Annotated in this window: 44 protein-coding genes and 1 riboswitch (1 of these 45 running past the window's edge); of the genes, 20 read left to right on the plus strand and 24 right to left on the minus strand. The window is 67.6% G+C overall.

Features of this window, described 5'->3' with window-relative positions; translation table 11 throughout:
• Nucleotides 1-70 precede the first annotated feature (70 nt).
• Genes recD through recC form a run of 3 tightly spaced genes read right to left on the minus strand, consistent with a single transcriptional unit; the run spans nt 71 to nt 10052 of the window.
• On the minus strand, nt 71-2386 hold the full coding sequence (recD, locus tag HOP52_RS14975) for an exodeoxyribonuclease V subunit alpha (protein WP_238978208.1): 2316 nt from the start codon (nt 2384-2386) through the stop codon (nt 71-73).
• Nucleotides 2383-6405: a UvrD-helicase domain-containing protein gene (locus HOP52_RS14980; RefSeq protein WP_238978209.1), complete on the minus strand. Its 4023-nt coding sequence runs from the start codon at nt 6403-6405 to the stop codon at nt 2383-2385. Before HOP52_RS14980 ends, recD begins: the two co-directional genes overlap by 4 nt.
• Nucleotides 6402-10052, minus strand: a complete 3651-nt coding sequence (gene recC, locus HOP52_RS14985; protein WP_238978210.1) for an exodeoxyribonuclease V subunit gamma — start codon at nt 10050-10052, stop codon at nt 6402-6404. Before recC ends, HOP52_RS14980 begins: the two co-directional genes overlap by 4 nt.
• Nucleotides 10053-10369: 317 nt before the next feature.
• Here recC and HOP52_RS14990 point away from each other — a divergent pair, with 317 nt between their 5' ends.
• From HOP52_RS14990 to HOP52_RS15020, 7 genes are all read left to right on the plus strand, one after another.
• Complete coding sequence (locus HOP52_RS14990) at nt 10370-13492, plus strand: response regulator (RefSeq protein ID WP_238978211.1); 3123 nt, start codon at nt 10370-10372, stop codon at nt 13490-13492.
• A gap of 391 nt (nt 13493-13883) precedes the next feature.
• Nucleotides 13884-14858 (plus strand): Bug family tripartite tricarboxylate transporter substrate binding protein, encoded by a 975-nt coding sequence (locus HOP52_RS14995; protein WP_238978212.1) that lies wholly within the window; start codon nt 13884-13886, stop codon nt 14856-14858.
• Nucleotides 14859-14939: 81 nt separating this feature from the next.
• Nucleotides 14940-16454 carry a tripartite tricarboxylate transporter permease gene (locus HOP52_RS15000; protein WP_238978213.1) on the plus strand — a complete coding sequence of 505 codons (1515 nt, stop codon included), beginning with the start codon at nt 14940-14942 and terminating at the stop codon, nt 16452-16454.
• The gene (locus tag HOP52_RS15005; RefSeq protein WP_238978214.1) at nt 16451-16939 is read left to right on the plus strand and encodes a hypothetical protein; all 489 of its coding nucleotides are present in this window, start codon (nt 16451-16453) and stop codon (nt 16937-16939) included. Before HOP52_RS15000 ends, HOP52_RS15005 begins: the two co-directional genes overlap by 4 nt.
• Nucleotides 16940-17050: 111 nt before the next feature.
• Nucleotides 17051-18034, plus strand: a complete 984-nt coding sequence (locus HOP52_RS15010; protein ID WP_238978215.1) for a TRAP transporter substrate-binding protein — start codon at nt 17051-17053, stop codon at nt 18032-18034.
• Nucleotides 18035-18049: 15 nt separating this feature from the next.
• A complete protein-coding gene (locus tag HOP52_RS15015; RefSeq protein ID WP_238978216.1) occupies nt 18050-18616 on the plus strand; it encodes a TRAP transporter small permease in 567 nt (188 codons plus the stop codon).
• Nucleotides 18613-19878 (plus strand): TRAP transporter large permease, encoded by a 1266-nt coding sequence (locus tag HOP52_RS15020; RefSeq protein WP_238978217.1) that lies wholly within the window; start codon nt 18613-18615, stop codon nt 19876-19878. The genes HOP52_RS15015 and HOP52_RS15020 overlap by 4 nt, the downstream gene beginning before the upstream one ends.
• Before the next feature lie 7 nt (nt 19879-19885).
• Here the strand turns inward: HOP52_RS15020 and HOP52_RS15025 are convergent, their stop codons facing one another.
• Nucleotides 19886-20770 carry an EamA family transporter gene (locus HOP52_RS15025; RefSeq protein WP_238978218.1) on the minus strand — a complete coding sequence of 295 codons (885 nt, stop codon included), beginning with the start codon at nt 20768-20770 and terminating at the stop codon, nt 19886-19888.
• 119 nt (nt 20771-20889) lie between these two features.
• Here HOP52_RS15025 and HOP52_RS15030 point away from each other — a divergent pair, with 119 nt between their 5' ends.
• Complete coding sequence (locus HOP52_RS15030; protein WP_238978219.1) at nt 20890-21771, plus strand: LysR substrate-binding domain-containing protein; 882 nt, start codon at nt 20890-20892, stop codon at nt 21769-21771.
• A 69-nt stretch (nt 21772-21840) separates the two neighbouring features.
• The gene (locus tag HOP52_RS15035) at nt 21841-23331 is read left to right on the plus strand and encodes a protein adenylyltransferase SelO (RefSeq protein WP_238978220.1); all 1491 of its coding nucleotides are present in this window, start codon (nt 21841-21843) and stop codon (nt 23329-23331) included.
• A 179-nt stretch (nt 23332-23510) separates the two neighbouring features.
• On the opposite strand, the gene HOP52_RS15040 is transcribed toward HOP52_RS15035, so the two are convergent.
• Nucleotides 23511-23978, minus strand: a complete 468-nt coding sequence (locus tag HOP52_RS15040; RefSeq protein ID WP_238978221.1) for an Lrp/AsnC family transcriptional regulator — start codon at nt 23976-23978, stop codon at nt 23511-23513.
• A gap of 132 nt (nt 23979-24110) precedes the next feature.
• Between HOP52_RS15040 and kynU the strand changes: the two genes are divergently transcribed.
• The 4 genes from kynU to HOP52_RS15060 all read left to right on the plus strand — a co-directional run bounded on the left by kynU (nt 24111) and on the right by HOP52_RS15060 (nt 29660).
• A complete protein-coding gene (gene kynU / locus HOP52_RS15045; RefSeq protein ID WP_238978222.1) occupies nt 24111-25367 on the plus strand; it encodes a kynureninase in 1257 nt (418 codons plus the stop codon).
• Nucleotides 25368-25462: 95 nt separating this feature from the next.
• The gene (locus HOP52_RS15050) at nt 25463-26860 is read left to right on the plus strand and encodes a sodium-dependent transporter (protein ID WP_238978223.1); all 1398 of its coding nucleotides are present in this window, start codon (nt 25463-25465) and stop codon (nt 26858-26860) included.
• Nucleotides 26861-27084: 224 nt separating this feature from the next.
• Entirely contained in the window at nt 27085-27639 is a 555-nt protein-coding gene (locus HOP52_RS15055; RefSeq protein WP_238978224.1) for a putative pterin-binding protein, read from the plus strand.
• Nucleotides 27636-29660, plus strand: coding sequence for a putative bifunctional diguanylate cyclase/phosphodiesterase (locus HOP52_RS15060; RefSeq protein WP_238978225.1), 2025 nt, complete (start codon nt 27636-27638; stop codon nt 29658-29660). The genes HOP52_RS15055 and HOP52_RS15060 overlap by 4 nt, the downstream gene beginning before the upstream one ends.
• Nucleotides 29661-29663: 3 nt before the next feature.
• Here HOP52_RS15060 and HOP52_RS15065 read toward each other — a convergent pair whose 3' ends face one another.
• Nucleotides 29664-30599, minus strand: a complete 936-nt coding sequence (locus HOP52_RS15065) for a LysR family transcriptional regulator (protein WP_238978226.1) — start codon at nt 30597-30599, stop codon at nt 29664-29666.
• A gap of 229 nt (nt 30600-30828) precedes the next feature.
• On the opposite strand from HOP52_RS15065, the gene HOP52_RS15070 reads away from it, so the two are divergent.
• Complete coding sequence (locus tag HOP52_RS15070; RefSeq protein WP_238978227.1) at nt 30829-32328, plus strand: CoA-acylating methylmalonate-semialdehyde dehydrogenase; 1500 nt, start codon at nt 30829-30831, stop codon at nt 32326-32328.
• Nucleotides 32329-32385: 57 nt separating this feature from the next.
• Here the strand turns inward: HOP52_RS15070 and HOP52_RS15075 are convergent, their stop codons facing one another.
• Entirely contained in the window at nt 32386-34143 is a 1758-nt protein-coding gene (locus HOP52_RS15075; protein ID WP_238978228.1) for a zeta toxin family protein, read from the minus strand.
• Nucleotides 34144-34318: 175 nt separating this feature from the next.
• Between HOP52_RS15075 and HOP52_RS15080 the strand changes: the two genes are divergently transcribed.
• The gene (locus HOP52_RS15080; RefSeq protein WP_238978229.1) at nt 34319-34906 is read left to right on the plus strand and encodes a peroxidase-related enzyme; all 588 of its coding nucleotides are present in this window, start codon (nt 34319-34321) and stop codon (nt 34904-34906) included.
• 10 nt (nt 34907-34916) lie between these two features.
• Here HOP52_RS15080 and HOP52_RS15085 read toward each other — a convergent pair whose 3' ends face one another.
• On the minus strand, nt 34917-35597 hold the full coding sequence (locus HOP52_RS15085) for a hypothetical protein (RefSeq protein WP_238978230.1): 681 nt from the start codon (nt 35595-35597) through the stop codon (nt 34917-34919).
• Between the two features lie 149 nt (nt 35598-35746).
• Nucleotides 35747-35869: riboswitch (TPP riboswitch) on the plus strand.
• Here HOP52_RS15085 and HOP52_RS15090 point away from each other — a divergent pair.
• Together HOP52_RS15090 and HOP52_RS15095 are read left to right on the plus strand one after the other, a co-directional pair.
• On the plus strand, nt 35859-37265 hold the full coding sequence (locus HOP52_RS15090) for a sodium:solute symporter family transporter (protein ID WP_238978231.1): 1407 nt from the start codon (nt 35859-35861) through the stop codon (nt 37263-37265). Its footprint overlaps the riboswitch before it by 11 nt.
• Nucleotides 37262-37957 (plus strand): TenA family protein, encoded by a 696-nt coding sequence (locus HOP52_RS15095; RefSeq protein WP_238978232.1) that lies wholly within the window; start codon nt 37262-37264, stop codon nt 37955-37957. Before HOP52_RS15090 ends, HOP52_RS15095 begins: the two co-directional genes overlap by 4 nt.
• Nucleotides 37958-38025: 68 nt before the next feature.
• Here the strand turns inward: HOP52_RS15095 and HOP52_RS15100 are convergent, their stop codons facing one another.
• The 9 genes from HOP52_RS15100 to HOP52_RS15140 form a co-directional block, all read right to left on the minus strand.
• Nucleotides 38026-38430, minus strand: coding sequence for a helix-turn-helix domain-containing protein (locus tag HOP52_RS15100; protein WP_238978233.1), 405 nt, complete (start codon nt 38428-38430; stop codon nt 38026-38028).
• A 2-nt stretch (nt 38431-38432) separates the two neighbouring features.
• Nucleotides 38433-38720, minus strand: a complete 288-nt coding sequence (locus HOP52_RS15105) for a type II toxin-antitoxin system HigB family toxin (RefSeq protein ID WP_238978234.1) — start codon at nt 38718-38720, stop codon at nt 38433-38435.
• Between the two features lie 229 nt (nt 38721-38949).
• Nucleotides 38950-40266: a S8 family serine peptidase gene (locus HOP52_RS15110; RefSeq protein WP_238978235.1), complete on the minus strand. Its 1317-nt coding sequence runs from the start codon at nt 40264-40266 to the stop codon at nt 38950-38952.
• A 143-nt stretch (nt 40267-40409) separates the two neighbouring features.
• Nucleotides 40410-41015, minus strand: a complete 606-nt coding sequence (locus tag HOP52_RS15115) for a zf-HC2 domain-containing protein (RefSeq protein ID WP_238978236.1) — start codon at nt 41013-41015, stop codon at nt 40410-40412.
• A complete protein-coding gene (locus HOP52_RS15120) occupies nt 41012-41569 on the minus strand; it encodes a sigma-70 family RNA polymerase sigma factor (protein WP_238978237.1) in 558 nt (185 codons plus the stop codon). Before HOP52_RS15120 ends, HOP52_RS15115 begins: the two co-directional genes overlap by 4 nt.
• A gap of 15 nt (nt 41570-41584) precedes the next feature.
• The gene (locus HOP52_RS15125; protein ID WP_238978238.1) at nt 41585-42835 is read right to left on the minus strand and encodes a hypothetical protein; all 1251 of its coding nucleotides are present in this window, start codon (nt 42833-42835) and stop codon (nt 41585-41587) included.
• Nucleotides 42832-44718: a hypothetical protein gene (locus HOP52_RS15130; RefSeq protein ID WP_238978239.1), complete on the minus strand. Its 1887-nt coding sequence runs from the start codon at nt 44716-44718 to the stop codon at nt 42832-42834. Before HOP52_RS15130 ends, HOP52_RS15125 begins: the two co-directional genes overlap by 4 nt.
• A 295-nt stretch (nt 44719-45013) precedes the next feature.
• Nucleotides 45014-45406: a hypothetical protein gene (locus HOP52_RS15135; RefSeq protein WP_238978240.1), complete on the minus strand. Its 393-nt coding sequence runs from the start codon at nt 45404-45406 to the stop codon at nt 45014-45016.
• A gap of 66 nt (nt 45407-45472) precedes the next feature.
• Nucleotides 45473-45907, minus strand: a complete 435-nt coding sequence (locus HOP52_RS15140) for a hypothetical protein (RefSeq protein ID WP_238978241.1) — start codon at nt 45905-45907, stop codon at nt 45473-45475.
• Nucleotides 45908-46175: 268 nt separating this feature from the next.
• Here HOP52_RS15140 and ilvD point away from each other — a divergent pair, with 268 nt between their 5' ends.
• The gene (ilvD, locus tag HOP52_RS15145; RefSeq protein WP_238978242.1) at nt 46176-47882 is read left to right on the plus strand and encodes a dihydroxy-acid dehydratase; all 1707 of its coding nucleotides are present in this window, start codon (nt 46176-46178) and stop codon (nt 47880-47882) included.
• 190 nt (nt 47883-48072) lie between these two features.
• Here ilvD and HOP52_RS15150 read toward each other — a convergent pair whose 3' ends face one another.
• The 4 genes from HOP52_RS15150 to selD all read right to left on the minus strand — a co-directional run bounded on the left by HOP52_RS15150 (nt 48073) and on the right by selD (nt 53626).
• Complete coding sequence (locus HOP52_RS15150) at nt 48073-49560, minus strand: PhnE/PtxC family ABC transporter permease (RefSeq protein WP_238978243.1); 1488 nt, start codon at nt 49558-49560, stop codon at nt 48073-48075.
• The gene (locus HOP52_RS15155) at nt 49560-50213 is read right to left on the minus strand and encodes an ATP-binding cassette domain-containing protein (RefSeq protein WP_238978244.1); all 654 of its coding nucleotides are present in this window, start codon (nt 50211-50213) and stop codon (nt 49560-49562) included. The genes HOP52_RS15150 and HOP52_RS15155 overlap by 1 nt, the downstream gene beginning before the upstream one ends.
• Nucleotides 50213-51085 (minus strand): putative selenate ABC transporter substrate-binding protein, encoded by an 873-nt coding sequence (locus HOP52_RS15160; protein WP_238978245.1) that lies wholly within the window; start codon nt 51083-51085, stop codon nt 50213-50215. The genes HOP52_RS15155 and HOP52_RS15160 overlap by 1 nt, the downstream gene beginning before the upstream one ends.
• A gap of 231 nt (nt 51086-51316) precedes the next feature.
• Nucleotides 51317-53626 carry a selenide, water dikinase SelD gene (selD, locus tag HOP52_RS15165; protein WP_238978246.1) on the minus strand — a complete coding sequence of 770 codons (2310 nt, stop codon included), beginning with the start codon at nt 53624-53626 and terminating at the stop codon, nt 51317-51319.
• 106 nt (nt 53627-53732) lie between these two features.
• Here selD and HOP52_RS15170 point away from each other — a divergent pair, with 106 nt between their 5' ends.
• Entirely contained in the window at nt 53733-54278 is a 546-nt protein-coding gene (locus HOP52_RS15170) for an L-histidine N(alpha)-methyltransferase (RefSeq protein WP_238978247.1), read from the plus strand.
• 52 nt (nt 54279-54330) lie between these two features.
• Nucleotides 54331-56391 carry a GGDEF domain-containing protein gene (locus tag HOP52_RS15175; RefSeq protein WP_238978248.1) on the plus strand — a complete coding sequence of 687 codons (2061 nt, stop codon included), beginning with the start codon at nt 54331-54333 and terminating at the stop codon, nt 56389-56391.
• 72 nt (nt 56392-56463) lie between these two features.
• On the opposite strand, the gene HOP52_RS15180 is transcribed toward HOP52_RS15175, so the two are convergent.
• From HOP52_RS15180 to HOP52_RS15190, 3 genes are all read right to left on the minus strand, one after another.
• Nucleotides 56464-56835 (minus strand): DUF5362 family protein, encoded by a 372-nt coding sequence (locus tag HOP52_RS15180; RefSeq protein WP_238978249.1) that lies wholly within the window; start codon nt 56833-56835, stop codon nt 56464-56466.
• Between the two features lie 147 nt (nt 56836-56982).
• On the minus strand, nt 56983-57261 hold the full coding sequence (locus HOP52_RS19640) for an XRE family transcriptional regulator (protein ID WP_275298228.1): 279 nt from the start codon (nt 57259-57261) through the stop codon (nt 56983-56985).
• Nucleotides 57262-57418: 157 nt separating this feature from the next.
• Nucleotides 57419-57671: the 3' portion of a TRAP transporter large permease gene (locus HOP52_RS15190; protein WP_238978251.1), read on the minus strand. It continues 1067 nt past the right edge of the window; the window shows 253 of its 1320 coding nt (coding positions 1068-1320); its start codon lies off the right edge, out of view; it ends in the stop codon at nt 57419-57421.

A 57671-nucleotide genomic window follows, 5' to 3' on the forward strand; every position in this document is an offset into this window, starting at 1 on the left:
GGCCACCACGGCTTGTCGGCGTTCTTCGGAGTAGCGAGGCATGAGCGTCTCCTTTCGCCCCCTGATCGGTTTATAAGAACAGGGTATCAGAGGGCACGACACTCATCCTGACACTGGGGGCCACCTCCCTCGTCACCGCCTCATCCAGCATCCCGCGGCCAGTCTCCACCAGCGTCAGCCAGTGCCTGGCGCGGGTGATGCCTGTGTAGACCAACTCCCGGGTGAGGATGGGGTTGGGGGCGTCGGGGAGCAGCAGGGCGGTGTGGGTGAATTCCGAGCCCTGGGATTTGTGCACCGTCATGGCGAAGACGGTTTCCACCGCCTGCAGGCGGCTGGGCAGCACCCACTTGATGCTGCCGCTGCCATCGCTTGCCGGGAAGGCGACCCGCAGCAGGGTGCGGCCGGGCTGCTGCGCTGCGTTGCGCGAGTCCGGCACGGCGAGGGTGATGCCGATATCGCCGTTCATCAGCCCCAGGCCGTAGTCGTTGCGGGTGACCAGCACCGGGCGGCCTTCGAACCAGCCTTGTTCCAGCTCCAGGTCGCTGGCCTGGAGCAGCCCCGCGCGGCGCAGGGCGCGGCCGATGCGTGGGTTGAGGCCCTCGATCCCCCAGGGGCCCTTGCGCAGGGCGCAGAGCAGCTGGAACTGGCCGTGGGCCTGCAGCACGGCGCGGGCCCAGGCGTCGAAGGGCTGGCGCGCTTCGCTTTCGCCGAAGGTGCTCTCGTCGGGACGTTTGCTGCGCAGCATTTCCAGGTAGTGGCGGTAGCCGAGCGGAGGGGCGACAGGGTCGCCGCGCCGGTCGGTACGGCCCTGGCCGCGCTGGGAAAAGCCGGCGGGGTTGCCCTCCACCACCAGCCTGTCCAGGCCCGAGTCCTCGGCGTCGCTGAGAGGCAGCCGGGCCAGGTCCCGATAGCGCGCTTTCCCTTCAGCGCCGAAGACCTCGCGCACGGCGCGGCGTTTCTCCCTGGCCAGGCGCTTGTCGGGCAGCGGGCGGTTGACCGCCTCGGCGAGCCGGCCGATGCCGCTTTGTGCATCGAAGCGGTGGCTCACCCGCAGCATGGCGATGGCCTGGTCCAGCGGCTGGCCGTCGGTGTCCCGGTACTGCGCGGGAATCGGCGTGCCGGTCACGGCCTCCAGCCAGTCGGCGGTCTCGGCGCTGTAGTGGCCGCCCTCGGCGCGCTGGCAGAGATCGCCCAGCACGGCGCCGGCCTCCACCGAGGCGAGCTGGTCCTTGTCGCCGAGCAGGATAAGCCGGGCCCGGGCGGGCAGGGCGGTCAGCACCGCCGCCATCATCTCGATATCCACCATGGAGGCTTCGTCGATCACCAGGGCGTCCAGCGCCAGGGGGTTGCCGGCGTGGTGGCGGAAGTGGCGGGTGTCCGGCCGCGAGCCCAGCAGGCGGTGCAGGGTCGTCACTTCCGTGGGAATGCTGTCGCGCAGGGTCGAGATATCCACACCCTGTTGGCCCACGGCGCCGGCCAGCTCGGCAAGCGACAGTTGCTTGACCTGGCCGGCGATGGATTCGTTAAGCCGCGCGGCGGCCTTGCCGGTGGGGGCGGCCAGGCGGATACGCAGCGCCCGGGCGCTGGCGGTGTCGGGGCGGCCGAGGGCCATGGCCTGGAGCAGGGCGAGCAGCTTGACCACGGTGGTGGTCTTGCCGGTGCCGGGGCCGCCGGTGATCACCGCGAAGGGGGAGCGGGCGGCCAGGGCGCAGGCGGTTTTTTGCCAGTCGAGCTCGGTCGTGGTGGGGAAGAGGGCGTCCAGGGCGGTGGCCAGTGTCTTGGGGGCGGTGGCGGTATCGGGGCGCCTGGCGGCGCCAGTCGTGAGCTGAAGCTTCCTCCTACAGGCTTCGTCGCTTGTGCCGAGCCTTGCCGAGATATGGCGGCGGATCTCCTGCTCGTACTGCCAGTAGCGGCGCAGGTAGAGGCGCGGGCCGTGGGGACCGGGGGCGTGGACCAGGGGCGTGCTGCCTGGCGCGGCGTTGGCGACCAGGCTGGGGTTGGCGAGGGCTTGCTCCCAGTCGGCGAGGGTCAGGCCGTCGAGCACCTCGCTGGGCAGCGGCGGCGGGTCGCTGAGGTCGTCGCCCTCCGGCGGCAGCGAGAGGGCCAGGTCCGGGGCCTCCAGGGTGGCGGCCAGGTCGAGGCAGACGTGGCCGCGGCCCAGCTGGTGGCTGGCGAGTGCCGCGGCCAGCAGCAGCGGTGCCGGGGCCTCGGGTACCTCGCGATGCAGGAAGGCCGCCAGGGCCCGGTCCAGGGCGCGCAGCCAGCCGCGCTCCACCCAGCGCGCCAGCAGTGCCATCAGCGCCGGCGTCTCGTCCAGGGCCGGATGCCGCGTGGGGGACTCGGGCGGTTCGGGCAGGTCCTCGAACAGGTCCTTGATGTCGTTCATGGGCGAACCTCCGCCGCCATGGCGTGAGTGGGCGCTGACTCGCCGCGAAAGAGGGCGTCCAGGGTGTCGATCAGGGCCCGGGGCGGGCGCTCGGCGTAGACGCCGCGGCCCTCCGTGGCGGTGGCGGGGCCGATGCCGCGCAGGAAGACGGTCAGCGAGCCGCCGATATGGCGGTCGTAGTCGTAGTCCGGCAGGCGCGACTCGAGCAGCCGGTGCAGGGCCAGCAGGTAGAGGGCGGCCTGCAGGTCGTAGCGCTTGTCGGCCATGGCGTCGCGCATGGCCGCCTGGGTGTAGGCGTCGTCGTCCGGCCCCAGGTGGTTGGACTTCCAGTCCAGCACGTAATAGCGCCCGTCCCGTTCGAACACCAGGTCGATAAAGCCCTTGAGCATGCCGTTCAGGGTGTCGGCGTCCAGCGCCGGGCGCGGGGCCCCGGCCAGGGTGTAAGCGCTGACATGGCGATCCAGCGCGGGAGTGGCGACCCGGTGGGCGGCGAACCAGAACTCCATCTCCACCTGATAGCTGGCCAGCTCCTCGAGGCGCACCGGCGGCGCCTCGGGCAGCGGCAGCGGCGTGGTCAACAGCTCCCCCAGCCAGCCGTTGAGGGGGGCCAGCCAGGCGCCCCAGCCGCGCAGCTGGGTGCGCCGGGCGAGCATCTCCTCGCGCAGGGCGGCGTCCCGGGCGGCGCGGCCGAAGCCCTGCTCGCCGGCCCACTCCAGCAGGCCATGCAGGAAGGTGCCGGGGCCGGGGCCGCGGGGGAAGCGGTGCAGGCGATGGGCCTGGGGCGGGAGCGTCGCGGCGCTGTCGCGGGGCTCGTCCATCACCTCGAAGGCGGTGGCCTCCAGGGGCGTGGTGGGCTCGGGCAGGATGGCCGCCTCGCCTGCTTTGGGAGGTAAGTCAGTGCTGACTGGGGCGCCGCTCTGCGCGGGGGCGGGCATGGGCTCGAGGATGGCGCCGCTGGTGCGCAGTGCCGAGTAGCTGGCGATCCACCAGTGCTCCCGGGCTGGGCGCGTGGGTCGGCGCGCCTCGCCCAGCTCGCCCTCGCCCTGGGCCGGGGTAAAGAGCTCGGCGGTGGCGGGGGGCGCCGGCTCGATGACGATGGCCGGTTCATTGCCCTTGAGGGCGGCCAGGGCCGCGCCGAGGTTCTCCGGGGTCAGAGCCTCGCCGTTGCCGAGCAGCTGGCCCAGGGCGCTGGCCTCCAGCCCCTTGAGGGGGGCGACCCCCAGCCAGGTGGCGTGGCGGGCCCGGGTCAGGGCCACATAGAGCTTGCGCAGGTCCTCGCCCAGGCGCTCCCGGTCGGCGATGGCCAGGGTCGTCTCGTCGGCGGCCAGGCTCAGGCGCAGCCGACCCTCGGCGTCGTGCCAGCGCAGCGGCGAGTCGTCGGCCTTGGTGGCGCGGTGGTTGCCGATAAAGGGCAGGAACACCAGCGGGTACTCCAGCCCCTTGGACTTGTGGATGGTGATCACCTGCACCAGGTCGGCGTCGCTCTCCAGGCGCAGCCTGTGAGCCTCGCCCTGGTCGTCCGGGGCGGCGATGGCCTCGGCGAGGAAGCGGATCAGCGCATGCTCGCCGTCGAGCTCCTGGCTGGCGTGTTGGAGCAGCTCGCCAAGATGCAGTAAGTCGGTGAGCCAGCGCTCACCCTCGACGAATGTCTGCACGGACGAATCACTGCGTTGCTCGGTGCTCGTCAGTTCGCCTAACCCCTCGTTATGTCTCACTTCCTGCGCGCCTGGCGCCTTGTGCTTCATTCCGTTCGACGATTCGTTGGCGGGCTGTTTAGCCAGCAGCCGGCCGGGCACCTCGAAGTCGTTCATCAGCCGGCGCAGCAGCGGCAGCACCCCCTGGCGCTGCCAGAGGCGGTGGTAGTCGCGGAACTGCAGCACCCGGGCCTCCCAGGCCAGTTCGTCCTGCTGCAGGCGGTCCAGGGCGGCGAGGTCCAGGCCCAGGCTGGGGGTGGCCAGGGCGGCACGCAGCAGCCGCTCGTCCTCGGGGTCGGCGCAGGCGCGCAGCCAGGTCTCCAGCTCGGCGGCCATGGGCGAGGCGAACACCTTGTCCTTGTCGGAGAGATAGACGCTCTTCACCCCGCGGCGGGCCAGGGCGCGGCGGATCTCCCGGGCTTCATTGATGCCGTTGACCAGCACCGCCATATCCGAGGGGGCCAGCGGCGTGACGGCCTCGCCATCGTCGAAGCCCGCCGCGCCGCGCCGGCCCCGCTCCAGCAGGGCGACCATGTGTGACGCGCAGCGCTCGGCCATCTCGCCCAGATAGGCGCCCTTGCCGAGGGGCTCGTCGCTGTCCAGTTGCCAGAGGGTCATGGCCGGCTGGGGGTGGCCGTCGACCACGAGGGCATCCTTGCTGCCCTTCGCCTTGACCGCGGTGAAGGGCACCGGGTTGCGGCCGTCGCCCTCCTTAAACAGGAAGGCGCCGGGCGGGTGGGCCTCGGCGAATTCGAAGCAGCGATTGACCGCGGCTACCATGGCGGCGCCGGAGCGGTAGTTGGTGCCCAGGGTGACGTGGCGGCCGGCGGTGTCGCGGCGGGCCTGGAGGTAGGTGTAGATATCGGCGCCGCGGAAGGCGTAGATCGCCTGCTTGGGGTCGCCGATCAGGAAGACGCCGGTCTCCGGCGAGTTGTCGGCCAGGCGGTAGACCCGGTCGAAGATGCGGTACTGCACCGGGTCGGTGTCCTGGAACTCGTCCACCAGGGCCACCGGGAACTGCTGGCGAATACGCTCGGCCAGGGTTTCGGCGCTGGGGCCCTTCAGGGCGCGATCGAGATGGGTGAGCAGATCGTTGGGGCCCATCTCGGCGCGGCGCTCCTGCTCGCGGGCGAGCCGCGCCCGACACCACTGCACGGCATGGATCAAGAGGTCGGCATGGGGCTCGGGCAGGGCGTCCAGCGCTTCGGGCAGCTCGGCCAGGGCCTCCCAGGCCGCCGGCACGGGGGGCGTGCCCTCCTTCCAGATTTCCGCCATGCCCGCAGGCGTCAGGCGCTTCCAGGCGGCGGCGGTCAGCGCCGGGCGGGTCGCCTCGCCTTCGCACCAGTCGCGCAGGGCCCCCAGCCAGCTGGCGCGGCTCTTGGCATTGAAGCTCTGCCCCTTAAAGGCCTTGCGCTGGGCGGCCTCCTCCAGGGCCGGCACCAGCTCGTCGAGCCAGGCGGCCCAGGGCGCCTTGAGCTCGGCGAGGCGCGCCTCACGCTCCGCCCGGGCCGCGGCCAGGGTCTCGGCGGGGGGCGGGGCGCGGTGATCCAGGGCATCACTTTCGGGAATCAGCGGGCGCACGGCGCTATAGAGGGAGGCGCGGCCCTCGGTGGGGGACTCCCAGTAGCGGGTGATCTCGGCCAGGGCCTCGGCGTCCAGCGGGTAGTAGAAGCTGCGCCAGTAGTCGCGCACCACCTCCTGCTCGAGCTCGCTCTGGTCGGTGGTCAGCTCCAGGGAGAAGAGGCTGCCGCTGTCGAAGGCGTGCTCCCGTAGCATGCGGTAGCACCAGCTATGGATGGTGGAGACGGCGGCCTCGTCCATCCACTCGGCGGCCAGCTGCAGGCGCCGGGCGCAGGCCGGCCAGGCGGCCGGGTCGTACTGGTCGCGCAGGGCGAGCAACAGTGGATCGAGTTCGGTTGACGGGGCTGATCCGGGGGCAGGCCTACGAGGAGGCGCTGTGAACCCCTCCCTGGGCGCTACCGATGCCATCCCTGGCATAGGACCTCCTCTCCGGCCTGCCCCCGGCGCCCCTTCGCCAGGCGCCTCGTCACGGAAGACCTCCGCCGCCTCCACCAGCCGGGCACGAATCCGCTCGCGCAGCTCCTGGGTAGCGGCGTTGGTAAAGGTCACCACCAGGATCTCCGGCGGGGTCAGGGCGCGGGGGAAGGCGGCCTCGTCCTCGGGGTGGCGGGCGCCGAGCACCAGGCGCACGTAGAGCAGGGCGATGGTGAAGGTCTTGCCGGTGCCGGCGCTGGCTTCGATGAGCCGGCTGCCGTGGAGCGGAAAGGTCAGTGCATTCAGCTCGACGGGCTGGGTATCACTCATTTGCCGTTCCCCCCGTTTTTATCCCCTTTTACCGCCAGATAGAGCGGGGCCAGCAGCCGCTCGGTCAGTGTTGGAAAATCCAGCCTAGCGACGTCGGGCCGTTCGTCCTTGGTGGCCGGCGCGGCGGCCATCAGGGCGGCGAAGTTTGGCCAGCGGTGGGCGAGGTAGGCGTTGCGGTCCACCTCGCCGGCGCTGAAGGCGTCGCCTTCGTAGGCCTTTCTTGCCTGCTGCCAGGCGTCGCTATCGGGGCCGTTGTGTTGCATAGAAGTGTCGTGCTTGTCGACCTTGGCCAGCCAGGCGAAGGCGGTATCACAGGCCAGCGGCAGGGGTTCGCGCATCCCCGCCTGCCAGGCGTCGATCAGCTCGCCGAGGCGCTGCCGGGCAGCCGTGGCCTCCAGGGGCGGCAGGGTGACGCTGCCGGCCTTGGAGAGCAGCCGGGTGGTCAGGGGCGCCTCCAGGTTGCCGGCCAGGTGGGCCACCCAAGGGCGAACCAACTGGGCCCAGCGGTAGCGCTTCTGCTTGATCAGGCTGCTGCTGGTCAGCAGCAGGCGGCAGCGCTCGCCTTGGTCGTTCGTGCGCAGCTGATCGAGCCAGTCCTCCAGGGGCGGGGTGGTGCGGGTGGGCAGCGCCAGGCGCACCGGCTCGGGCTCCTCCAGCGCATGGGGCCAGGCGTCGATCAGCTCGGCGTACTCGGCGAACAGCGCCTCCATGGGCTCGGCGAGGCTCTCGCGCATGCGCTCGGCGAAGGCGCCCATGGCCAGTACCCCCTGGCCTTCCAGACGCTTGAGGGCGTCGTCGAGCGCCGCGACCCGGGGTTGGCCGGCGTCGACAACGCGGCGCTGGGCCTGGATCAGGGCGTCCTGAAGCTGCCAATGGGTCAGGCCGTCGAGGGTAAAGGGTTCCTGGTCGAGGCTGGTGATGTCCTCGCGCTCCAGAAAGACCCGCAGCCGGGTATTGAAGAAGGCCTTGGCCGGGTCGCGCAGAAAGCTGCCGAGCTGGGCCAGCGTCAGCGGGTTTTCCTGCTCGAAAGAAGAGAGAGAACTCTTGACGCTTGGAAGGGCTTCGATTCCTTCATCCGCACTTGCTGGATGCACATCCCGCCACTCATGGGCATAGGTAAAGCGGCGCCGGGCCGAGACATCCCGGGCCGCCTGCCGGGCCGGGGTGGGGAAGTAGTCGCGGCTAAAGGGCTGCAGCGGATGCTCGGTGGTCAGGGTTGCCAGGAGGTTGCCGCGGTCCGCGGTCCGCCAGCCGGCGGCCAGGTGGTCGCGCAGCTGGCCCACCAGCACCGAGGGGGGCTTCTCGGCGTTATCGACGATGCTGCGCCCCACCCAGCTGATATAGAGTTGGCGGCGCGCCGAGAGCAGCGCCTCCAGGAAGAGGTAGCGATCGTCCTCGCGGCGCGAGCGGTCGCCGGGGCGGTAGTCGCCGTGCATCAGGTCGATATCCAGCGGCGGCTGGCTGCGCGGGTAGTCGCCGTCGTTCATGCCCAAGAGACACACCCGTTGGAAGGGGATGGCGCGCATCGGCATCAGGGTGGCGAAGTTGACCGCCCCGGCCAGGAAGCGCTGGGAGAGGCTGTGCTCGTCGATCTGCGAGAGCCAGTGCTCGCGCACCACCGAGAGCGGCAGTTCCCGGGTCAGCCCCGCCTCCCGGGCGCTCTCCTGGAAGGTCTGCAGGCCCTGCTCCAGGCGCGCGAGCATCAGGCTGTCGGCGGCTTCTTCCGCGCTGAAGCAGGCCTCCAGCAGCTCGCGCAGGGCCGCCACCCAGCCATCCACGTCATGGGCCTCGCGCAGCCGTTGCCACTGGGCCTCCAGGGTCTCCAGCAGCTGTGCCAAGGGGCCAGCGAGGCCCGCCTCCAGGCCGCCGATATCGTCGTAGGGCTCGATGCCCCGCCAGGCGCCGCCGTCGCCCACCGCATAGCCGAGCAGCAGCCGGCGCAGGCCGAAGGCCCAGGTGTTCTGGGTCAGGCCCTCGGGCAGGTCGAGGCTGCCGCGCTGGCGGGCGTCGAGCCCCCAGCGGATGCCGGCGCCCTCGATCCAGCGGGCGAGCGTCGGCAGGTCCGCCTCGCCGAGGCCGAAGCGGGCCCGCAGCGCCGGCACCTCCAGCAGGTCGAGCAGGTCGCTCACCGAGAAGCGCAGCTCTGGCAGGCGCAGCAGCTTTTCGAGAGCCACCATCAGCGGCAGGCGGTGACGGTCGGCCTGGTCGGAGAGGGTAAAGGGGATATGCCGCGGGTCGTCCGGCGGATACTGACCGAAGACCGCCTGGATATGCGGGGCGTAGTGGTCGATCTCCGGCACCATCACGATGATATCCCGGGGCCTGAGCTCGGGGTCGGTAGCGAAGGCGGCCAGCAACTGGTCGTGGAGGATTTCCACCTCCCGCTGGGGGCCGTGGGCGACGTGGAAGACGATGGAGTCGTCTTCGGCCGGGTCCAGCGCCGGCCAGGTGTCGCGAGTCTCGGCGAGCGGACGCAGGGCGCGGATATCGTCCTGTAGCTGGTGCAGCAGCAGGCCCGGCGAGTCGTCCGGCACACAGGGCTCGAAGAGGTCGATACGCAGCGCCTCGCCCTCGAAGAGCGACTGGTAGGCGCCGGCGTCGTCGTGTTCGTCGAGCAGGCGCAGGTAGTCGCGGCCCTGCTTGCCCCAGGCCGCCAGCAGCGGCTGGGCGTGCAGGTGCAGGGCGGCCTCGCCGTCGCCATCGCCGAGCACGTCGAGGCGCTCCGGCATCCCCGGCTTGCGGGCTTGCCGCCTTCGCGCCGCCCGCAACAGCTCCTTGTGCTCGATGATATCGGCCCAGTAGTGCTCGCAGGGGTTGTGCACGCAGAGCAGCACCTGGCTGACCCGGGCGATGGCGGCCAGGGCCTCCAGGGTCTGGCTTGGCAGTGAGGAGATGCCGAAGACCACCACCCGGCGCGGCAGGCCGGCGGGCGGCGCCTGGGGATCGAGGGCCTCGGCGGCGGCCAGGAAGCGACGATGCACCCGGGCGCGGCTGGAGTCGATACCGGCGGCGCCATGGGCGGCCTCCACGTCGGCACACAGCGCCCGCCACAGCTCCGGCTGCCAGCGCTGGGCCTCCTCCAGGGGGCGCGCCTCGCCGCGGGCGGAGATACGCACGTCCTGCCCCGCCGCCCAGGCGTCCAGCCAGTCGGCCCGGTAGACCTGGTACTGGTCGAAGAGGTCGGCCAGGCGCTCGGCCAGCTGGTGATGCTTGCGCAGGTCGGCGTCGTCGGCCAAAAAACGCGCCAGGGGCGCGAAGCTGGGCCGCTCCAGCAGCCCCGGCAAGAGGCGCAGCAGCCGCCACACCAGCCGCGACTTGTCCAGGGGCGAGGTGGCGGGCACCGCGTTCTCGTCGCCGCTGACCTGGGTCAGTACGCTGCGATAGGCCTGCCACAAAAAGCGTGCCGGCAGGGTCACGTCGAGGGCCGCGGCGATGCCGGCACCGCCCTGGGGGGCGTCCTCGGCCAGCGCCAGCTTGAGCCACTGGCCGATGCCGTTGCTCTGCACCAGGATGGTCTCGTTCTCCAGCGGGCCCAGGGGGTGGCGGGTCATCCATTCCACCGCCAGGCCGCGCAGGGCCTCCAGGCGGTTGCCGTGGATCACCATAAAGCCGGGCTGGAGCGGGGTGGCGTTAGTGGCCAGGGGCATGGCGGTTCCTTCGCGATGGCGAAGGGCCATGGTGCCATATTAATGCGGTTTTGCGGTTTTGCGGTTTTGCGGTTTTGCGGTTATCGGGCTGGGCGTGAGGGGGGGGGCCGATCCTCGGCCCGCTCCCATCCCCCTGGGGTAGGCGCGGTGGCTACCGGGATGCCTTGACCTACGCTGTGAGAGAGGGCCGTCGACCCGGTGGCGCGGGGCGGGATGACTGGGCGGCCACCACCCGGTTGGGGCGGAGCCGATCGAGGGCGTCGGCCAGGCCACCGAGGCCAAGCGGTTACGCGGTATCTTGCCATAGGCGAATCGACATGGGCGCAGTATCGATCATTAGCGGGCCGGCTACGGCGGGAGGCTTCCCTGAGTCCGGGCTGAGCTGGGGCGAGATCGCCGTCTGGGGCGGGGGCTTCATCGGCCTGCTGGTGGCCTCGCTCGTCGTCGCGGCCTGGCTGTGGAGCCGTCGGTTGAGTCGCCGGATGGCGCTCAAGGAGCGGGCGCTGCTGGAGCGCATCAAGGAGCAGGCTTGCCTGTACGGGGTTGCCGCCGTGCTGGATCAGCGGGATCTGACGCTGGAGGCGCTCCTCGAGCGGGTGGTCTGGCAGCTGCCCGGCGGCTGGCAATACCCGTCGATCACCTGCGCCCGGATCACCTACGGCGACATCCAGGTCCAGACGCCCAGCTTCGAGAGGGCGCCCTGGCGGCAGGAGTCGACCATCTTCGTGCGGGGTAAAGAGGCCGGCCTGATCGAGGTGGCCTACCTGGAGCCCCGCCCCGAACTCGACGAGGGCCCCTTCCTCAAGGAGGAGCGCGCCCTGATCACCGAGCTGGCCAGGCAACTGGGTGCGGCCATCGGCAAGCGGCTCGACGAGGAGGCGCTGCGAGCCCACAGCCAGCGCCTCGAGGAACAGGTGGCGCTCACCGAGCAGGCCCAGGCCCGGGCCGAGGCCGCCAACCACCGGCTTACCGAGGCCCTGGAGTCCCTCGCCGAGGGCTTCGCGCTTTTCGACGCCGATGACCGGCTGGTGTTGTTTAACACGCGGTTCAAGGAGGATTTCGTCACCGTGCCTGACGTGATCAAGCCCGGCCTGCACTTCGAGGAGCTGCTGCGGACCGTGGTCGAACGCGGCCTGGTTCCCCCCGGCTACGCGTCCCCGGAGGCCTGGGTCGCCGAGCGCCTCGAGCGCCACCGCCATCCGATAGGCCCCTTCAACTTCCTGCGCAGCGATGGCCGCTATATCCAGATCAGTGAACACCGCACCCGGGATGGCGAGCATGTCGGCGTCTACTCCGACATCACCGAACTCCAGCAGTATCGCGATCGCCTTGAGGAACTGGTCGAGGCGCGCACCGCCGAGCTCCAGGCCGCCACCGAAAAGCTCGAGCGTTCCCAGGACGCGCTGCGCCTGGCCCGGGAGGAGGCGGAGCGGGCCAGCCATGCCAAGGGTGAGTTCCTGGCCAACATGAGCCACGAGATCCGCACGCCCTTGAACGGGGTGATCGGTGTGACCGAGCTGCTGGAGCGCACCGAGCTCAGCGAGCAGCAGGCGGAGTACGTGGAACTGATCCAGAAGTCCGCCGACACCCTCCTGGGGTTGATCAACAACATCCTCGATTTCTCGAAGATCGAGGCGGGGCAGTTGGAGCTGGAGTCCATCCCCTTCCATCTGCGCGATACCCTCAGCGATACCCTCCAGACCCTGTCGCTGCATGCCGCCGACAAGGGGCTGGAGCTGGCGATGCACATTCCCCCGGAGGTCCCCGACCGGGTGCTCGGCGACCCGATCCGACTGCGACAGATAGTGGTCAACCTGGTCGGCAATGCCATCAAGTTCACCGAGCAGGGCGAGGTAGTGGTCGACCTCCAACTGGCCTCCCTCGACGAGGATGGCATGCGGCTGGCCGTCGAGATACTCGACACCGGGGTCGGCATTCCCGAGGAGAAGCGCCAGCGGATCTTCGAGGCCTTCGGTCAGGCCGACAGCTCCACTACCCGCCAGAGCGGGGGGACGGGCCTGGGGCTGTCCATCGCCGCCCAGCTGGTGGCGTTGATGGGTGGACGTATCGAAGTCGGTGCCGGTCCCGGCGGTCAGGGCAGCCGCTTCGCCTTCACCATTACCCTGGGGGTGCCCGAGGAGAGGGTCGAGGTCCCGGCTTCGCCCCCGGAGCTACAGGGGCTAGCGGTGCTGGTGGTGGATGACAACGCCACCAACCGGCGCATCCTCGATGAGTTGCTCACCAGCTGGGGCATGCGCCCGGTGTGCGTGCCCGGGGGGCTCGAGGCCCTGGCAGCGATCGAGCAGGCGGAAGAGATGGGCGAGCGCTTTCCCCTGGCCCTGCTCGACATGATGATGCCAGAGATGGACGGCCTCAAGCTGGCCGAGCGTATCCGGGCGCATCCGAGCCATGCCGCCATGCCCATCCTGATGCTCTCCTCCGGCGGGCATTCCGGGGACCCGACCCGTCGCGAGCGACTGGGTATCTCGCGGCTGCTGCTCAAGCCCATCAAGCAGTCGGCCCTGCTCGATGCCATCGGCGAGGCCCTGGGTGGTGGCGCCATGAGAGGCGGGGGCGAGGCGGCCGCCTCGCCGAGTGCCGTGACGCCGCGGCGCGTGCTGCTGGTCGAGGATGGGCTCACCAACCAGAAGGTTGCCATCGACCTGCTGCGTCAGCGTGGTCATGAGGTGGTCCTGGCAGAGAACGGCCGCCTCGCCCTCGAGGCGGTGGAGCGCCAGGCGTTCGATGTGGTGCTGATGGATATCCACATGCCGGTGATGGATGGCCTGGAAGCCTCCCGGGCCATTCGCGAGGGTGAGCGGGGCACGGATCGGCATCTGCCGATCATCGCCATGACCGCCAGTGCCACCAAGGCGGACCGGGAGCAGTGTCGTGATGCCGGCATGGACGACTTCGTCGCCAAGCCGTTCCGGGCCGCCGAGCTCTATGCCGCCGTCGAGCGCGCCGGGGAGACAAGCCCTTCGGGCGGGGCCGCGGCGACCACCGCTGAAGGGGCGCGTCCGCCGCTCGAGCCGCAGGATGCCACCGAGCGCCCCGCACCGGCCGAGTCGATGGGCGACGCAGAGGCGGAGATCCCATGCCTGGACTGGCAGGGCGCCCTGGGCGCCCTGGACGGCAACCGCGAGATGCTGGTCGAGCTGGTCGAGATGTTCCTCGATGAGGGGCCACGGCTGATCGCGGAGATCGACGCCGCCCTGGCCGCCGGGGAGGCCCGCGACCTGCGCCGCGCTGCCCATACCCTCAAAGGATCGGCCCGGGTGGTGGGCGGCCTGGCGGCGGGCGAGGCCGCCCAGCGGCTCGAGGCCCTGGCCAAGGCCGGCGATCTGGCCGGGGCCGGCGAGGCCAGGGATGCGCTGGTGCGGCGCCTGGCCGAGCTGACCCGGGTGCTGGAGGCGCCCCGTGACGACGCGAGCGGCTGAGGCAGGAACCGCCCGGTCGCTCGAGAGCGGCTCTCGGCAGCGTCAGCTTCAACCACAGGCCGATGCCGTGGCTCAGCACCAGGACCGTCTCCTTCTCCGTTAGTGGCCAGGGGCATGGCGGTTTCTTCGCTGGATGCCGAGGCCGGGTTTCATGGTGCCGTAAAACCGTCGGGGGATAAACGTGCCCGGCAACGTCCCCTGTTCGGTGCCAAAAACGCAAGGTTTCCTGAGGTTATCGTGAAAAACCGGGAAATTGACAACGCAATCCTCGAAATGAACAAGCAGGTCGTCCTGTGGCGCCATAGGGTTGAGACAGAGGGCTGCTGCTCGGCGGATGAGCGGCGGCGTTCGGATTCGGAATCAACAAGATACAATAACTCTGGAGTGATTCATGATCTTCAAACTGTCAAAGACCGCCGTTGCTGTCACCGCTGCCGCGCTGACATTCACCGCCGGCGCCAGTGTGGCCGCCGCTGACAGCCTCGGCAGCGACCCGATTCGTATCGTCATGCCCTATGGTGCCGGTGGCAGCACCGATATCACGGCGCGCATCATCGCCGCCAACGCCGCTGAGCACTGCGGCACTCGCATCGACGTGGTCAGCATGCCGGGCGCTGGCGGCATGGAAGGGCTGCAGTTCGTGGCCGATGCCACGCCCAACGGCCATACCGTCCTGATGGCGGACTACTCTGCGACCATTACCCAGACGCTGACCGAGGACACGCCCTGGGCAGTGGAGGACTGGGTGCCCATCGTTCACCTCACCGATTGGAAGCCCACCGTCTACGTCAAGGCCGACCACGATATCCAGAGCATCGAGGACTGGGTCGAGCTGGCCGAGGCGGAGCCCAATTCCCTGGTCTTCGGCCATGCCGACCCGCTGAGCCTGGTGCACCTGCCGCTGGTGCTGCTGGAGCAGGAAACCGGCATCCAGAACGTCCATCTGCCGACGACCGGCGGCGGCGAGACCCGCACCATGATTCTTGGCGGCCATATCGATCTGGGCATGACCCTGCCGCCCTCGATCGTTTCCAACGTCAACAACGGTGAGGTCACGGCGATCGGCGTCTTCGCCGACGAGCGCTCCGATGTGCTGCCCGACGTGCCCACCTTCCAGGAGGCAGGCTACGACGTCTCCTTCGAAGCCCCGCTGCTGGTCTATACCTTCTCCTCCGTGCCGGAGTCGATCCAGCAGGAGCTCTCCGAATGCATCATGACCGGCCTGGATACCGCCACCGCTCAGCGGATGTCGGATCAGGCTTCTGCCGGGTTGGACAACGTACAGGGCATGGAAAGCGCCCAGGCGATCTATCGCGACACCACCCAGCGGGTCAAGGATGTCCTTGAAGCGATAAACCAGGACTAACACCCTCCTCTGGAAGCCCGGAGCCGATATTCGGCTCCGGTCGTCTTGTCGTGCCCCTTCCAGCCTCGTCGGAGAGCGCTGATGCTTGATCTTGTCATTGAGGCCAGTGCGCTGGCCTTCCATCCCTATGTGTTGATGTATGTGTTCCTCGGGGTGCTGCTTGGTATCACCCTGGGCGCGATTCCCGGCCTGTCGGGGGATATGGCTATCGCCTTGCTGCTGCCCTTCGTGTTCTTCCTGGAGCCGGCCATGGCCATGGGCCTGCTGGTGGGGATCTACAAGGGCGGGCTGTTCGGAGGCTCGATTGCCGCGATCTCATTCGGCGTGCCCGGCACGCCGGGCGCGGCGGCGACCAGCATCGACGGCTACCAGGCCAAGCTCAAGGGCACGCCCAGCAAGGCGCTGCATACCGCGCTCTACTCGTCGGTGATCGGCGATACCACCAGCGATCTGGTGCTGATCTTCATCGCGGTACCGCTGGCGGCGGTGGCGCTGACCTTCGGGCCCATCGAGTTCTTCGCCCTCTATGCGTTCTCATTGATTCTGATCGCCGCGCTCAGCCAGGGCATGGTGGCCAAGGGGGTCGCGGTGGCCGCCATTGGCGTGCTGCTGGCGATGATCGGCCGCGATCCCATTACCGGCGCCTCGCGGCTCACCTTCGGCATGCCGGAGCTCTCCGGAGGACTGAGCCTGATCCCGGTGCTGATCGGCATCTTCGCCATCTCCGAGGTGGTGATACAGGGGGCCAAGCTGTGGCGTCGCAAGGTCGACAAGCTGATGGATGACGTGGCCGAGCAGGCGAGCCTGCTGCAGGGCTACGACATCAGCAAGGACAGGCTGACCTGGGCCGAGTTCAAGTCGACCCTCAAGGCCACCTACATCGGCGCAGCGGTCGGCACCTTCATTGGCGCGCTGCCGGGGGCGGGCCAGTCGCTGGCGGCCTTCATGAGCTATGGCCTTGCCCAGCGTTTCTCACGGCGCTCCGAGGAGTTCGGCAAGGGCTCGCTGGAGGGCATCGCCAGCGCCGAGTCGGGCAACAGTGCCACGGCAGGGTCGACCTTCATCCCGCTGTTTGCCTTCGGCATTCCCGGCAGCGCCACGGCGGCGCTGTTCGGGGCGGCCTTCATCCTGATGGGCATGACCCCGGGGCCAAGCCTGCTCACCGACAATACGGCGATCATCTATGCGCTGTTCTTCACGCTGATCTTCGCCAATCTGGTCAACCTGGTGCTGGGCAAGATCCTGCTGCCCTACTACTCGCGAATCGCCATGATCCAGCCGGGCTTCATGATTCCCGCGGTCTTCATCCTGGCGATCGTCGGCACCTACGCGGCCAACAATTCGGTGGTGGATGTCTGGGTGCTGCTGTTTGCCGGGGCACTGGGGGTGACGCTGCGCCTGATGGGTTTCCCGCTGGCGCCGCTGGTGCTCGGATTCATCATCGGCCCCGGCGCCGAGCGCGCGCTTCGCCAATCGATGATCATGGGCGGCGGTGACTGGACGGTGCTGATCACCAGCCCCATCGCGATCGGCTTCTACGTGGCGGCCTTCGCGCTGATCCTGCTCTTCACCCTTGCCTTGAGGGCCAAGCAATGAATCGCACGATCACCAAGGAACTGCTTTCCGCGGCCCTTATGCTGGGGCTGGGTATCGCCGGCTTGATCCACATCCAGTACGGGGCCTGGCGGCCGGCGCCACTGGTGCCGTCCTATATCATGCCGCAGACGGCCTATCACTTCCTGATCGGTGGAGGCCTGTGGGTACTGACGACGCTGGGACTCTTCACGCTGCGTCAGCGGGTATCGGCCCTCGAGCGGCCGGGCGCCAAGGATCAGGACCTGGTCGCGATCGGCCTCTCTTCGGCCCTGATGCTGGGTGGCGCCGTCGTCTACTTCCTGCTGGTGCTCAACGTCGGGCTGGTGGTTTCCACCGTGGCCTTCAATGCCGTACTGATCGCGGTGCTGGCGCCCAACGTCAGCTTCAAGGGGCTGCTGATCGTGCCGCCGCTGGTGGGCCTGGCGGTGTGGCTGCTGTTCGTGCAGATGATCAGCGTCACCCTGCCGCCGGCGCTGCTGTTCTAAGAGGCGTCGAGTCGGCTGCCATCAACGCCCTGTCTGCGGTACTCTTTCCAGCCTATAACGAGAACGGCAGGCTCCGGGGCCTGCCTGGGCTGGACTGACACGAGGCTTTCCATGAACCGCATCAAGACGCTGACCCTGGCCGTGGCGGCTGCCGCCCTGGCCACTTCTTCTCTCACCGCCCAGGCACGGGACTTTCGCCTGGGGCTGATCACCCCGCCCCAGCACCTCTGGTCGCAGCAGGCCGAGGCCTTCGCCGCGGATCTGCACGAGCGCTCCGGCGGTGAGCATAGCGTCAGCGTCTATCCGGCCCAGCAGCTGGGCAACGAGGCGCAGATGGTCCAGCAGCTGCAGACCGGCGCGCTGGACATGGCCTTTCTGACCATCGCCGAGATCTCCAACCGGATTCCCGACTTCGGGGCCCTCTATGCGCCCTATCTGGTGGACGGCGTGGACCACGCCGCGGCGCTGCTGCGCTCCGATACCGCCGCCGAGCTGCTCGAGCTGATGCCCCAGGGCGTGGGGCTGATGGGCCTGGGCTACGGGATGGTGGGCATGCGCCAGGTGCTCAGCCGCGGCCCCATCGAGAGCATGGACGACATGCGCGGCCAGCGCCTGCGCATCACGCCCTTCGAGCCGATTCGCGACTTCTATACCGCCACCGGGGCGGCGCCGGCGCCGATGCCGCTGCTCGAGGTCTACGATGCCCTGGCCAACGGCCAGGTGGACGCCATCGACATGGACTTCGATTCGATCCTGATCCTCAAATTCTATGAGCAGGCCGATCACCTGCTGATCTCCAACCACATGATGTTCCCCATGGTGGGCGTGGTCTCCGGCCGAGTATGGCGCGAGCTCTCCGAGGAGGACCGGGAGCTGATCGAGACCACCATGGCCGAGCACCTCGACCAGGTGCTGACCGGCTTCCAGGAGATGGACGCCGCCCAGGAGGCCGAGATCCGCGAGCTGGATATCAACATCGTCGAGGCCGACGCCGAGTTCTTCAGCAAGGCCATCGCCGAGTGGGAGGGAATCTGGGGTGAGAAGGCGCCGATGCTCGAGGCGCTGCGCGAGGAAGCCGAGCGCCTGCGCCAGTAAGTGAAAGGGGAGCCGATGCTGTCACGTCTCTCCGATCGCCTGGCGCGCCTGGAGGAGATCGCCGCCGCGACACTGGCGGCGGCGGTCACGCTGCTGATCCTGGTCAACGTGGCCTTTCGCGCCGCGGGCAGCCCGCTCTACTGGATCAGCGAGCTGGCCATCTACGCCATGATCTGGATGACCTTCCTGATCGCCGGCGCGGTGCTCAAGCGGCGCCAGGGCATCGCCGTGACCCTGGTGGCCGATGCCCTGCCGGGCTTCGGCCATCGGCTGCTGATGGCCGCGGTCGACCTCGCCGTGCTGGTCTTCGCGGTGCTGCTGCTGTGGCTCTGCTGGCGCTGGTACCAGCCGCTCACCCTGGCGCGCCTGGGCTTCGATATCCAGGCCTTCCAGGGCGAGACCTTCAACTTCATCTATGCCGAGAACACCTCCACCCTGGGCATCAAGAAGTTCTGGGTGTGGCTGATTTTGCCCTGGTTCGCGCTGTCGCTGACCTTTCACGGGCTGGTCAACCTGGCTGGCGCTCTGCGTGGGCTGCGTGACCCGGCGCAGTCGCCCCAGCCACCGGAGGCGACCCCATGACCGTTGCCGTCTTCGTCCTGCTGCTGCTCGGCGCCGTGCCCATCGCCCTGGTGCTGGCGCTCACCGCCATGGTCTATATCCAGGTCTCGGGCAACAGCGTTCTCTTCGAGTCCTATCCCCAACAGCTGTTCGGCGCCATCGAGAGCTATGGGCTGCTGGCGATTCCGTTGTTCATGCTGGCCGGCGAGCTGATGAACGAGGGCGGGGTGACCCGGCGGCTGATCGACCTGTCACGGCTGCTGGTGGGCGGCTTCCGCGGCGGGCTGGCCTACATCAACCTAGTCGCCAACATGATGATGGCGGCGATCATCGGCTCGGCCGCCTCACAGATCGCCATCATGTCCCGGGCCATGGTGCCGGCCATGGAGCGGGAGGGCTACAGCCGCTCCTACGGGGCGGCGATCACCGCTGCCGGCGGGCTGCTCTCGCCGATCATTCCGCCCTCGATGCTGTTCGTGCTGTTCGGGGTGATGGCCCAGGTGCCCATCGCCGAGATGTTCATCGCCGGCATCCTGCCCGGGCTGCTGCTCGGCTTCAGCTTCTTCCTGGCCATCGCCGTGGTGGGGCTGGTGCAGCAGTACCCCAAGGGGCAGTGGCCGAGCCGCGCCGAGGCGACACGGGCGCTGGTCATGGGGCTGCCGGCGCTGGCCATTCCGCTGATCATCATCGGCGGCATCCTGCTGGGGTTGGCCACGCCCACGGAATCCGCGGCACTCGCCTCACTGGCCGCGCTGCTGCTGGGGCGCTTTCTCTACGGCGACCTGAAGGTCGCCATGCTGCCCACGGTGCTCAAGCGCACCGCGGTAAACGCGGGCCTGGTCATCATGCTGATCGCCGCCGCCGGGGTGTTCGGCTGGGTGATCGTCTACGAGCGCCTGCCGCAGATGGCCGCGGCCTGGATCGCCGCGCTCACCACCGACCCCTTCCACTTCCTGCTGCTGCTGATCGGTGTGCTGCTGGTGGTGGGGATGATCATCGACGGCATCGCCGCGCTGATCCTGGTGGTGCCGATCCTGCTGCCCATCGCCACCCAGCAGTTCGGCATCAGCCCCTACCAGTTCGGGGTGGTGGTCTGCCTGACCCTGGTGCTGGGGCTGCTGACGCCGCCGGTGGGGGCGGGGCTCTATATCGCCTCCTCCATGACCGGCGCCTCGCCGATGCGCATCTTCCGCTCCCTGCTGCCCTTCCTGCTGGCGAGCCTCGCCACCCTGGTGCTGCTGGCCTGGCAGCCTTGGCTGACCACCGGTTTGATTGGACGCTGAGCGCGATTCAGCGGCTGGCCGTGATGCTGCCCGCGGCGACCAGCAGGGCGGCCAGCGGCAGGCGCCAATCCGGCACGGCAATGCCTGCCAAGACCAGGAAGAGGGTGGCCAGTACCGGCACGGCGTGGGCCAGGTTGCCCAGCCGATGGGCCTGGGGGTCGTGCATGGCACGACTCCAGGCCAGCATGGCCAGGCCGTAGGGCCCCAGGCCCAGCGCCGCGGCGACCTGCAGGGTTGCCGCGGAGGGCAGGGCGCTGACCCCCTCCAGGGCCAGGCTGGCGCCGCCGACGACTGTGCTGGCGATCAGCAGCAGGTGGGGCATCCGCGTGGCCAGGCGCCAGGCAGGGACCTGGGAGGCGAGTGAGTAGAGCGCCCAGCACAGCGCCGCGGCCAGGGCCAGCAGGTAGCCGCCCCAGGCGCCCGACACGCCTCCCGCCAGCGCCTGGGGGGCCACCAGCAGGGCGGCACCGGCGAAGGCCAGCAGCCCGCCGGCCAGGGTCGTGATCGGCAGCCTGCCCAGCGCCAGCCGGCGGCTGGCCAGCAGGAAGAGCACCGGCCAGGTGTAGAGGATCAGCGCCGCCTCGGCGGTCGGTGCCCGAGTGAAGGCGGCGAAGCTGGCGCCCACCGCGCCGGCCATCAACAGCGGTATGCCCAGATAGATCGCCAGGCGCTGTGCCCCGGTCAGCGTCGTGTCGCGGTGCCGCCGGCGACGGGCCATGGGCAGGGTGCCCAGGGCGCCGGCCAGCAGCGCCAGGGCCGAGAGGCGCAGCGGCGGCAGCTCGCCCGCCTGCTCGACCAGCAGCGGCACCAGCGCCCAGAACACCACCGCCAGCCCCGCGGCACCGGCGCCATGCCAGGTAGAGCGAACGACCCGGGGAGCCTGGATCTGCATGGCGTGACCTCCGATAGCGTGTGGACGACTGGGGGAATGACAACGGCATGCTATCGGGTCCACACTCATCACGATAACGATCTCTTTTGATATGATTCATCAATGATGGTGATGTGACGATGCGCGCCCCGACCCTCGACCTGAGCCTGCTGCGCACCCTGGTGGCCATCGCCGATACCGGCAGCGTTACCGCCGCGGCGCGGCGCCTGGCCTACACCCAGTCCACGGTGAGCATGCAGCTCGCCCGCTTGGAGCAGTCCCTTGGCGTGGCGCTGCACGAGCGGGAAGGGCGCCGCATCCGCTTCACGGCCGAAGGGGAGCGGCTGCTGGGCCACGCTCGGCGGCTGCTGGCCCTCAACGACGAGGCCCTGGCCGATATGCGTGCCCGACGCATCACCGGCGAGCTGAACCTGGGCATTCCCGAGGACTACGCCAGCCTGCTGACGGCGGTGTTCTCGTGGTTTCACCAGCTCTATCCGGACGTGGGCCTGCAGGTGACCTGCGGCACCAGTGCCGACCTGGTGGAGCGGGTGCGCGCCGACGAGCTGGACCTGGCGCTGGTGACCCGTCAGCGCCGCTCGCCGGGGGGCGAGGTGATCCGCCGCGAGCCGCTGGTCTGGGCGGTGGGGCTGGAGCGTCAGCCGGTGCTCTCCGACCCGTTGCCGCTGGCGCTCTACTCGCCGGGGGCCGACCTGTTCCGCGAGGTGGCCGAACAGGCCCTGGCCGCGGCGGGCCGCGACTGGCGAGTCGCCTACCGGAGCCAGTCCATGGCCGGCCTGGGGCCGGTGGTGCAGGCGGGGCTGGCCATCGTGGTGGTGACCCGCAGCATGCTGACGCCCCAGCTGCGGGCCCTGGACGAGACCAGCGGCCTGCCGCCGCTGCCTGCCGTGGAGCTGGCCCTGCACCGCGCGGCACGCCGGCCCACCGAGCCGGCTCGGCACCTGGCCGAGCTGATACGCCAGCAGCTTTCGCCCCGCGAGCCGGAGACGGCGGCTCGATAGCGCCAATCCCCAGCGTTATACTCGGGTATTTAGCCACCGGCTGAGGCCCAGCCGCCGACCGGAGCCGTCATGTTTCCACGATTTACCCTGCGCTATGCCCGCCTGCCGGAGCGCTTCTACATCCGCTTCGACCCCGTGCCGGTCAAGGCGCCGCGGCTGGTGGCCTTCAACCGGCCGCTGGCCGAGGAGCTGGGCTTCGACCTGGCGGCCTTCGACGCCGAGGCGGCGGCGGTATGGTTCGCCGGTAACGTGGTGCCGTCGGGCGCCGAGCCGCTGGCCCAGGCCTATGCCGGGCACCAGTTCGGCACCTTCAACCCGCGGTTGGGCGACGGCCGGGCGGTGCTGCTCGGCGAGGTGACCGACCGCCAGGGCCGGCTGCGCGACATCCAACTCAAGGGCGCCGGCATGACGCCCTTCTCCCGCGGCGCCGATGGCCGGGCGCCGCTGGGGCCGGTGCTGCGCGAGTACCTGGTCAGCGAGGGCATGCACGCCCTGGGCATTCCCACCACCCGGGCGCTGGCCGCGGTGACCACCGGCGAGGCGGTGTTTCGCGGCCTGCCCGAGCCCGGCGCGGTGCTGACCCGGGTGGCGGCCAGCCATCTGCGGGTGGGGACCTTCCAGTACTTCGCCGCCCGTGGCGATACCGAGGCCCTGCGCACCCTGGCCGACCTGGCCATCGAGCGCCACTATCCACAGCTGCTTGGGCCCGAGCTTCGCCGGCTCGGCGAGGGCGAGCGCTACCTGGCGCTGGTCGAGGCGGTGCAGGCCCGCCAGGCGGCGCTGGTGGCGAAGTGGATGGGGGTCGGCTTCATCCATGGGGTGATGAACACCGACAACACCACGATCAGCGGCGAGACCATCGACTACGGCCCCTGCGCCTTCATGGAGGCCTATGATCCCGAGACGCTGTTCAGTTCCATCGATGAGGCTGGGCGCTATGCCTACCGCAATCAGCCGTGGATCGCCCAGTGGAACCTGGCGCGTTTCGCCGAGACTTTGCTGCCGCTGATCGACGAGAATCAGGAGAAGGCCGTGGAGCAGGCCACCGCGCTGATCCAGGCCTATCCCGAGCGCTACGAGGCCGAGTGGCTCGCCGTGATGTGTGCCAAGCTGGGGCTCGAGCAGGCGCAGCCGGGCGATGCGGCGCTCGCCGAGGCGCTGCTCGAGGCCATGCACCGCGGGCGCGCCGACTTCACCCTGAGCTTTCGTCGGCTCTGCGATGCCGCCGAGTCCTCCCGGGCCGATGCGGCGCTGGTGGCGCTGTTCGAGCGGGTGGACGCCATCGAGGCGTGGCTGGCGCGCTGGCGCGAGCGGCTGGCCCAGGAACCGCTCGCGCCGGAGGAGCGGGCCCGACGCATGCGCCGCGTCAATCCGGCTTATATTCCCCGCAACCACCGGGTGCAGGAGGCGATCAGCGCCGCCGAGCGGGACGACTTCGGCCCCTTCGAGGCGCTGCGCGAGGTGCTGGCGAGCCCCTTCGACGAGCAGCCCGGCCGTGAGGACTACGCCCGGCCGGCCGAGCCCCAGGAGCGGGTGTTTCGCACCTTCTGCGGGACTTGAGCCATCGGGGAATCCGGGGACGGGTGGCTGTCATGCCGGCCGGGTCTTACTGCAGGCTCGCCTTTCTGCCTGGCGGTCCAGTAACTCGTGCGAGTCGTTGTGGAGCTGCGCATAGAGCAAGCGGGTGATCCTGAGTTCAGGCCCGAAAGTGGCGAGCGTTCCTGGTGTTAACGGCCCCTTCAAGGTGAGACCTTGAGGGGGCCGCCCTCCTTGAGGGTATTCATGGCCACCTGGGTGGCGATATCGCGAATGCCCTCCATGGGGCTGACGGTGGTGGAGAGGAAAAGGGAGAGCTCGGCCAGATCCGCCACCATCACCTTGAGGATGAAGTCATGGTGGCCGGTGACGGCGTGGCAGTCGATCACCTCGTCCCGGGCCAGTAGCGCCGCCACCGCCTCCCGGGGTGAGGCCATGCGCCCCTTGTCCACCGAGAGGAAGATAAAGGCGGTGACCTTGAGGCCCAGGGCCTCCGGGGCGAGGCGCAGGGCATGGCCCTGGATGACCCCCTGCGCTTCCAGGCGAGCGATGCGTCGCGAGCACTGGCTGGGGGAGAGGCTCACCGCCTCCGCCAGGGCGGCCAGGGTCAGGCGGGCATCCCGCTGCAGGGCGTGAAGAATCCGCCGATCGAACCTGTCTAGCATTTCCATTGCATTGATCTCTTGAATAGTGCAATAAATTTGCACTAAAGATGGCATGGGCGCCGAAGAACGCAACCCTTTTCCGAGCCACCCCTCCTAGAATTGGGAACAGATTCCTCACCCAATTCCCTGGAGGCCCCCATGACCCCAACCCTCGATAGCGTGCGCGAACTGGATCGCCGCGACCCTCTGGCCGCTTTCAAGTCCCGTTTTGCCCTGCCGGAGGGGGTGATCTACCTCGACGGCAACTCCCTGGGGGCCCAGCCGGTGGCCGCCCGGGAGGCCCTGGACGCCACCCGCGACCAGTGGCGCGACGAGCTGATCAAGGGCTGGAACCAGGGCTGGTTCGATGCCCCGGAGCGCCTCGGTGATCTGTTGGCGCCGCTCATCGGCGCCGGGCGCGGCGAAGTGATCGTCAGCGACAACATCACCCTCAATCTCTTCAAGCTGCTGGGCTATATCACCGAGTCTCAGGGGCGCACGCGGCCGGTGATCCTCAGCGAAGGCGGCAATTTCCCCACCGACGGCTATATCGCCCAGGGGCTGTGCCGCTTCGCCGGTTTCGAGCATCGGGTGCTGCCGGAGGGGGCGGAACTGGCCGACTACCTGGACGAGCGGGTCGCCGCCGTGGTGCTCAGTCAGGTTCACTACCGCACCGGGCGGTTGCGCGATATGGCTGCCATCACCGCCCAGGTTCACGAGCAGGGCGCCGAGGTGATCTGGGACCTCGCCCACTCCGCCGGGGCCCTACCGGTGGACCTGCATGGCTGCGGCGCCCGCTACGCGGTGGGCTGCACCTACAAGTACCTCAATGGCGGCCCCGGGGCGCCGGCCTTCCTCTATGTGCACCAGGATCACCAGGACGGCGGCTGGCAGCCGCTCTCCGGCTGGCACGGCCATGCCGCGCCCTTCGCCTTCGATGGTGACTATGCCCCGGCTCCCGGCATCACCCGCTTCCGCACCGGGACGCATTCGGCGCTGATCTATGCCCCCCTGGAGGCCTCCCTGCGGCTCTGGCAGGACGTCGACATGACCGCCCTGCGCGAGAAGAGCCTCGCCCTGGGGGAGCTGTTCCGCGACTGCCTGGCCGACCTGCTGGAAGCCGAGGGCATCGAGGACATTACCCCGCCCCAGGCGGAGCGTGGCAGCCAGGTGGCCTTTATTCACCGCGACAACGGCGCTCCCAACGCCCCGGGGCCTGGCTATGCCATCGTCCAGGCGCTGATCGCCCGGGGCGTGATCGGTGACTACCGGGAACCGGGGCTGATGCGCTTCGGCTTTACCCCCCTCTACCTCAGCTACGAGGACGTCTGGCAGGCGGCCCGCCACTTCCGCGAGGTGGTGGAGAGCGGGGAATACCGCGAGGCGCGTTTCCAGGTGCGCTCGGAAGTCACCTGAGAGGACCTGCTGCCCGACGGCGATCACGTCGACATTCTCGAACGGCTTGAGGCGCTGCCGCGCTGAGCCGACTTTAACCCGGTGAGACGATTCCAATGACAATATCGCAAACCAAGAGCACCACCACGGCGGCTTCTTCTTCCGGCACGCCCGCCGGCCGCGCCCAGTTCTCCAGCCGTTTCGGTTTCCTGATGGCTGCCGCCGGGGCCGCGGTGGGCCTCGGCAATGTGTGGAGTTTCCCCTCCATGGCCGCCAATAACGGCGGCGGCGCCTTCCTGCTGGTCTATGTGGCGATGGCCTTCATCCTCGCCTATCCGGCGCTGATGGCGGAGTTGATCCTGGGACGCCATGCCCAGAGCGGCATCATCAATGCCATGGGTCAGGTGGGCGGGCGCGGTCTACCGCGGCGCCTCGGCCAGGGGGGCGGCGGCCTGGCGCTGATGGCGGCCTGCCTGGGCCAGGCCTTCTATGCCATCGTCACCGGCTGGCTGATCGGCTATGCCCTCCTGGCCCTGGCCCGACTGCTGGGCCTGGAGGGGGCGACGGCCTGGCTTGGCGAGGGGAGCTTCTGGCGGGACTGGGGCCTGACCCTGGTGGCCATGACAATCACCGCGGCGGTGGTATTGGCCGGGGTCAACCGGGGCATCGAGCGCTGGACCAAGCGGCTGATGCCGCTGCTGCTGGTGATGATGCTGGGACTGATCGCGGTGATGCTGAGCTTCCCTGGCGCCGGTGAGGGAGTGAAGACCTACCTGGTGCCGGATCTGTCGCGGATCGATGGACAACTGCTGCTGGACGCCATGGGGCAGGCCTTCTTCTCGCTCTCCATCGGTGTCGGCGCCATGGTGGTCTACGGCTCCTACCTGAGCCGCAAGGCCAACCTGCCCCGGGTCGGAGCCCAGGTGATGCTGATCGACATGGGCGTGGCCTTCGTTGCCGGTCTGTTGATCATCCCGGCGATGTTCGTGGCCCATGGCCTGGGAGTGACGGTGTTCAACGAGGCCGGCGAGCTGCAGAGCTCGGCGACCCTGCTGTTCATGGTGATGCCGGCCCTGTTCGAGGCCATGGGGGCGCTGGGACTGGGCCTGGAGCTGCTCTTCTTCGTGCTTCTGGCCATCGCTGCGCTGACCTCCATGTTTCCGGTGCTGGAGGTGCCCGTCTCCACCTTGGAGGAGACCGGCATGATCCGTCGCCGCTCGGCCACCTGGCTGATGGCGGGGGTGACCCTCACCATCGCCACTCTGATCCTGGTCTACTTCGAGCCGTTGTTCGACTGGGCCATCACCCTGACCATCAGCTATAGCATGCCCTTGGTGGGGGGGCTGGTCTGTCTCTATGTGGGCTGGTTGCTGTCGCGCAATGCCAAGCTCCAGGAGCTGCGCCAGGGGGCGCCGGAGATCGAACGCACCCTGTTCTGGAAGCTCTGGCCCTGGTATATCCGGGTGGTCTGTCCGCTGCTGATCCTGGTGGTGATGCTGCGCAGCCTGGGCTGAGGCGATCCCCAGACATCCACTCCGGACACGAGAAAGCCGCGCCCTGACAGCGCGGCTTTTTCCATGGAGACTCACCCCCTTGACCGAGGCCGGCCTGGTGCCGCCGGGTCAGCCTCAGTTGGTAGCTAATTTAATATGGTCTTTTATACTGATATGGTCTCGCGTGCCTAAGCTGACGTCCCCGGTCGCCAGTCTGCGCCTCCTCACGCTGAACGGAGATTCCGATGACACCAAGCGTTGCGTTCGTGCCCACCCGCCGTCGGTCCATGGTGCTGCCTCTTCTGGTTCTGGTGCTGCTGCTGATGTGCCCGGTCATGGGGCTTGCCTCCAATTGGCCGCAGCCGGTATCCCTGCCGCCTCTGGAGGGGGATCGCGTGGTGCTAAGGGTCACCGGCGAGCATGGCGAGAGAGGCTATACACTCGCGCAGATCGAGGCCTTGGGGCTGCACCGGGTGACCACCACCACCTTCTGGCCCGAGGATGGTGGCACCTACGAGGGGGTGCTGCTTGCCGATCTGCTGGCCGAGGCGGGCCTCGCCGAGGCTGCCGCCGTCAGGGTTCTCGCCCTGGATGGCTTTTCCCAGATCCTTCCCCGGGAGGACTGGCAGCGCTGGTCCGTGTTGCTGGCGACCCGCCAGGACGGCCAACCCATGGCGACCCGTGACAAGGGTCCCTTGCGTGTCATCTATCCACGCGATGCGGATCCGCGGCTTGAGGATCTGGCCTATCGGCTGCGCTGGGTCTGGCTGGTCCAGGCCATTGAGCAGGTGGCGCCTTGAGCGCCGAGAGGGAACCGAGTGATCGCCGTCCCGGGAGGCTCTTCTGGCTGTTGGCCATGCTCACCGCCGGTCTCGTCGTGCTGGCGGTGGGCTCCACCTGGTGGGTGCTGAATACCCTGAGCCATATCGAGGAGCGGCTGCCCGGTGCCAGCCTGGCAACCGCGCGCGACTTCGGTGTGCTGCTGCAGGATCTCCAGCGGCTGGACCGGTCGCTGGAGATCCTGCCGCTGCAGCCCGAGCAACGGCGACTCGAGGCGGCGAACCTGGCCTTGGATTTTGCCGTGCTGCGCGCCCGGGACAATCGCAGTCTGTATGGCCATCTGGGAGCCGACTATGATCGCCTGGAGCCGGTGCTGGGCGAGGCGCTAACCGAGGTGGAGGAGGCTCTCGAGACCGAGCCCCTGGACCTGGCGTACTTGCGGATCGGGCAGGAGACCCTGCAGGGGGCCATCGACCAAACGAAGTGGCTCTACGACCGAACGACCTACGACTCCAGCAACCAGCTGTCCACCCAAGCCAGTCGCTTGAAGGCGCTGCGTGCCAGTCTGGGCCTGCTGTCGCTGGTCATCTTGGTGGCCACGGTGGGCCTGGTCGGCCTGATGCTCTGGCAGCGGCATGTTCTGCAGCGCTGGGCACAGGCCAGGGCCCGCCTGCAGTTTCTGGCTCTTCATGATCCCCTGACTGGTCTGCCCAATCGCACCCTGTTCCAGGATCGCTTGGCCCAGGCCTGTGCCCAGGCCCGGCGCGACGACCGAATTGTCGCGCTGTTGTATCTGGATCTCGATCATTTCAAGGAGATCAACGACAGCCTGGGGCATCCCGTGGGCGATGCCCTGTTACGCGAGGTCGGCCAACGGCTGCAGCGCTGCGTGCGTGCCACGGATACCGTGGCGCGCCTGGGCGGAGACGAGTTCGCCATCCTCCTCATCGGCCTGACTCATCCCCGCGGCACCGCCAGGGTGGCTCAGGCCATCATCGATGCCGTCTCGCGGCCCGTGCGTGTTCAGGGCCAGCTGCTCCAGGTCTCGACCAGTGCCGGCATCACCGTCTTTCCCCAGGATGGCGAGAGTGGCGAGCAGCTGTTGGCGAATGCCGACATGGCCCTGTATCGGGCCAAGGCCCAGGCGTGTGGCCACTACCACTTCTTCATCCCGGCATATCGGACTGCCCTCGTGGAGCGCCGGGCCATGGAGAAAGAACTGCGCCGTGCCTTGCGCTGCCAGGAGTTCGTCCTGTACTACCAGCCCCAGATTCATCTGACGCAGGGCGGCCTGGACGGCCTCGAAGCCCTGGTGCGCTGGCAGCATCCCCGGCGTGGCCTGGTTCCACCGGCGGAGTTCCTGCCGCTAGCCGAGGAGAGCGGACTGATCGTGACGATCGGCCGACAGGTCCTGCGCCAGGCCTGTGACCAGATGCGTGCCTGGCGGGACGCCGGCCTTCATCCTCCCCGGGTGGCGATCAACCTGGCTACGGCGCAGTTCAAGCAGGGCGATCTGGTCGAGGAGATCCGCCAAGGTTTGACCCAGGCCGGCCTGGCGCCACGTGACCTGGAGGTGGAAATCACCGAGGGGACCATCCTGGATCGGGACAGCGCGGAGATACAGCGGATACTGGCGGGGATTCGTGAGCTAGGCGTGGAGATTGCGCTGGACGACTTCGGTACCGGCTATGCTTCCCTCACGCATCTCAAGCGCTTCCCCGTGAATCGGCTCAAGATCGATCGCTCCTTCGTGCAGAGTCTTGGCCAGGATGCCGATGACGAGGCGATCGTCAAGATGGTCATCCAACTGGGCCACAGCCTGGGGCTCGCGATCGTGGCCGAGGGGATCGAGACCGCTGAGCAGGCAGGCTACCTGAGCCAGCAAGGGTGTGATGTGGGGCAAGGTTACCTGTTCGGCCGCCCCATGCCGGCCGAAGAGGTCACCCTCCGGCTGCGCTCGCCCGCGTTCAATGGGGACGAGCGCGACCAGGGTGTGGATGAGTGCTGGTCTGCCTGGGCGAGTGACGGGAGAGCCTCTTGAGGCTCAAGGCAGCACCAGCTCCCTGGCCTCGCCCATCAGCAGGGCACGGTTGGCCTCCAGCGCCTCGCGCAGGAAGTCCCACAGCAGCCGCACCCGGGCCAGGCGCCGCTGCTCCTGGCGCGAGGTGATCCAGAACTGGCGGGTGATCGCCACCTCCTCGGTCAGCACCGGCGTTAGCCCTGGCGTGGGCTCGGCCATAAAGCAGGGCAGCACCGCCAGGCCGGCGCCGTGGAGGGCGGCGGCGTGCTGGGTGGTGACGCTGGTGCTGCGGATCGAGAAGTGTGGGCCGGGATGGCCCACCACGGCGGGGTCGAGCAGCGGCTCCAGGTAGCTGAGCTGCTCGCTGAAAATCAGGTCGTCCACATAGCCGATCAGGCGATGCTCGCCAAGCGCGGCCAGCGACTCGGGGCTGCCCTGTCGCGCCAGGTAGTCGCGGCTGCCGTAGAGCCGCAGCCGGTAGTCGCATAGCCGCGAGATCACCAGGCCGGGGCTGGCCGGGCGCTCCACGGTGATGGCCAGGTCCGCCTCGTGGCGGCTGAGGTTGACCACCCTGGGAAGGGCCAGCAGGTCCAGGGTCACCCCGGGGTGGCGTGCGCAGAAGGCCGACAGTAGCGGGGCGATCACCCAGGTGCCGAAGCCCTCGGTGACGCCGAGGCGAATCTGGCCGCTGACCTGGTGATTCTTGTCGGTCAGGCTCTCGCCGGCCTCGAAGGCGTGGCGGGCCATCTCCTCGGCGTGGGCCAGCAGCTGGTGACCCGCCTCTGTCAGATGGTAGCCGTGGGTACTACGCTCGAAGAGCTGGGTATTGAGTCGCTGTTCGAAGCGTCGGGTGCGTCGCGACAGGGTGGAGTGATCCAGCCCCAGGCGGCGGGCGGCGTCGGTGAGGCGCTGGCTGCGCGCCACTTCCAGGAAGATCTGGATATCCTGCCAGTCGAGCATGAGCGGCCTCCCGAGACGGTTTGTTGTGCATTATTGCACAAGCAATGTGCCCGGGTGCCCGTTGTCACCCCATCCAGCGAGTGGATAGACTCGATGTCATCACCTTCCGTGTTTTTATACACATAAAGTCTAATGCCTGGTCGATTCGTATCGACGCGACGCGAGGCGATCCACAACAACAAGGCAGGTCCTCGCCAGGGCAGCGACATCCGAGAGAGGAGCACGCACCATGTCAGTCCGCGAAATTCCCATGTACATCGACGGCCAGCCCGTTCAGTCCCAGAGCCAGGAGTGGCGCGATGTGGTCAACCCGGCCACCCAGGAAGTGGTCGCCCGGGTGCCGTTCTGCACCGCCGAGGAAGTGGAGCAGGCCGTGGCCAGCGCCAAGCAAGCCTTCAAGAGCTGGCGCAAGGTCCCGCTGGGCAAGCGCATGCGCATCATGCTCAAGCTGCAGGCGCTGATCCGCGACAACACCAGTGAACTCGCCGCGCTGATCACCGAGGAGCACGGCAAGACCCTGCCCGACGCCGAGGGCGAAGTCGGCCGCGGCCTGGAAGTGGTGGAGCACGCCTGCTCGATCACCTCGCTGCAGCTGGGTGAGCTGGCCGAGAACGCCGGCAGCGAAATCGACGTCTATACCCTCAACCAGCCGCTGGGGGTGGGCGCGGGTATCACCGCCTTCAACTTCCCGATCATGCTGCCCTGCTTCATGTTCCCGCTGGCCATCGCCACCGGCAACACCTTCGTGCTGAAGCCCTCCGAGCAGGACCCGAGCTCCACCATGCGCCTGGTCGAGCTGGCCCACGAGGCCGGCGTGCCGGCCGGGGTGCTCAACGTGGTGCACGGTGGCCCGGACGTGGCCAACCAGATCGCCGACCACACCGACATCAAGGCGCTCTCCTTCATCGGCTCGAGTCACGTCGGTTCGCTGCTCTACGAGCGCGCCGCCGCCGCCGGCAAGCGCATGCAGTCGATGATGGGCGCCAAGAACCACTGCGTGATCATGCCCGACGCCAACCGCAGCCAGGCCATCAACAACCTGCTGGGTTCCGCCTTCGGCGCCGCCGGCCAGCGCTGCATGGCCAACTCCGTGGTGGTGCTGGTGGGCGAAGCCAAGGCGTGGCTCGACGATATCGTCCACGGTGCCCGCAACATGAAGGTGGGCCCCGGCACCCAGCGCGACGCCGACCTGGGCCCGCTGGTCTCGCCGGCCGCCCGCGACCGCGTGGTTCGCCTGATCGATGCCGGTGAGCAGGAGGGCGCCAAGCTGCTGGTGGATGGCCGCGGCTATGAGGTGTCGGGGTACGAGCACGGCAACTTCGTCGGCCCCACCGTGTTCGCCGACGTCAAGCCGGAGATGACCATCTACCGCGAGGAGATCTTCGGGCCGGTACTGTGCGTGGTGAGCGTCGATACCCTGGACGAGGCGATCGAGTTCATCAACGCCAACCCCAACGGCAACGGCACCTCGATCTTCACCAACTCCGGCTGGGTGGCACGCCGCTTCGAGACCGACATCGATGTCGGCCAGGTGGGCATCAATGTGCCGATCCCGGTGCCGGTAGCCTACTTCAGCTTCACCGGCTCGCGCGGCTCCAAGCTGGGTGACCTGGGCCCCAACGGCAAGCAGGCGATCGCCTTCTGGACCCAGACCAAGACCGTCACCGCCCGCTGGTTCGAGCCGGAGAACGTCTCCAGCGGCATCAACAGCACCATCTCGCTGAGCTGATCCAAATCAGCAACCCGACCCGCGGCCCCGTCTCGAGAGAGGCGGGGCCGTTTCGGCTTATGGGGCGGGGCCGTTTCCACTTATGGGCGAGGCCGGTTCAACCGATGGGGAGGCCGGCACCCCGAGGATGGTGAACAGCTCCGCGAGTTCCGGGTCCTTGCGCTGGGTGCGCAAGACGGCGGCGTCCATCACCGAGAAGCGGCCTGCCGTGGCTTGCAGGTACGGCTGACCGGTCGTCGCGTCAACGAAGCGCACCTCCGGCACCTTGGCGAGGCACTGCTTGAGGAAGGTACAGTTGCGGGCGATCGCCAGGCTGTCGTCGTCGGGATAGACCTCCGCCGGGCGGCTCGCCTGGGTGTTGATCTTCTGGTAGCGATCGATGTTGACCAGGCCCAGGGGCGCCAGGATGTGCAGGACCTCGCGGGTGCCGTGGGCGATGGTCGTCGGCGGGCTGTGCTTGGGCACGCTGTTGTCCAGAAAGGTGTACTCGAGCCGGGGATGTTGGCTGTCCAGCCACTTGAAGAGCAGCTTGGGCATGCCGTCGTAGGCCTCCACGCAGTGGCCCAGGAAGTCCTCCACCGCCTTGTAGCGCCCCCGCTCCAGGCCTCGCTCCCAGCCGCGCTCCACCGTGGCCTCCGGCGGGGTGACGACGAAATAGAAGTACATGGTGTCGACATATTTCGCGTAGGTGGCATCCAGTAGCTGCGGGACCTTGTCCATGGCGAAGCTGTCGAAGCGAAACCGGTCGATCAGCAGGTTGGGGATGGAGCCCTCCCGCTTGGCCTTGTCGCGGATGTAGCGGTCCAGCTTGGCATCGATGAGCTTGACCTCCTTGCCGGCCAGGCGCCCGGCATACTTGTAGGCCTCGCCCAGGGCCTCGTAGTCGAGCAGCAGGCGGCGCCAGATGTCGGGGGAGACGGTGCCGTACTGGTCGGGCTGGATGCCCAGGTCCCGCAGGATATCCTTCAGGAAGGGGCGCAGGGAGCTCTTGCCGGCGGCCGAGGCCCCCTTGAGGCTGATCAGGATCGGCTCTTTGGCGCAGGGGAGTCGTGCGTAGCCCTCGGCCTGCATGGCCCGCTCGATATGGGGGGCGATCTGCCGCCCGAGGTGGCGGCTGCCGAAGTCGTTGCACACATGCCGGGTGATCAACCTGACCAGCAGCTCCCGGTCCACCCCGATATGGCCCTGGGTGGCGCCGATGGCGTTCAGGACACGGTAGGTGCTCTTGTAGATGGCGCGCCCCCGCTCGTCCCGCGCCGCCAGCCCCTTCTCCTTGATGTCCCGGATCACGTCATGATGGCGCTCCTCGATGGACCGCGTGTCCGTCTGTTGCCGTGCCGGCCGACGCCTGCCGAACCACCGGGATAGCCACGAGCCGGGGGCGGGATCGATCGCCGTCGGTTCGGGTGCGAAGGCCGCGGCGAGGATATCGCCCACACGGCCGTGTACCTCGTCATACAGTCGGTCATACGCCTGCTGGAACGCCGGCAGATGGGGGGCCAGGTAGTTGGACAGAATCGTCAGAGCGATGCTGCGAAAGTGTTGTCCCAGGAGCTCCTCTTCCTCGCCCTCCAGGACCACGACATCGGCTGTCACCTGCACGATCAACTCGTGCAGCACCAGGCGCTCCGCCCGGAAGGCGACCAGTTCCTCTTCCGCGAGCCCGGTGAGGGCTCTCAGTTCGGGGATATCGGACAGGCGTGAATAGACGTTGGTTGGTCGATGAATCGTCTCCAGGCACTTGTAGCGCCTGGGCAGTTCGGCCTCCAGGCCGGGATTCCATGCCGAAAACTCGGAACCATCTCGATCCGCCATACCGGGAAGCCATGCCTGCTGGGTCGTGTCGGGGTTGGGCGAAGGGGGCATGCAGCGATAGTGGCCCACCCGGCCGCGTGGGGCAATCCCCGCGGGACTTTAGGTCCTGGACAAACAGATTGACGTTGACGTTAACTGTCGTTGTCATATCGCTACGACAACCTTTGGAGCCGCCATGAGCACCCCGATCAGCCGTTTTCCCATTCCCGAGTCGATCCAGGACCTGCCCGAGGACATCCGCGACGCCATGCTGGCGGTGCAGGAGAAGGCCGGCTTCGTGCCCAATGTCTTCCTGATGCTGGCCCACCGGCCGGCGGAGTTCCGGGCCTTCTTCGCCTACCACGATGCGTTGATGGAGCGGGAGTCGGACACCCTGACCAAGGCCGAGAAGGAGATGATCGTGGTGGCCACCAGCGCCCGCAATCGCTGCCTCTACTGCGTGGTGGCCCACGGCGCCCTGGTGAGGATCTACAGCAAGGACCCGCTGCTGGCCGATCAGGTGGCGATCAATCACCGCGTCGCGCCGATCAGCGAGCGCCACCGGGTAATGCTCGACTTCGCCTTCCACTGCGGCCTGGAGCTGGGCGAGCTCACCGATGAGTGGCAGGCTCGCCTGGTCGAGGCGGGCTTCACCCAGGACGATATCTGGGACATTGGCGCCGTCGCCGCCTTCTTCGGCATGTCCAACCGCCTGGTCACCCTGGCCGGCACCCCGCCCAACGAGGAGTTCTACCTGATGGGTCGGGTGCCGCGGGGGGAGTAACCGAGGGGGCTCACTCGCCTTGGGCCTGACACTCTTCCAGCAGCTGGAGCACCGGTTCCAGCTGGCTTTCGTGGAGCACCAGCACGGTCTTGCCGGTCTCGCCCTCGACGGGAGCGACCACGGCAAATTCGCCCTCTTCCAGGTGGAACTCGTGAATCTCACGCGGGCCGTCCGGGGTCTCGCAGTGGATGGAGCGGTAGGAGTCGTCCTCGCCGTAGGTGAGGCGGTGGTAGACCTTGAAGAAGGTGTAGAGATAGAGCCCTTGGGGGAAGGCGGGCCAGCGGGCGGGGATGGTGCGGGTCTCTTCGTCCAGCGCCTGGCCGTCGGCTTCGGCTCGGGTGATGGCCTCGTCCAGCGGGCCGGCCAACAGGGAGGCGGCATCGTAGGGAAGCGGGTGCTGGGCCTGGAAGGCCTCCCGATAGCGTCGGGTGATCTGCTGCATGTCGCTAAGCGAGCCGATGGCATGATCGCTGTGCTTCAGGTCGGCAGGCTCGAAGCCGCCGTTCTCCCAGCCGTGAATGACCCGCAGCGTCAGGCCGTCGCCCGCCATGGGGGTCAGCACCAGTGCCTCGATGGCCACCCGCAGATGCAGTAGCCGTTCGATGACTTGGTTTTCGAAGGCGCTGTAGGGGTCGGCGAAGATGCCGTGCAGGCGGCCGGGGGCGTGTTCCTTGGCTTCACGGTAGGGCATGGGGAATCTCGTGTCAGGACAGGACGACGGGCAATGCCCGTCAGTATGACCATTGGCGCTTGCCGATGGAAGGCTGCAGCGCCTTTACAGTCGGTGCCTGACGGCCGATGATGGTTGATCCGGCATAGACCGGGCCCAATCCTTGAACATTCTGTCGCCAGGGGAGTCCCGCCAGTCGTTTCGGCACTGGGGGCTGAGAGGGCGCCTTACGGCGCCGACCCTGGAACCTGATCCGGTTCACACCGGCGGAGGAAGTGCGACATGCCCTACCTGACGTCTGCCGTGCTCGGCGCGGCGCTGCTCTGTTTTGCCTATCTGGGCCTGCGTGCCCGCCGGGCCGATGGCCTCCTCGATGACTATGTGACCGCCCGCAACTCCCAGGGCGCCCAGGCCATCGGCCTGTCGTTCCTGGCCTCCAGCATGGGGGCCTGGATCCTCTTCGCGCCGCCGGAGATCGGCGCCTTCGTGGGGCCGGTGGCGCTGGCCGGTTACGCCATCGGCTCGTCGCTGCCGTTCATCGTGCTGGGGCTCTATGGCCCGGCGATCCGCCGCCACCTGCCGCAGGGGCGCAGCATCGGCGAGTTCGCCGAGGCGTGCTACGGCGTCGGAGTGCGGCGCTGGGTCTCCTTCGTTTCCGTGGCCTACATGGCCATCTTCCTGGCCGCCGAGCTCACCGCCATCGGTGCCATCGCCGGGTTGCTCTCCGATGTACCGCCGTCGCTGGTGATCCTCGGCGTGGCGGTGGTCACCCTGGTCTACACCACTCTGGGCGGGCTGCGGGCGAGCCTCGCCACCGATCGCTGGCAGGCCTGGCTGCTGCTGGCCCTGCTGCTGCTGGTGGGCGGCGTGGCCTGGTGGTGGCTGCCGCCGATGCCCGCCGAGGCGGTGATGCCTTCCGCGCCGACCGGCAGCGCGCTTTCCGTGGCGCTGACCCTGGTGATCGCGGTCACCGCGGCCAATCTCTTCCACCAGGGCTACTGGCAGCGCATCTGGGCCGCCGAGGACGACCGGGCGCTGGGGCGCGGGGCGCTGCTGGGCGGCGCCAGCAGCCTGCTGGTGGTGATGGTCATCGGCGGGCTCGGTATGGTGGCGGCCATGCATGCCCTGCCGCTGGGCGAGCCGCCGATTCCCTTCTTCGCGCTGCTTGCCGAGGCGCCGGGCTGGCTGGCATTGCCGGCCCTGGTGCTGGCGGTGACCCTGGTGGCCTCCAGCGTGGATACCCTGCAGAACGCCATCGCCTCGCTGGCGGTGGCGAGTTCGGCGCGGCGCGGGCTCTCGGTACGCGCGGCGCGGCTGGTCACGGTGGCGCTGATGGTGCCGGTGGTGTGGGTGGGGCTGCAGGGCTTCTCGGTGCTGCGCCTCTTCCTGATCGCCGACCTGCTGTGTGCGGCCATCGTGGTGCCGGTGCTGCTGGGGCTGTGGCGGCGCATGTCGCCCCTGGCGGCGGTGGCCGGTGGCGTGGCGGGCCTGCTCGGCGCGGTGGTGCCGGGCTGGATCACCCTGGGGAGCCTGTCCGCCGGCGTGCTGGCCGCCACCTTCCCCGACAGCATCCCGACCCTGGCGCCCTTCCTCGGCGCGCTGGTCGCCTCCACCCTGGTCAGCCTGCTGATCGCCTGGCGGTACCCGGGGCCGACATATCACCTGGCACGCAAGGGAGACGCCCGATGACGACACGCTCTAACTGGAACGCCTGGGCCGCCGGCTGCGAATCGGCGCGCCTCACCGACTGGCTGCGCGAGATCAGCGAGCCCGACTGGTCGGCCACGGTGAATCATCCGTTGTTCGACGCCCTGGCCGAGGGGCGGCTTTCGGGTGACGACTTCGCCGCCTACATGGTGCAGGACTACGGCTTCGTGGACCCCTTCACCGCGCTGATCGGCCACGCCATCGGCCGGGCGCCGAGCATGGATGACCGGGTGGTGCTGGGCCAGTTCATGGGCATGCTGACCAGCGACGAGAACAGCACCTTCCAGCGCACCTTCGAGGCCTTCGGAGTGCCGGCCGCCCAGCGCGAGGCGCCGGACTACCTGCCGGAGACCCTGGCTTTCCGCGAGCTGCTGCGCGACACCGGCCAGGGCGGCGACTACGCCGAGATCCTGGCGGTGCTGGTGGTCACCGAGTGGGTCTATCTCGAGTGGGCGCTGCGGGTGACCCGCGTAGACGGGCTGCACCCGCTGATGGGCGAGTGGATCGACCTGCACGACAACCCTGCCTTCCAGGACTTCGTCGCCTGGCTGCGCCGGCGCCTGGACGAGGAAGCGGCGGCCCTCGATGACGCCGCCTTCGCCCGCATGGCCGAGCGCTTCCGCGAGACGGTCGCCAGGGAGCGCGCCTTTCACGACGCGGTGATGCCGCGCTGAACAAGCCGGTAAGGGAGCCGTCGCAATTAACGCCGTATGGTCGAGCGCAGCCAGTTTTCGGATAGAGCCTAGTCGAGGAAGAGATCGGCAGGGAGATCGAAACGCTGTGTCAGGGCCTTGATCTGGCGCACGTTCAGGCGTCGCTTGCCGGCCAGGATCTCGGAGATCACCGACTGGGTGCCGACCTCCGGGAGGCTCGACTGATCGAGGCCATGCCACTGCATCAGGTGGCGGAGCATGTCGGCGCCCCTCACCTCCGGCATCGGGCGGTGAGCGTTGTCGTACTCTTCGATGAGGTCGCCCATGTGGGAGGCGAGGCTCGCCAGGGGGTGCGCCTCGTCGTCTCCGATCAGCTCCAGCAGCTCATCGAGTGCCGCGACCAGGGCGTCGTAATCGTCTTCCGACTCGGGGGCGTTGAGCAGAGGGGCAACGAAGCGCCAGTGGGCCGCTGCCTGTTGGACGATGCTGGTCATGTTCACTCCTTCCAGTGGCCCTTGTCGTATTCGGTGTGATCGAGGACGTGCTGGATGTAGATTTTCCTGAACCGGTAGTGCACCACGGCGATCAGGCGAATCTTGTTACCGCCGATATCGAACACATGCTGTTTACCGACCTTGTCGGTAGCCGGGAACAGCGATTTCATCTCGGCGAAGCTGCCGGGGTCGCTCGACTTCATCAGTCGATACCAGGCATCCAGTGCAGCAGCGGCCTGTGGCCACCTTTCCTTGGCTTCCCAGATGCGTTTCTGGGTGATGATGTGCATGCTGATTCATTAATCGCATTTTGCGATAAAGTATAGGCCCTGTCGCACGGTGCAGCAATGCCGACAAGGCTAAGCGATCCTGCCTGCTTTACGGCGGGGCGAGCCATACTCAGCCGAGAAAGTGGTCGGGCAGGTAGGTCGAAACGCTGTGTCAGGGCCTTGATCTGGCGCACGTTCAGGCGTCGCTTGCCGGCCAGGATTCACGAGGTATCTGTCTGTTGACGGGCAGTTATCCGCAGCCGGCCGGCCAGCGCACCAGCCCCCAGCCGTAGGTGTCGTCTTTTCCTGGAATGCCGAGATCCAGGGCCGACTCACGGGCATTTTGCAGCCAGTCGTTGTCCAGTCGCTTCTCTGCCAGAAGGGCAGCGAGTACGAAGGGCGCCGCAAACGAAGTGCCGGAATGGTAGGCGGTGCCGTTGTCACTGGCCGCCCAGACGTCCACGCCGGGGGCGGCAAAGTCGATATAGGCGCCGCGGTTGGCACGCAGGTAAGGGCGTCTGTTCGCATCCACGGCGGTCACTGCGATCACGCCCGGATAGGCTGCCGGGTAGACGGCCGGGCCTTCAGGTCCGAGGTTGCCAGCGGCCGCCACCAGCAGAACCTCTTCGGCGATCAATCGCTGCAGGGTCTGGTTGAGGATACGGTTTTCCCGCCCGCCCAGGCTCAGGTTGATGGCCTCGACTTCCTGTCCCAACAGCCAGTCCAGCCCTCTGGCCAGGGCGTCGGTGGTGGTATCGATCTCGTCGCCACGCTGGCGGAAGACGCCGGCGACGGACAGCGCTGCCTCACTGAACAGTGGGGTAAACCCTTGATCCGGGTTGCCGACCCAGAGGCTGGCAATCGCCGTCCCATGATCGCGGGGAGCCGCCGTCGGGCCGGCGAATTCCGCCAGGTCAATCGAGCGGCCTGCCAGGGCGGGATGAGCGAGATTCACGGCGGTATCGAGCAGGCCGACATGGATGCTATCCAGGCAAGCGGTGTTTTCCGTCGTCAGGCCGATCATCTCCTGGCCGTAGCGTTGCCGGGGCCCGGCCATCAGCCGATAACGGTGATTGAGGTCGAGGCTCAGGGTGGGAAACCGGCCACGGATCTCCTCCAGCAGGGCCAGGGTGTCGGCTCCGTCGGGCAGGCGAAATACACTCACCACCAGCCCGAGCCGCTCCAATGCCCGGCGGCTCTTGATCCGCAGCCGGTAACCCGCCAGTTCGCGAGCGGTTGCCATGGCCTCGGACATGTCCTGGCTCACCAGGATCAGCTCCCCGGGCTCGAAATCCGCGGCCTCGCTTGCCGGAACCTGGCCGGTTAAGGCTGTCGCTTCCGGATCCTCGGAGTGTGACCAGACAGGGGGCACCAGCGAGGAAGGTCCTTGGCCCATCAGGCTGCCGCCGCGCTCCACTCTCGGGCGGTCAGGCACGACTTCCCGCGGGGGAGGGGCTGGTGGCGGCTGTACCTCGGCCTGCGGGTCGGCCTCCCGCCGTTCGGTTTGCTGGATGACCGCTGTATCGGAAGCGTCGTCACGGGGCTCGGTGACGATGTTTTCGATCAAGCGGCGATCCATATCGCGGCGCTGTGGATCGCTGTCCTGGCCATGCGCAAGCCCGGCGATGAGCAGCAGGGCGCCCGCCAGCAGCCAGGCGGCTGGACCTGTGCTGAGCTTGGAGTGAGCCGAATCAGCGCTGCGACGGTGGATCACGGCGAACTCACCTCCTCGACGAAGGGCAGCTCATCGAGCTCTCGCCGGATGGTGTCGCTATCGCTGTGCGCGGGCAGCTGAATGGTGTAGAGACCCAGGGCACCGGGTCCATCGACGATGCGTGCCTCTCGTGAGCCCAGGCTGTCGCGAATCTGCTCGGCGGTGGCGGTGTCGTGAAAGGCGATCCGGAGCTGTGGCCCCGGAGGGGTGGGTTCACCGGACAGCAGGGCCCAGTCGCTGTCGGTGGACAGAGTGGTGAGCTGGAAGCCGGTCTGGATGGCCAGCAACAGGCAGGCCGCCAGCGCCAAGGGTTTCCAGTAGCGCCGAGTCCTGGCGCTGGGTGGCTGACTGGCAGCGGTCTCACGGTGGATGTCGCGCTGGAGTCGGGCCAGGCCAAGCTCGACGGGTGGTTCATCCGTCGATTGCTGCAGGGTCTCTTTCAGGGCCATCTGGAATTCGACCTCGCGAGCCAGTTCGGGATCCTCTGCCAGGGCCCTTTCCACTTGTCGGCGTTCCTCGTCATCGAGTCGGCCATTCACATAGAGGGGCAGCTTCTCTTCGATGGCGTTCCCGGCTGTGTCGTTCCTGTCGAGGTCGTTCATGCGGCCCCCCTGTCGAGATTTGTCAGGTGCTGCTTGAGCAACTTCTTGGCGTGGTGGACGCGTGATTTCACGGTACCCTCGGGAATGCCGATGATCTGGCCGATCTCCTCGTAGTTGAGCTCCTCGAAGAACACCAGATGAAGAATTTCCCGGTGCTCTGTCGAGAGCCGTGCCATGCACTGTGCCAGCCGCTCCTTGTCGCGGACGGCCAGCGTCACGGCTTCGACATCGGCACCTGGAGATTCATCGATCATGGTCTCGTCCAGTTCGGTGGATTGTCGACGCCCTTGCTGGCGCCAGAGATCCAGCACCTTGTGGTGGGCGATGCTCAGCAGCCAGGTGGTGACCCTGGCCCTTCCCTGGAAACGTCCAGCGGAGCGCCAGACTTCCAGCATGGTGTCGTTGAGTAGGTCGTTGGCCGTGAAGGGATCGTTCAATTTCGAGAGCACGAAGTGATAGACGCGCCGCTGATGGCGCCGATAGAGTTCGCTCAGGGCTGGCATCTCCTGGTTTGCGATGGCGGTGAGTAACTCGTTATCCGGGCGGTCATCCATGGCTACCTCGAGGTATCAGGGGGCGTGGAGAATGGCCTCGAGAGGGCTGGCGGCGATTATTCCGCCTTGCGCGTCGATGGCAATCAGGCGCCAATAGTAGCGCTTGTCGGCCTCCAGGTGGCTGAGCAGGGAGCTGCTCGGGGAGGTCGAGGTCCGCTCCCCCACCACGACCTGACCGGTGATGGGTGCCAGATCCAGGGTTGCCGGCTGGCGCTGGGCATGTCGTGAATTGCCAGGCGAGCTGGCCTCGACGCCGATTGCCCCTGGCCAGCGGTCGTAGAATTCCAGCTGATAGGCATGGCTGCCCGCTACCGGCCGCCAGCGGAAGCGTGTCTCCCGGCTCAGCGGGCTTGCCGATTCCGGCGGGAAGATAGCGATGGTGGGGACCCTGCTGTCCCTCTGCAGGGCCCCTTCGCTGATGCGGTAGCTAAGCGTGGGTAATCCTTCGATCTCGGTGGGGGGCAGGAAGCGCAGCCTGACCCGGTGGATGCCGGAGGTGTCGCTGGGCAGTGGCGGAGAGGTGAGGGTCAGCTCCCGGCCAGCCCCCAGGTACTGGCGAACATAGGACAGGGGGGCATAGAGAGGCTGACCGCGTGTGCTGGCGGGCGTCGCCACCTCCCAGATGGCATTGACGATGCCGGCGCCTTGATAGCTGATCCGGGCGGTTGCCTGGAGGGTCTCATCCGGACGCAGGGTCTCGGTTAGGCTCCCGCGATCGAAGAACAGGCTGACACGCTGAATAGTCACGCCGGTGGCAGAGGGTTCGGTCCCCTCGGGAATGGCGCCGCCGCGACCCGGCACCCCCTGCTGGAGAGTGATCACCTGTACTCCGGTCATCGGCTCGGAACCTTCCAGGCCGAATTGGCGAACGTAGAACAGCTGCCGTTCGCCCTGGCGTGCCGCCTGCTGGCTGATGGCCGCCGGGACACGCAGCGATTCGGTCATTCGGAACTCGACACCGCGATCATCCGTTGAGGGTCCGATGGGCTGAACCAGCGGGGTCGGTGACGTGCCGAGCCGTTGGCCACCGACGGGATCGCCCAGGAGGAAGGTCCCCTGATTCGATACCAGTGACTGGGACAGCCGGGGGCTGGTACGTGCCTGACCGCGCCAGGTCAGGTTGACGCGACTGTCCACCCCAGCGGTGGCACTCGGGTTGCTGGTGCAGGGAAAGCGAGCGTCGCACAGGGCGGTGACCTGGGCCTGGGCACCCGATGCCAGCGACATCAGCAGCAGGACGAGGAGACAAGGGCGAAGGGGTGTCATTGCATGCCTCCCGGATAGGCCGTCGGGAGCGTGGTTCGCAGTTCCAGCCAGACCTGGTCCCGGTTCAAGGTACCCTGGCCATAGAGCCGGTCACGCAGGGTGGTGCCGCTGTAGCTCAGTGACAGGTCCAGCCCGGCACGGTTGCGCTCTGGCTTGCGGATACGCCAGTCGAGTTGTCCGCTGACATGGAGCGACTCATCGCGCTGTGGAAAGAAGGGGTCGTCTTCCGCGTTGTTCTGGTTGAGGCTCAGGTTCAGGCTCCCCGCAAGCCGGTCGGGTACGAACTGCCCATTGCCGCCCAGCGAGAAGATCTGCTGATCGATACGTTCGCCTCCATCACGGTAGCGGGTCTGGTTGCCCTGCCAGCCCAGGTTGATACGGTAGTGCTCGGAGAGTTCCAGGCCGAGTTGCCACCCCAGGCTGTAGGTGTCGCTATCCGGCTGCCAGCCGGTGTGGTCGCTGAAGCGCTCCGCGCCGAGATCGACCGACCAGTACCAGTCATCCTGCCGGAAGGCGGCGCTCGCCCAGATGCCCTCGACACGGGTGTCGTTGGGCAGGTATCCGGGGGGTGTTCGCTTGTCCTCGCGGTCGACGCGGTCAAGTGACAGGGAATAGCTTGGCTGTCCCAGCAGGGCGAACAGGCTGCCCGGTTCGGGGGGCTCGTACTCGTCGTAGCCCAGCTGCAGGTTCCAGCGGCGTGTTTCAGTGGTGGCATAGGCGGCGAAGTCGTCCAGGTTGTCTTCTTCGAGGGCAAGGCTGGCGTCCCAGTACCACTTGTCGCGGTTGGCCGAGGCGAAGATCCGGCGCATGTAGAGGTCGGATGGAAGGTTGCTGTGCGCCAGGCTGCGATAGAAGGGGCCGACTCTCTGCGCCTCGGCACCGATTTGCCAGTCGAGCGGTGTCTCCCAGTCGGTGGGGTCGGGGTCCAGCAATACCAGGGTGGACCAGGCGGAATCGGCCACGGCATCGAAACCGAAGTCCCGGCCGTCGAAGTCATAGCGACTGGTCGCATGCTCTCCGCGCATCCTCAGCCTGCGCTCCAGGAAGAAACCATCCAGCACGGCATTCCAGGCATGGCCATCGTGGACTCGCGTTGTGGGTGTCGAGCTCCAGCTGCCGGCATCGGGCTCGCTGATGCCCCCCGTGAGATAGGTGGCGGATAGCTGTAGCTCGTTGGTGTCGCCGGGCTGCCACTGACTCTGCCAGCGGGTGCCGATGATGCGGTTGTCGGGGTCGCTGAGCCCCAGGCCATCGTCGATGCCGAGCTCGCGGTTCCCGCTCATGCCGAATAGCTGGAAGGTGGTGTCGAAGGTGTCCAGTGCCAGTTCACCCTGCAGGCCGCGCTGTTGGTAGCCATCCATCACCAGGCTTTGCTGACCCATGCGCTGGTCCCCTGCGGTCACTCTCGTGCGCTCGGTTTCCGCTAGGAGGGAGAACTGGGGCATGTCCAGGCGCCGCCCGGTAATGCTCTGTTCGGGCCGGTTGGCATAGGCCAGCTCGCCGGTCCCCTCGATGCGCACCCGGTCGGACTGCAGTTCGGTGAACCATTGACTGTAGCCATCGGCGCTGTAATCGGGAGGGCCCGACAGGTTGTGCTCGGCGAGACGCTGATTGACGGTCACTTCGCTGTTGCCATCGAGGGTGATGGTCTTGAAGGTGTCGGTCTGGCGCACCTCGAAGGTCCAGTAGCCAAGCTCCTCTATCGAGCCGTCATCGCCATAGTACATCAGGCGAAGTTCGTGCTCGCCGGCGGACATGGCGCTTACCGGCTGATAGCGCAGGCTTCGAGTTTCCCAGGCCACCATCTCGGTGACGTCGATACTGTCGAGCTCCAAGTGGATGAAAGGCCGCCACTCCGAGGCGACGACATCGGAGAATTCCACCGATAGCACATCGCCGGGCTGGTAGAAGCTTCGCGCCTCCGGAGCGACGAGCGTGGTTGACCACTGTCCGGTCGGGGAGGCCCCAAGCGCCATGAGGGAGGGCAGCAGCAGGAGTGGCGTTAACGAGCGAGCCAGGTTCATGGTAGGTACCGTCTCGATGTGTGAATTCTTGTTCTTCGCTGCCTTTCGTCAGTCAGCCGGATAGTCACTCACAGTCATAGCCACTCACCGACTCGAACCGCTCGACGAGAAGACAAGATCTCGCCGGAACCTCCCTGTTCCGACGAAAATTGGCTTATTCCGATAGCCTGCCCGTGCGGGCACCGCGCTCGGAGAGACCGGAAGATTTGGGGCAGCGTATGACATCGCGCTTTATCCTCTGTCCGCCGGAGCGTTGGCAGGCTTCCATGTCACGAGTGAGCTCTTTGGAGGCGCGGACCACAGTCATGTCGCCGTCATTGCCACCGGCAATGCCCCCATGCCCCGCACAGAAGAGGGGGGCATTGATGACGGCACCATCCAGGTTGGAGTGGATGGAGAAGCTGGTGCCATCCTCGCAAATGATGGCGTAATGCAGGGATCCCAGCTGGTGGATGGTATACGCCGAGGCGGCAGGGATCATCAGGGCCATGGTCACCAGGCCGGCAATGAGGGCAACCAGGCGGGATCCGTTGAAGGGGGATTTCATGGGATTCTCCCGGGGCTAGGCGAGCCAGTGGCCATGGCGATCGCATGGCCAAAGGTCCGCTTCGTATCAGTCACGACTGATTGTTGAGTCCTGAACGTTAGCTTTGCCGGCTCCGCCACCGCCGCCCCGGGCTTGCCGAAGCAGGGCGGGGCTGGCCTTGTCGGCACATTTCGTGACGTTGCGCCTGACCTGCTCGCCGCGGCCTCGCTGGCAGCTTTCAACGCTGCGGGCCAGCTGACGGTCGGCAGGAAGCACGTCGATGCCGCCGCCGCCGTCACCGACGACGCCGCCATGGTTCTCGCAGAGGGCTTCGCCGACGATACCGATGCCGCCGGGCCCCCCGGAGTAGGAGAAGATGGCGCCATCCTGGCAGATGATCGCGTAGAGATTCTCTTCGAGTTTATAAACGGTATAGGCCGAGGCGGCGGGGATCGTCAGGGCGGTGGCGGCCAGGGTAATGGCGGCAGCGGTGAGACGGGCCTTGGTGAAGATGGATTGCATGATGACCTCCAGATCATTGTTCTTGCTGAGACGGGCTGCGGGGTTCAGACATAGGTCGCTGGAGCATCCTGGAAGGTTCACTGGTTTTTTCGACCTAGTTTTTCGCAGTCCTTTCTTCAGACTAGTGCCACCCTCCCAGGCCGCCAGACTTATCGGCATCCATAGAAGGTTGGGCAGCCGCGTGGGTCCTTCTGATGAGGTGTTGTCAGCCTGGGGGCTCTGGGTCCACTCTACTTCAGGTCACCCCTGGCTAAGATGGAGCGCCCTGATGAGCGATACCCCGAAGGATCCCCGCCGCCGCTACTCCGCCGCTGTGGTGGATGGCGTCGGCAAGGCGGCCGGCCGCGCCATGCTGCGCGCGGTGGGCTTCACCGACGACGACTTCGCCAAGCCCCAGGTGGGTATCGCTTCCACCTGGAGCAACCTCACCCCCTGCAACAGCCATATCGATGAGCTGGCCCGCCATGCCAGCGATGGCGCCGACGCCGCCGGTGGCAAGGGGGTGATCTTCAACACCATCACCATCTCCGATGGCATCGCCAATGGCACCGAGGGTATGAAGTATTCGCTGGTGTCCCGGGAGGTGATCGCCGACTCCATCGAGACGGTGGCCGGCTGCGAGGGCTTCGACGGCCTGGTGGCCATCGGCGGCTGCGACAAGAACATGCCGGGCTGTCTGATGGGGCTGGCGCGGCTCAACCGCCCCAGCGTCTTCGTCTATGGCGGTACCATCCTGCCCGGCAAGGGCCACACCGATATCATCTCGGTGTTCGAGGCCATGGGCGCCCACTCCCGCGGTGATATCGACCTGATCGAGCTCAAGCAGATCGAGGAGACGGCGATTCCCGGCCCCGGCTCCTGCGGTGGCATGTACACCGCCAACACCATGGCCTCGGCCATCGAGGCGTTGGGCATGAGCCTGCCGGGCAGCTCGGCGCAGAACGCCGTCTCCCGCGACAAACGCGAGGACTGCGAGGCGGCCGGGGCCGCGGTGCTCGCGCTGCTCGAACGCGACATCAAGCCCTCCGACATCATGACCCGGGAGGCCTTCGAGAACGCCATTACCGTGGTGATCGCGCTCGGTGGCTCCACCAATGCGGTGCTGCACCTGATCGGCATGGCCCGCACCATGGACGTGGCGCTCTCTCTGGATGACTTCACCCGGATCGGCAAGCGCGTGCCGGTGCTGGCCGACCTGCGCCCCAGCGGCCACTACATGATGAGCGAGCTGGTCGAGATCGGCGGTATCCAGCCGCTGATGAAGACGCTGCTCGACGCTGGCCTGCTGCACGGCGACTGCCTGACGGTCACCGGCGCCACGCTGGCCGAAAACCTGGCAAGCGTCGCGCCCTATCCCGATGACCAGCGGATCATTGCGGCGCTGGATAAGCCCATCAAGGCCGAGAGCCACCTGCGCATCCTCTACGGCAACCTGGCGCCGGAGGGAGCGGTAGCCAAGATCACCGGCAAGGAGGGCACGCGCTTTTCCGGCACCGCCAGGGTGTTCGGTTCCGAGGAGGAGGCCCAGGCGCGCATCAACGACGGCAGCGTGGTGGCCGGCGACGTGGTGGTGATCCGCTACGAGGGGCCGAAGGGCGGGCCCGGCATGCGCGAGATGCTCACCCCGACCTCGGCGATCATGGGCAGGGGCCTGGGCAGCGAGGTGGCGTTGATCACCGATGGGCGCTTCTCCGGCGGCAGTCACGGCTTCGTGGTGGGCCACGTGACTCCCGAGGCCTTCGACGGCGGCCCCCTGGCGCTGGTGGAGGACGGCGATCGGATCACCATCGACGCCGAGGCCGACACCATCGATGTCGACCTCTCCGACGAGGAGCTGATGCGCCGTCGCACCGCCTGGCAGCAGCCGGCCCCGCGCTACACCCGGGGGGTGCTGGCCAAGTACGCGCGCATGGTGAGTTCTGCCTCGACGGGGGCGGTGACCGACCTGTCGGAGCGATCGGCTAAGAGCGACTAACAAAACTCCCGGCGGCTGATGGGCGCCGGGGGCAGGTCGTAGCGAAGGTCATTCTTCATGGATGAAGAATGTAGCGCCCAGGGAAGGGTTTACAGCGCCTTCGCGAAGGCCTGCCCCCGGAACAGCCCATCTCTCTGATAGGGTTCTGAAAGGAGCACTAACTCGCACCGCAGACAGGAGATCGCCCACGTCACGGCTCGCTCTGGGCGGTGTGGCTCAGGCGCAGGCGGGCCCGCAGCCGGCGGGCGAGAATATCCACGCCGATGTTGAGCAGCGCGGTGATCAGGATGAGCACCATGGCGCGGTCGAAGCGGATCTCCTGGATGGCGCTGTCGACGTAGAAGCCCAGGGTGGCGATGCCGAGAATGCCGAGGATGGCCGTCTCGCGCATGATGATCTCCCAGCGGTAGAAAAGCAGTGCCAGGAAGGGGCCATAGACCCGCGGTGCCACCTCGTAGGCGTAGCGATTGATGCCGCGTGACGCGTCCTGGCGCAGCGGTATCTCGTTGCTGCGCCGTCCGACCAGGTGGCCGATGATGCCGGCGTTATGCATTGCCAGGGCGATCATCGCCGGCAGCATCGAGGGCCCCCAGAGCTGCAGCAGGATGAAGGCCAGCAGGTACTCAGGCGTGGAGCGCATCACCACCAGTACGCCGTGCCCCAGGGCGCCGCGCACCCGGCCGGTGAAATGGCGCCCCGTGAAATGGTGAGAGATCAGCGGGAACAGCGTCATCGCCAGTACCCCGGTGAGCACCAGGGCGATCTGGGTCAGCAGCAGGGTGTTCCAGATGCCGGGCAGGGCCTGGCCCAGCAGGAGATCGCCCAGCCATGACCAGAGGCCCTCCAGCCCCTCGCCGCGGCGCAGCGGGGCCGGCACGATGTCGTGGGTGAAGAAGCGCGAGACATTGCTCCACATGATCGGCAGTCCGGTGCCCAGCAGGAAGGGGGAGGCCAGCAGGTAGACAGGCAGCAGCCGTGGCCGCACCCAGAACCGCAGGCTGGCGATCAGCGCGTAGAAGAGCAGCAGCAAGGCCCCCACCGTGCCGTAGTGGCCCTGGGCGAAGGCACCCGCGAGGTGAAACCCCAGGGTCGGCATGCCGACGAAACCGATCACCGCACTGGAGCGCAGGCCGCACTCCAGCCGATAGGCCGTGTAGCTGACCAGATGCGGCCAGGCCTGGCTGATGCGGGTATAGACCAGTGCCGAGAGTCGCCCGGCGCGCTGTGGCAGGGTGCGCTCCGGCTGTGGGTCGCACTCGTCGAGGATCTCGGCATAGACCTTGGCAAAGGTGCCGGCATAGGGGATGGCGATGGCCAGCACCCCGGTGATCGGATGCAGGCCGAAGCTCTGCAGAAAGATCAGCGCCCAGAACAGTTCGTGAATGGCGCGGATGAAGGCGCAGAAGGTGCGTACCCAGAGATGCTGGAAGAGCAGGGCCAGCAGCATGCCGGCCGCCGCGCCGAGGCCCACGCCGACGAAGGCGAAGGCCAGGGTGCGCAGCACAGCCTCGCCGAGGAAGTCGACCCGGGAGAAGTCGGGCTGGATCAAGCCCATGAACAGGCGGCCCAGGGCGTGCCAGGGGTCGTGGGTGCTGATCTCGAAATCGCCGAACAGCAGGCACACCGCGGCCAGCAGGACGAGCCCCAGGGTAACGCGACGGGTGGCGGTCAACGGCATCAGTAGAGCGGCAGCAGGTCGGTGGCGGAGAGGCGGTGGCTGGGCTGGTCGATGGCAATGGCGCCATCCTGGATGCCGATCACCCGGCTGCAGTAGCGCAGCGCCAGGTCCACGTCGTGCATGGCCAGCACCGCGGTCGGGTAGGCGTCGGTCAGGGCGGTCAGGGTCACCTCGGAGAGGGGGCCGTCGAGGGCCGAGACCGGCTCGTCGGCGAGCAGCATGCCGCCGCACTGATGGATGACCCGCGCCACGGCAACGCGCTGGCGCTGCCCGCCGGAAAGTTCGCCGCAGGGGGTCCAGAGCTTGTCGTCGAGGCCGAGCCGGGTGAGCAGGGCATTCACCTGCGTCACGTCAGCGGGTCGTGGACGCACCAGGGTCAGCAGGTTGCGCCACCAGGGGTAGCGGTCGAGCCGGCCCATGTAGACGTTGTGGAACACCGAGAGTGTCGCCACCAGGCCGAGATCCTGGGGCATCAGGGCGGCCCCTTGGTCACGCCAGCGGTCATACATCACCGACAGCAGCGTCGACTTGCCGGTACCGCTGCGTCCCACCAGCGCCACCCGCTCGGCGGGGGCCAGGGTCAGACTCAGCGGGCCGAGCACGCGCACCTCGCCATAGGTGGCGACGGCGTCATGCAGCGCCAGCACGGTCATCAGTCGAGCAGCCCCAGGGACTGGGCGACCTCGAGAATTTCCTGGTAGTCGTCGTTCTCGGCCGGGATGAAGCCGGCACGGGGGAAGCTGGCGAGCAGGTCGGGGTCCTCCATGTCGAGCAGCGCCTGCTGCAGGTGCTCGGTGAAGCCCTCGCCGAAGCGCTCGTCGACGTCGCCGCGCACCGTCCACTGGTAGTCGGGGTAGGGTGGTGATTCCCAGATCACCTGGACCCGGTCCAGGTCGATGTTGCCCGCCTCGAGCTCGTTCTCCCACGCCTTGTAGCTGACCACGCCGGCCTGATAGGCGCCGGACTGCACCACCGAAATGGTGCGGCTGTGATTGCCGCTGAAGCCGACCCGGGTGAACAGCTCGTCGGGCGAGCCCCCGAGGTGCTCGCGCAGGAAGTATTCCGGCAGCAGGCGCCCGGAGGTGGAGCTCTGGGAGCCGAAGCTGAAGGTCAGGTCGCGGAGCCCCTCGGGGGCCGTGTCGCCGTCGTGGGGTTCGAGGCCGGTGGCCTGGTTGGCGATGAAGTAGCTCTTGTAGTCCGGGTCCTCCACGCCCTGGGCGATGGCGCGGGAACCCGGCACCAGCTGGCGTGCCTGAACGCCGGTGAAGCCGCCGAACCAGGCCAGCTGCACCTGGTTGTTGCGAAAGGCGGTGACCGAGGCGGCGTAGGAGGTGACCGGAATGAAGCGCACCTCGATCTCCAGCGTCTCGGCGAGGTAGTCGGCCACGGCCTGGAAGCGCTGCTGCAGGCGGGTCTCATCCTCGTCGGGGATGGCGGTGAAGACCAGCGTCTGGGCGGCGGCCAGGGCGGGCGCCAATAGGGTGGTGAGCAGCAGGGTGAGCGCAGGCAACGGGTTGCGGTGCATGGAAGACAATCCTTGTGACAAAGTCGGTAGTGAAAACGGGCACTGGAGCCTGGTTGACCGGAACGGGCATGATACCGAAAATCCGGAGGCTGTCCCCGCTCAGAGCGCGCAGGTACGAAACCCCGCCAGGATATCCCGGTGCTCCGGGGTGAAGACGTTGCGGTAGCCGTTATGGATCAGCCGTCCCCTGGTGGCTCAGGCGCGGCCTCTGCCCCCCTCGCCCCTCCGTCCTCAGCCAGTCAGGCGGATTGGCTCCAGCGCCTCGCCGGGCTCGAGGATACGGCCGATGATGGCGGCCCGGGCGTAGCCCAGGGCGCGCAGGGCAGCGAGGCAGGCCGCGGCGCGTTCGGCGGGCACGCTGGCCAGCAGGCCGCCGGCGGTCTGGGGATCGAACAGCAGCGGGTAGCGGGGGTGCTCGACCCAGGCCGCCTGGTCGCGGATGGCCCGGCGCAGGCGCACGTTGGCGGGCTGCAGCGAGCTCAGGATGCCGGCGGCCACGGTCTCCTCGGCCCCCTTGAGCAGGGGCAGCGCCGTCAGGTCGATTTCGGCATCCACCCGCGAGGGGCGTGTCATCTCGACCAGGTGGCCCAGCAGGCCGAAGCCGGTGAGGTCGGTGCAGGCGGTCGCGCCGTGCTCGCGCAGGCAGCTCGCGCCCTGTCGGTTGGACTGGCACATGTTTGCCAGGGCGGCATCGATCCAGCGGCCCCGGGCGCCGAGCCGGGCATGGGCGGCAAACAGGGTGCCGGTGCCGATGGGTTTGGTCAGGATCAATACCTGGCCGGGGTGCAGACCGCCTTTCGTCAGGGCGCTCGCCCCGCCGGCGTCGATCAGGCCATTGACGGCAAACCCCAGGGCCAGCTCGCTGCCCTCACCGGTGTGGCCGCCGACCAGGGCGCAGCCGGCCTCGTTGAGCACCTCCACGGCGCCCCGCATCATCTGGTAGACGGTGTCCTCGACCTTGGCCTCGAGGCCCTGGGGCACCGTGGCCACGGCGGTGGCGGTCTGGGCCTCGGCGCCCATGGCGAAGATGTCCCCCAGGGCGTGATTGGCGGCGATCTTGCCGAACACATAGGGGTCGTCGATGAAGGCGCGGAAGAAGTCGATGGTATACACCGCATCCTTGCCCGCGGGTATTCGCACCACGGCGGCATCGTCCGGGGCATGCAGGCCCACCAGTACTTCGGTCCGCTCCACCGGCTGCAGGGTCGCGAGGGCCCGGGAGAGCACCGTGGCCCCCACCTTGGCGCCGCAGCCACCGCAGCGCATGGCAAGGGCCGAGATCGCCTGGGCGCTCTCTTCCTCATTCAGTGCCACCCGGCTGGTGCGGGGCGCCCTCATGGCACCCTCCTCCATCGGCGGCAGGTCGTTGAGCCGGGTTGTGAATCGGGCCATGAAGCGCCGGTCGATGCCGTCCTTCCAGCGCCACACCCAGTCGCCGGCCAGGAAGAGCCCGCCGCGGGAGGCCACGGCGTGACGGTCGCCGGTGCTGATCAGCGCCAGCCACTTTGCCTGGGGGCGGTAGGGCGAAAGGGGGCGGCCGGTCACGGCGGCGCGCAGGTTGTCGGCCAGCGGGCGCCCCTGGCGGACGGCGAAGACACCGGCCTTCTCCCGGGGATGATTGACCTGGCTGGCGATATCGCCGGCGGCGAAGATCCGCGGGTCGGATAGTGACTGCAGGGTGTCGCTGACCTGGATGAAGCCGTCGTCGTCGAGTGTCAGGTGAGTATCGCGTAGCCAGGCGGCGCCCCCGGCGTGGGTGACCCAGACGATTTCGTCGGCGTCGTGCCAGGTGCCGTCGGCGGTCTGTAGCCGGCCCGCTTCCACGCCGACCACGTCAGCGGCGGTGTGGACCGCGACGCTGCGGCGCTTCAGGATGGCCTGGAAGTGGCTGCGCACCCGGGGGTTATGGGTCGGCAGGATCTGAGCGTCACGGGTGAAGAGAGAAAAACTCAGTTCGTTGGGGTCGCGGGCCAGGGTGGTCAGTTCATTTCTCAACCGGTACTGCATGGCCAGCAGCAGTTCGACACCGCCGGCGCCGGCGCCGACCACCGCGACCCGGGTCTGGCCGGGGTGGTGCCCGGTGTGTGGGTGCGTGAGACGCTCGAGCAGTGCCTGCCAGCGGTCATTGAACTGGTGGATCGGCTTGACCGGGACGGCGTGTTCGCCGGCGCCGTTGACCGCATTCATGCTGGGGGTCGAGCCGATATTGATCGACATCCAGTCGTAGGGTACCGGAGGGCGTGAACGGCAGAGCACGCTCTGCGCCGCCGGGTCGATGCCGATGACCTCGTCGCTGAAGAAGCGTGCCCCGGCGTACTCCGCCAGCCGGCGCAGGTCGATATGCACGTCGTCGTAGGCGTAGTGGCCGGCGACATAGCCCGGCAGCATGCCCGAATAGGGGGTATGGGTGTCGCGGCAGACCATGGTGAGCCTGACGCCGGGCTCGGGTTTCATGGCGAAGCGCTTCAGCACCCCTGCGTGTGTATGCCCACCGCCGACGAGGACGATGTCCCTTAACACCGGCTGCTGCGGTTGCTGCATGGTCAGGCTCGCTCTAGGTTGATGAGGTGTTGGCGCTAGATCCAGCGGCGATTCGCATCCTGCCGACACCACCGTTCGTCATCGAGGGTAAGCGATGTCCACTGCAGTGCGCTTCCACGATCAGCGTGTCGATGAGGCGAGGCCGTCGTTTCTCGACGATGTGATCGCTGGACTTTGCCGTGTCCCGAAGGCCTTGTCGCCCAAGTGGTTCTACGATGAGCGGGGCTCTTGGCTATTCGAATCGATCTGCTGTCAGCCCGAGTACTATCTGACTCGCACCGAGGAGGGAATCCTGGCCGCGGCCGCCGAGGAGATCGCCTCGCTGGTCGGGCCGGAATCGCTGCTGGTCGAGTTGGGCAGCGGCGCCAGTCGCAAGGTGCGCCTGTTACTCGAAGCGATGCGGCCTTGCCGCTACTTGGGCATGGATATCTCGCGCGATTTTCTGTTGCAGAGCACCCGCCGCCTGGCGGCGGACTATCCGTGGCTGGAAGTGCATGCGGCCTGGGGCGATTTCTCGCGTTGCCTGCAGTTGCCGGGCGGGGTCGCGGGTCGTGGCGTTCTTCCTGGGCTCGAGTATCGGCAATTTCACGCCACTCGAGGCCGAGGCCTTCCTGTGAGGGCGTTTCATGATAAATCCACGGGGGTGTGGTAAAATAATTAACTTTTTCAAGTTGATATGTAATTAATATAGCTGAGGAGTATCAATGGTATACCCTGGCGCCGCCACCCCTGTCGGCTCATTCGAGGCCCTGGTTCAAGGGCTGCCGGTGCCGGTTCTGGTGGTGGGGTGCGAAGGCGAGATCCTGTTTGCCAATGAGGCGGCGCTGGGGCTTTTCGAACCGGCGTTCGCCGGTGAAGGGCTGAGCCTGGGGCGGCTGTGGTCCGCTGTGGACTGCCGGGAGATTCGCGAGTGCTGGTCGGTGTTACCCGAGATGGAGCCTGGCGAAGAGGAGGGCACTGACGAAGGCTGCCATGGCCCCTTTAGCACGCTGGCGGGACAGACCTTCGCCGAGGTTCGCCTTCGCCGCCTGGCGTGGCAGGGTAGAGCGGCGATTCAGCTGACGCTGCTGTCGCCCCTCTGGCACGGCGAGGCCGAGCAGGTCTCGCTCTACCGGGAAATGTTCACGACCAACCCGGCGGTGAAGCTGCTGATCGATCCCCGCGACGGTCGCATCGTCGATGCCAACCCCTCGGCGGCGGCCTTCTACGGCTATTCCCTGGCCGAGCTCAAGCGGATGAACGTCGTCGATATCAACTGCCTTGCCCCCGACGAGATACGGGCGCGAATGGCCGAGGCGCGTGCCTGCCATCAGCTGTTCTTCGAGTTTCGCCATCGTACCGCCACGGGCGAGCAACGCGACGTGCATGTCTACACCGGGCCGGTCACGGTGGGGGAGCGCCACTATCTGCACTCCATCATCGTCGATGTCACCGACGAGAAGCGCTATCAGGCCCAGCTCGAGATCGACCATGAGCTGTTTCGCCACCTGCCGGTGGGGGTCTACCGTAATACCCCCGGGCCCGAGGGGCGTTTCATCACCGTCAACCGGGCCATGCTGGAGATCTTCGAGGCAGAGTCCGAGCAGGCGCTGCTGGCGGTGCCCCTCGCCAGGCTGTACGAGGCTCCCGAACAGCGCGAGGCCTTTAGCGAGGCGTTGCTGCGGGAAGGGGCCATCAACCGCTGGCCGCTGCGCATGCGTTCGCTCAAGGGACGTCCGATCTGGGTCGAGGTGACGGCGAGGCGGCGAACCGAGCCGGACGGCAGCGTGGTGTTCGACGGCGTCATCGAAGACGTCACCGCCCGCAGGGAGGCGCAGGTGCTCACGGAGCGCCTGACCCATCTGCTCGACGCCTCGCCGGACTTCGTTTCCATCACCGACGCCGAGCAGCGGGTGGTCTACCTCAACCAGGCGGGACGGCGCCTGGTGGGTGAGCTGCCCGAGGCGCTGCCCGAGGCATTGGCCGCCGCGCATCCGGAGTGGGCCAGGCGGCTGATCGAGAATGAGGGCATTCCCTTCGCCCAGCGTCACGGCTACTGGTATGCGGAGACCGCGCTGTACACGCCCCAGGGCGAGCTGCCGGTCTCACAGCTGATCGTGGCTCGGCGCAACGAGGATGGAAAGCCGGACAGTATTGCGACCATCCTGCGCGACATCAGCCAGACCAAGCGCTATCAGGCCGAGCTGGAGCACCTGGCCGGCCATGATCCCCTCACCGGCGCGGTCAACCGCGGCCGTTTTCTCACCCTGCTGGAGCGTGAGCGTGCCCTGGCGCTTCGGGGAGAGCGCCCGCTGAGTCTGGTGATGCTGGATCTCGACCACTTCAAGCGCGTTAACGATGGCTTCGGCCACAGCATCGGCGACAAGGTGCTGCGCACGCTGGTGGCAATCTGTAAGGAGCACCTGCGCGAGGTGGATGTGCTGGCGCGCTGGGGCGGTGAAGAGTTCATGCTGCTGTTACCCGATACGCCCCTGTCGGGCGCGATGATCCTGGCCGAACGGCTGCGCCAGGCGATCGAGGCGGCGAACTTCCATCCCGTCCCCCGCGTGACCAGCAGCTTCGGGGTGGCGGAAATCTCGCCGGAGGAGCCGGACGCCTGCTGGCTGAAGCGCCTCGATGCCGCCCTCTATCGGGCCAAGGCCGAGGGCCGAAACCGCCTCTGCAGCGCCGCGCCTTCGCCGCTTAACCAAGACCCACCGGCCCCCGGCGGCGGCTCGTGTCAGGACGATTCGGCCGCCTCGGGCAAGAGGAGGGGCTCGGGGTAGTCCCGGCGGCCTCCCACGAAAACGCCCCAGCCGTCAGTGGCGTTCACGCTTCGACCGGGATCAGCGAGTGGCTCACATCCCGCCCATGCCACTCATCATGCCGCCCATGCCAATGGCGCCGAACAACAGGCCGACGACGGCAATGATCAGGTAGATCAGGATCAGCACGCCGAAGATGGTGAAGTAGGTCTTGAGCTTGCGCATGGCGTGCTTCATTTCAAGGTAATCGCCACTCTCGTAGACTCGCCCGGTGGCGCCGGCGGCCTGCATCAGCACCCAGCCCCCCCAGATCGGAATCCAGGCGACGATCAGGCCGATGATCGACAGCGCAGTCATCAGCCCCGAGAGAATCAGCATCACGCCGGTGAGCTGCATCCAGAACTTGCCCCGGTAGAGAGGCTCGATAAGGTCGCGCAGTTGCTCCTGGGGATTGGTCGGCTGCATGTCACGCTCCCTGTCGTGAATGTGGTGGACTCGCCCTCCGACTATATCAGTTGCCACGCATGACGGGGCCCCTGCCATTGCCGGGGGCGCAAAAACGCCTCGTCGTGGCGACGAGGCGTGGGGAGTCGGTGCAGGAGCGCGAGGTAGCTAGTGCGGGGCACCTTCCGGATCGATGGTCCTATAGACAAGGCGCAGCTCATCCACCGACAGGTGCTCCAGCCGCCCGGACAGCAGGTCGCTGATCTTCTGGGCAGGCAGCCCGGCGCGCCGGGCGATCTCTCGGCTGCCGAGGTCTGACACGGCAATCAGCCGGGTCAGGATGCGCATGAGGCGTGTACGTTTTTCCAGGTCCCTGACGTCGAGGTCAGGGCATCTAGGCGGAGGTTCGTTGCGCTCCGCGCTGACGGTATGGCGTGCCGGGCTCATGATGCTCCATTGGGCGGTTTCGACACCCACATCATGGGGGCTTTTGCGGGGTTTTGCCAGTCCCGTTTCGATGATGCTTTGGTGGCAGCGGGAAGGGGGCGATGGCGGGGCGAGGCGGGGGCCGGGCAGGCCCCCGCCTCGGGGTTTGCGAGAGTGGCTAGAAGAGCAGATTGGGCAGCCACAGGGCGATGCTCGGGAAAGCCACGATCAGCGCCAGGCCGAGGATCTGCAGCCCCACGAAGGGTAGGGCGGAGCGGTAGATGTCGACGATGGTGATCGACTTGGGTGCCACCGATCGCATGTAGAACAGATTGTAGCCGAAGGGTGGCGTCAGGTAGGCGGACTGCATGCTCAGGATGAATAGCACCGCAAACCAGATGGGGTCGAAGCCCAGTTCGCGCACGATGGGC

The sequence above is a fragment of the Billgrantia campisalis genome (assembly GCF_022341425.1).
In the GTDB taxonomy this organism is placed as follows: domain Bacteria; phylum Pseudomonadota; class Gammaproteobacteria; order Pseudomonadales; family Halomonadaceae; genus Halomonas; species Halomonas campisalis.

Excerpts from the sequence above, each read along its gene's own strand:
- HOP52_RS15040 (WP_238978221.1), bottom strand. The coding sequence starts at position 23,978 with ATGGAAATGCTAGACAGGTTCGATCGGCGGATTCTTCACGCCCTGCAG.
- HOP52_RS15050 (WP_238978223.1), top strand. The coding sequence starts at position 25,463 with ATGACAATATCGCAAACCAAGAGCACCACCACGGCGGCTTCTTCTTCC.
- HOP52_RS15030 (WP_238978219.1), top strand. The coding sequence starts at position 20,890 with ATGCGCGCCCCGACCCTCGACCTGAGCCTGCTGCGCACCCTGGTGGCC.
- HOP52_RS15075 (WP_238978228.1), bottom strand. The coding sequence starts at position 34,143 with ATGGCGGATCGAGATGGTTCCGAGTTTTCGGCATGGAATCCCGGCCTG.
- HOP52_RS15160 (WP_238978245.1), bottom strand. The coding sequence starts at position 51,085 with ATGCACCGCAACCCGTTGCCTGCGCTCACCCTGCTGCTCACCACCCTA.
- selD (WP_238978246.1), bottom strand. The coding sequence starts at position 53,626 with ATGCAGCAACCGCAGCAGCCGGTGTTAAGGGACATCGTCCTCGTCGGC.
- HOP52_RS15140 (WP_238978241.1), bottom strand. The coding sequence starts at position 45,907 with ATGCAATCCATCTTCACCAAGGCCCGTCTCACCGCTGCCGCCATTACC.
- HOP52_RS15035 (WP_238978220.1), top strand. The coding sequence starts at position 21,841 with ATGTTTCCACGATTTACCCTGCGCTATGCCCGCCTGCCGGAGCGCTTC.
- HOP52_RS19640 (WP_275298228.1), bottom strand. The coding sequence starts at position 57,261 with ATGAGCCCGGCACGCCATACCGTCAGCGCGGAGCGCAACGAACCTCCG.
- HOP52_RS15000 (WP_238978213.1), top strand. The coding sequence starts at position 14,940 with ATGCTTGATCTTGTCATTGAGGCCAGTGCGCTGGCCTTCCATCCCTAT.
- HOP52_RS15065 (WP_238978226.1), bottom strand. The coding sequence starts at position 30,599 with ATGCTCGACTGGCAGGATATCCAGATCTTCCTGGAAGTGGCGCGCAGC.
- HOP52_RS15025 (WP_238978218.1), bottom strand. The coding sequence starts at position 20,770 with ATGCAGATCCAGGCTCCCCGGGTCGTTCGCTCTACCTGGCATGGCGCC.
- kynU (WP_238978222.1), top strand. The coding sequence starts at position 24,111 with ATGACCCCAACCCTCGATAGCGTGCGCGAACTGGATCGCCGCGACCCT.
- HOP52_RS15010 (WP_238978215.1), top strand. The coding sequence starts at position 17,051 with ATGAACCGCATCAAGACGCTGACCCTGGCCGTGGCGGCTGCCGCCCTG.
- HOP52_RS15105 (WP_238978234.1), bottom strand. The coding sequence starts at position 38,720 with ATGCACATCATCACCCAGAAACGCATCTGGGAAGCCAAGGAAAGGTGG.
- HOP52_RS15175 (WP_238978248.1), top strand. The coding sequence starts at position 54,331 with ATGGTATACCCTGGCGCCGCCACCCCTGTCGGCTCATTCGAGGCCCTG.
- HOP52_RS15055 (WP_238978224.1), top strand. The coding sequence starts at position 27,085 with ATGACACCAAGCGTTGCGTTCGTGCCCACCCGCCGTCGGTCCATGGTG.
- recD (WP_238978208.1), bottom strand. The coding sequence starts at position 2,386 with ATGAACGACATCAAGGACCTGTTCGAGGACCTGCCCGAACCGCCCGAG.
- HOP52_RS15080 (WP_238978229.1), top strand. The coding sequence starts at position 34,319 with ATGAGCACCCCGATCAGCCGTTTTCCCATTCCCGAGTCGATCCAGGAC.
- HOP52_RS14995 (WP_238978212.1), top strand. The coding sequence starts at position 13,884 with ATGATCTTCAAACTGTCAAAGACCGCCGTTGCTGTCACCGCTGCCGCG.
- HOP52_RS15155 (WP_238978244.1), bottom strand. The coding sequence starts at position 50,213 with ATGACCGTGCTGGCGCTGCATGACGCCGTCGCCACCTATGGCGAGGTG.
- HOP52_RS15090 (WP_238978231.1), top strand. The coding sequence starts at position 35,859 with ATGCCCTACCTGACGTCTGCCGTGCTCGGCGCGGCGCTGCTCTGTTTT.
- HOP52_RS15115 (WP_238978236.1), bottom strand. The coding sequence starts at position 41,015 with ATGAACGACCTCGACAGGAACGACACAGCCGGGAACGCCATCGAAGAG.
- HOP52_RS15070 (WP_238978227.1), top strand. The coding sequence starts at position 30,829 with ATGTCAGTCCGCGAAATTCCCATGTACATCGACGGCCAGCCCGTTCAG.
- HOP52_RS15150 (WP_238978243.1), bottom strand. The coding sequence starts at position 49,560 with ATGCCGTTGACCGCCACCCGTCGCGTTACCCTGGGGCTCGTCCTGCTG.
- HOP52_RS15095 (WP_238978232.1), top strand. The coding sequence starts at position 37,262 with ATGACGACACGCTCTAACTGGAACGCCTGGGCCGCCGGCTGCGAATCG.
- ilvD (WP_238978242.1), top strand. The coding sequence starts at position 46,176 with ATGAGCGATACCCCGAAGGATCCCCGCCGCCGCTACTCCGCCGCTGTG.
- HOP52_RS15015 (WP_238978216.1), top strand. The coding sequence starts at position 18,050 with ATGCTGTCACGTCTCTCCGATCGCCTGGCGCGCCTGGAGGAGATCGCC.
- HOP52_RS15180 (WP_238978249.1), bottom strand. The coding sequence starts at position 56,835 with ATGCAGCCGACCAATCCCCAGGAGCAACTGCGCGACCTTATCGAGCCT.
- HOP52_RS14990 (WP_238978211.1), top strand. The coding sequence starts at position 10,370 with ATGGGCGCAGTATCGATCATTAGCGGGCCGGCTACGGCGGGAGGCTTC.
- HOP52_RS15120 (WP_238978237.1), bottom strand. The coding sequence starts at position 41,569 with ATGGATGACCGCCCGGATAACGAGTTACTCACCGCCATCGCAAACCAG.
- recC (WP_238978210.1), bottom strand. The coding sequence starts at position 10,052 with ATGCCCCTGGCCACTAACGCCACCCCGCTCCAGCCCGGCTTTATGGTG.
- HOP52_RS15005 (WP_238978214.1), top strand. The coding sequence starts at position 16,451 with ATGAATCGCACGATCACCAAGGAACTGCTTTCCGCGGCCCTTATGCTG.
- HOP52_RS14980 (WP_238978209.1), bottom strand. The coding sequence starts at position 6,405 with ATGAGTGATACCCAGCCCGTCGAGCTGAATGCACTGACCTTTCCGCTC.
- HOP52_RS15135 (WP_238978240.1), bottom strand. The coding sequence starts at position 45,406 with ATGAAATCCCCCTTCAACGGATCCCGCCTGGTTGCCCTCATTGCCGGC.
- HOP52_RS15020 (WP_238978217.1), top strand. The coding sequence starts at position 18,613 with ATGACCGTTGCCGTCTTCGTCCTGCTGCTGCTCGGCGCCGTGCCCATC.
- HOP52_RS15125 (WP_238978238.1), bottom strand. The coding sequence starts at position 42,835 with ATGACACCCCTTCGCCCTTGTCTCCTCGTCCTGCTGCTGATGTCGCTG.
- HOP52_RS15100 (WP_238978233.1), bottom strand. The coding sequence starts at position 38,430 with ATGACCAGCATCGTCCAACAGGCAGCGGCCCACTGGCGCTTCGTTGCC.
- HOP52_RS15085 (WP_238978230.1), bottom strand. The coding sequence starts at position 35,597 with ATGCCCTACCGTGAAGCCAAGGAACACGCCCCCGGCCGCCTGCACGGC.